Origin of the sequence: Maridesulfovibrio ferrireducens (assembly GCF_016342405.1) — a bacterium.
GTDB lineage: Bacteria > Desulfobacterota > Desulfovibrionia > Desulfovibrionales > Desulfovibrionaceae > Maridesulfovibrio > Maridesulfovibrio ferrireducens_A.
Window position 1 is genome coordinate 115344 of sequence record NZ_JAEINN010000008.1, and the last position, 57671, is coordinate 173014.

The window sequence follows — 57671 nt, forward strand, 5'->3', positions numbered from 1 at the left end:
ATGTCAGGCCATGGGGATTGATAAAGTTAAAACTAAGTTGATGGCATTTTCTCTGGGTGCTACATGGGCTGGTCTGGTCGGTGTTATTTTTGCTGCAAAAACTTCATTTATTAATCCGGCCAGTTTTACATTCCTTGAGTCAGCAATCATTTTATCAATTGTTGTTCTTGGTGGTATGGGGTCAATCCTCGGGGTTATCCTCGGTGCCTTAGTGCTCATACTTCTTCCTGAATATCTCCGAGCTTTTTCCGAATATCGCATGCTTATTTTCGGAGCCACAATGGTGCTGGTGATGGTATTCAGACCGCAGGGACTTATTAGAGATGTACGACGGAAAATTGATATTAATGCCGTCAAGAAAGCCTTAGGTGAAGCCAATGAGTAATGAAAAAAGAACAGTGCTTGAGGTTAGGGGAGTCTGCAAAGATTTCGGAGGCCTAAGAGCCCTTGATGATGTCGATCTTGATGTGCGCGAAGGTGAGATTGTTGCTCTTATCGGTCCTAACGGAGCTGGAAAGACTACCTTTTTCAACTGTATTACCGGAATTTATAATCCTACTTTAGGCGATGTGAAGATTGATCCCAGCGGTAAAGGATTCAAGAGAATCAACGGGATGAAACCCAATCATGTCACAGAAATGGGGATGGCTAGAACTTTTCAGAATATCCGTCTTTTTCCATCAATGAGCGTTATCGAAAATGTAATGATAGGGTGCCATTGCCGTACAAAAGCAAGCTTTATCGGAGCTGTTTTTCGCGGTCCGGGTACTAAAAGGGAAGAACGTGAAACCATCATCAAGAGTTACGAACTGCTCAAAGAATTAGGTCTTGATGAATTTTCAGACGAACTTGCTTGCAACCTGCCATACGGTGCTCAGCGCCGTCTCGAAATCGCAAGAGCTTTGGCAACCGATCCTTTCTTATTGCTTCTCGATGAGCCTGCTGCCGGTATGAATCCGCAGGAGACTCTTGAGCTTGAAGATCTGATTGTTTCAATTAAAGAGAAACATAACATATCCGTTCTCCTGATTGAGCATGATATGAAAATGGTTATGAGTCTTTCAGACCGTTTATTCGTTTTAGAGTACGGCCGGGAAATTGCTCACGGAACTCCTCAGGAGGTCAGCCAGAATCCCGCTGTAATCAAGGCTTATCTCGGAGAAGATTTAGATGCTTAAATTAAAAAATATTAATACCTACTACGGTAATATTCAGGCCCTGAGAAATATTAATATCGAGGTCGCAAAAGGTGAAATAATCACCTTGATCGGAGCTAACGGCGCCGGTAAGACCACAACTCTTATGACTATCAGTGGAGTTGTTCCACCGCGTACGGGTGAAGTTTTATATGAAGGTCAGCCTATTCATAAAAAGAGTCCCGATAAAATTGTTAAAATGGGCATATCTCAGGTTCCAGAAGGACGACTCATCTTTCCAGATCTCACTATTACCGAAAATTTGGATATGGGTGCTTTTTTAAGGGATGACAAAGCCGGAATAAAAGAAGATATGGAACATGCGTTTAAGTTGTTTCCTATTCTTTATGAACGAAGAAAACAGCTCGGAGGAAATCTTTCGGGTGGTGAACAACAAATGTTGGCAATTTCCCGAGCGTTAATGGCCAGACCGAAGCTTCTTCTTTTAGATGAACCTTCACTTGGACTGGCTCCGTTAATTATTCGGCAAATTTTCGAAATAGTCAAAAAAATCAATAAAGAAAGTGGAACAACCGTTTTTCTTGTTGAGCAGAATGCGAACCTCGCTTTAAAGACAGCCCATCGAGGTTATGTCATGGAAAACGGGGAGATAATACTCTCCGACACCAGTGAAAAATTGCTGGCGAACGAGGATGTGAAAAAAGCATACTTAGGACTTTAGAGTTGACAAAAATTGGCCCCGCAGATACGCGGGGCCAACTACTTTGAATTACTTTTTAGAATCGGTTGAATCCGGGGCGAAAAAGTATATAATAAGAAATGATTTTTTTTTAATAAATTCCGGCTGGTCGTATCGTCCAGTCATAAACAATTTGCTACTTACAGTACCCCTGTTGTATTATCTTTAAAAGGATGGGCGGGGTTTGAGAGGAATCATAGTGTAATGATTTCTCTTTTCTTTTAGCTAGTAGTCCAAAATTATATGAGAGGAAAAGATGGAAAAGGTAGTTGGTCAGTCTTTGACTTTTGACGATGTTCTGCTTTTGCCTGCCTATTCGGAAGTGCTTCCCGATAAGGTGAACGTGTCCGCTAAACTGACAGAAGAGATTACTCTTGGAATACCTCTTATCAGTGCCGCAATGGATACCGTTACTGAATCTCAAATGGCTATTTCCATGGCTCGCCATGGTGGTGTCGGCGTTGTGCATAAGAATATGAGTGTCAGGGACCAGGTTCGCGAAGTTGAGAGAGTAAAAAAATCAGAAAGCGGCATGGTCACAGACCCTATCACTGTTCACCCTGAAGATACTGTCGGCAAGGCTCTTGATTTGATGGCTGAATTTAAAATTTCAGGCTTTCCGGTAGTAAAAGGTGAACACCTTGCAGGAATTATCACCAATCGTGATGTTCGCTTTGTAAAGGACAGAAACACTCTCGTTTCTGAAGTAATGACCAGTCGTAACCTTATTACTGTTCCACACGGAATAGCTTTCGAAGAAGCTAAAAGACTTCTCCATCAGAACCGTATTGAAAAACTTTTAGTTGTTGATGACGAGAATAAACTTACCGGTCTTATCACCATTAAAGATATCGACAAAGTCAAACAATATCCGAATGCTGCAAAAGATTCACGTGGCAGACTTCGCGTAGGAGCTGCAATCGGAGTCGGTCGCGACTTTATGGAACGCAGTTCGGCACTTGTTGATGCCGGTGTTGATTTTCTTGCTCTTGATTCAGCGCATGGTCATTCTAAAAATATTCTGGACAGCATAAAAGAACTTCGTTCCTGCTTCCCGGATGCGCAGATTATTGGTGGTAATATTGCTACTTATACAGGTGCAATGGCACTTGCTGATGCTGGCGTAAATGCTGTTAAGGTTGGAATCGGACCCGGTTCTATTTGTACAACACGTGTTGTTGCAGGTGTCGGTGTACCGCAGATCTCTGCAATCATGGAAGCTGTCAGAGCTTGCCACGATCGTGGTATATGTGTCATCGCAGACGGAGGCATTAAGTTCTCCGGTGATGTTGTAAAGGCTCTTGTTGCCGGTGCAAATACCGTTATGATGGGATCAATGTTTGCCGGAACTGATGAAAGCCCCGGTGAAAAGGTTCTTTATCAAGGACGTAGCTATAAACTATATCGCGGAATGGGATCAATCGATGCTATGAAGCAGGGTAGTTCTGACCGCTATTTCCAGAAAGATACAAATAAACTTGTTCCTGAAGGTATTGTCGGACGCGTTCCTTATAAAGGGCCTGTTTCTGAAAGTATCTACCAGATGATCGGTGGTTTGCGTTCCGGTATGGGATATGTCGGTTGCGGCTCCGTTCAGGAATTACAGGAGAAGGCTCAGTTTACTCAGATGACTTCTGCCGGATTCAAAGAGAGCCACGTTCACGATGTAATTATCACCAAAGAAGCACCTAATTATAGGGTTGATGCTTACTAATTAAAGTCAGGAGTCGTTATGAAGCACGAAAATAAAGTAATTATTCTGGACTTCGGGTCCCAGTTTACGCAGCTCATCGCTCGCAGAATACGCGAGGTGGGTGTATATTCCGAAATTCATCCTTGTAATGTTGATCCCGAAAAGATTAAAGCTCTGAATCCCGGAGCATTGATTCTTTCCGGTGGCCCTTCATCCGTACTTGATGTGGATTCTCCTCAGCTTGATCCGGCTTACCTTGAAATGAACGTACCTATTCTCGGTATCTGTTACGGTATGCAGCTTTTGACCCATAGCATGGGCGGAAAAGTTGTATCCTCTGAAGATAGAGAATATGGCCGCGCTGACTTTTGCGGAACCGGCGGATGTGAGTTGTGGCAGGGTATTGAAAGCCTTGAGAAACTGACTGTCTGGATGAGCCACGGTGACCGTGTTGAATCCATTCCTGAAGGTTTTAAAATCTGCGGAACAACTGAAAGCATTCCTTTTGCAGCAATGGCTGACGAGGAACGTAAAATTTATGCATTGCAGTTCCATCCTGAAGTTGCTCATACCGAAAGTGGAAATACCATTATTTCCAACTTTGTATTCAAAATTGCAGGACTTAAGGCCGACTGGTCTATGGCTTCTTTTGTTGAAAACAGTATTAAAGAAATGCGTGAAAAGATCGGAGACGCTCAGGTTGTTCTCGGTCTTTCAGGCGGTATAGATTCAACAGTTGTTGCAGTTCTGCTTCATAAAGCAATCGGTAAAAGGTTGCATTGTATCTTCGTTGATAACGGTTTACTTCGTATGCACGAACGTGAAGAAGTTATCGGTTTTCTGGAAGAACATTTCGAGTTGAACGTTAAATGCGTTGATTCCGCAAGGTTGTTCCTTGATAAGCTTGTAGGTGTTGAAGATCCTGAAAAGAAACGCAAACTTATCGGTTATACTTTTATTGATGTTTTCAATGAAGAAGCGCAGGCTCTTAAAAATGTAAAATTCCTTGCTCAGGGAACTCTGTATCCTGATGTTATTGAATCTGAATCATTTAAAGGCCCTTCAGCTGTAATCAAGTCTCATCACAATGTAGGCGGACTTCCTGAAGATATGGATCTTGATCTTGTTGAGCCACTTCGTGAGCTTTTCAAAGATGAAGTTCGTAAAGTTGCTGCTGAGCTTGGACTTCCTGAACATATCATCTGGCGTCAGCCTTTCCCCGGACCGGGGCTTGCAATCCGTATACTTGGTGAAATCACCGATGAAAGGCTTGAAATTCTGCGTCAGGCAGATCGGATCGTTCAGCATGAGCTTCATGCTACCGGCTGGTATCGTAAGATCTGGCAGGGATTTGCTGTTCTGCTTCCGCTCAAGACCGTTGGTGTTATGGGTGATGACCGTACTTATGAGCACGTAATTGCTCTGAGACTTGTTGACAGTCTTGATGCAATGACCGCAGACTGGAGCCGTCTCCCTAATGATATTCTTGCCCGTATGTCCAACCGGATTATTAACGAGGTTAAGGGTGTTAACAGAGTTGTTCTTGATATCTCTTCCAAGCCACCGGCTACAATTGAGTGGGAGTAAATTTACTTCTGCTTAAGGCGTAGAAAAAGTTTTAGAAATCAGGTACAAGATCTCAACAATTCATGAAAAAGCCTATACAGGATTCCTATTCTGAATCCTGTATAGGCTTACAGCGTATACATGGTTTTTTTGCCACAACGAATTAAGGAAATAATATGTTCGGAATCGGTACAACGGAACTTATTGTCATTTTGGTTGTAGCTCTGATTATAATCGGACCTCAAAAACTTCCCGAACTCATTAAAAACCTTGGCAGAGGTCTTTCTGAAGTTAAAAAGATGTCTAATGACGTTAAAAATACTTTAGACGCAGAGGTTTCCGCTGCGGATAATGAAAGACAAGCTAAAGAAGATCGCGCGAAAGAAGAAGCCCGCAGAAAGGCCGAAGTTGAAGCTATGGATAAGGCCCGTCAGGCTGAAGCCGAGAAAGCTGAAGACAAATCTGCTCCTGTGGCAGAAGCTGCTACCGGTTCTGATTCTGAAGGTGGAAAGGCATGAGCGGGAATGACAAAGACTCTCGTGAAGTAGGACAGGAAGAGCAGGAAGATTCGGAAAAACTCGATTCTTCCGGCGATAAGTCCGAATCAGAAAGCGAAGGCTCAACTTCCGCTGAAAAGACTGGTGATGAAGATGGTTCAACTGAGAGTGTAGATTCTGAGACAGGTGATCTGTCTGATGAAGAAGATGATCAGGATGAAGGCGATGAAGAACCGGCTATGACTTTTCTCCAGCATATGGACGAATTGCGTAGACGGTTTATTCGCATTTTTATTGCTTGCGGGGTTGGTTTTTTTGCTTGTTATGCCTTTGCGAAGCCTCTTTTCTCATTGCTCATGGCTCCGCTTGTAGCTACTTTACCTGAAAATTCTACTCTTATCTTTACTTCTCTGCCCGAAGGTTTTGTTACTTATCTTAAGGTCTCCTTTGTGGCTGGTTTTTTTCTTGTTTCTCCGTATATTTTTTCTCAGGTCTGGGGCTTTATTGCTCCAGGACTTTATAAGCACGAACGTAAGTGGATGATTCCACTGGCTTTTCTATCTGCCTTTTTCTTTGTCGGAGGAGCCTTATTTGGCTACTACGTAGTATTTCCCTTTGGTTGTGAATTTTTTATGGGTTTTGCGGATGAATTTATTCGGCCCATGCCTACGCTTCGTGAGTATTTATCATTCTCTTTGAAGCTATTATTTGCCTTCGGTTTAATTTTTGAAATGCCACTGTTTATCTTTTTTTTGGCACGCCTCGGAGTTGTGACTCACACTTGGCTACGCGCAAAACGTAAATATGCAATTCTGGTCTGTTTTATATGTTCTGCCGTTTTGACTCCTCCGGATGTCATTACTCAGACTTTGATGGCTGGACCGCTGGTTATTTTGTATGAAATTGGTATTTGGATTTCATATTTCTTCGGTAAAAGAGGCGGACGCATAGAAGAGAAGGCTAAAGCAAAAGCCGCTGCAGAAGCTGAAAATAATGATGATGATCCTGATGATTCCGGCCCGGATGGTGGCGGAGCAGCAAGTGAAGAATCTGCTGATACTAAAGAAAAAGATAAGAAAGACAGTAAAAAAAATAATTCTGATTACGACGAAGATATGATTGAAATGTAACGGCAGCCGTTTCGGTTGCCATGCTCAAGAGAGGTTGGTTTGTCTAATAGATCTGCATCGATTGCCCGAACTACGAAAGAAACGGATATTGCCCTTTCTGTAAATATTGACGGTGAAGGCCGTACTGATATTTCTACCGGAGTGGGATTTGCCGATCATATGCTTACCCTCATGACTTTCTGGGCGGGTTTCGATCTTGAATTGAAATGTAAGGGTGATCTTGAGATTGACACCCACCATACCCTTGAAGATATCGCGCTTGTTTTAGGACAGGCACTATCTGAAGCCATGGGTGATAAAAAGGGCATAAACCGGATCGGATTTGCCAAGGTTCCAATGGATGAAGCTTTGGTGGAAGTTGTTATTGATCTTTCCGGCAGGGCCTATCTGGTATATGATGATGACATTCTTCCGGCGATTATTGCCGGAGATGAACGTGATGTATGGCGGGAATTTTTCAAATCATTGGCATTTAAAGCCGGAATGAATTTACATATTAAGTTTGAATATGGACGCAACGGGCATCATCTTTTAGAAGGTGCTTTCAAGGCTCTTGGGTTGGCATTCAAACAAGCTCTGTCTGTAGAACGGAAAGGGTTACCAAGCACTAAAGGGAGTCTTGATTAATGAAACGATTTATCCCCATTTTTTTGGTTTGCTTTTTAATTCTGCCAACCCTTATCGGTTGTCAGAGTAAAAGCTCTATCGTTAAGCTTCCTCGTCCGGTTGGAACAGTTGCTGTTGCCGGTTTTACGAATCCTGTATTTAATTGGGAACTCTTGGCAGGGTATCTGCCGCAAGAAGGGAACCCTATCGATAAAAAAGTATTAGAGCAGCTTGATACCAAATTGGTTGAAATTCTTGGAAAGCATGGCGTTACCGGGTACGCGCGTCCAGCGATAACCCGTCAGTGTCAGGAAATCGAAGTTTTCGAAAATATGGGTACAAGACGCGAAGCCGCTTTCAGCTATTGGGTGAAAGTTGGTGAGTGTATGACTTCTGATTATATTCTTGTTCCTCAGATTTTGTTTTGGCAGGATCTGCGCGGAATGAAACAGGCTGATTTAAATATTCAGCCCGCATCTGTGGTTATTGATCTTTTTCTCATCGATGTTAACAACAAGCGCATTGTCAGAAGGTTTCACTTCGACGAAACTCAGCAACCGCTCATGGAAAATATGTTGCAAGCCGGCAAATTTTTTGAAAGAGGCGGTAAATGGGTAACTGGTCTTGAACTTGCTGATGAAGCTCTTCAGAATGGACTTATGGAGCTCGGTTTATGATTATTTTTCCCGCTGTTGATATTAAAGACGGACAGTGCGTACGTCTTGCTCAGGGACAGGCTGATGCTGTCACTGTATTTGGTAAAGACCCTGTAGCTCAGGCTGTTTACTGGGAGAATCAGGGCGCTCGTTATCTTCATGTTATTGATCTTGATGGTGCATTCAGCGGCGTTCCAAAGAATTTTGATCTTATTAATCAGATTTGTTCACAGTTAAGTATCCCGGTTCAGCTTGGCGGCGGAATCAGAGATATTGAAACTGCTGCTAAATATATTGAAGCCGGAGTTAAGCGATTAATTATCGGAACAATGGCTCTTGAAAATGAAAAAATGTTTGCAGAACTTTGCGCTCGTTTTCCCGGACAGATCGGAGTTTCTCTTGACGCTGTAGATGGTAAGCTCAAGTCACGTGGCTGGGTCGAGGATGCTGGAATTTCAATTTATGATATTATTCCTCGTATGGAAGCTGACGGTGCTGCTTTTATTATTTACACAGATATCAGCAGAGACGGTATGGAAACCGGTGTTAACACCAGCGGCCTTGCTGAGCTTTGTTCCAAGACTAAACTTCCTGTAATTGCAGCCGGCGGTGTTGCAACACTTGAAGATATTATGAATTTATATCCGCTTGTTTCTAAAGGGCTTGAAGGCGCTATTTCAGGTAAAGCTATTTATACTGGTTCGCTGAATTTGACTGAAGCTATCGAGTGGCTGGATAATAATTAAGGAGAAGCTATGAAAACTGTTGAAATCAAAGGTATGAGTTGTCCGCATTGTGTTGCTTCGGTCACTAAGGCTTTAAGTTCTGTAGAAGGGCTTAAAAACATCAGTGTCAGTCTTGAAAAAGCAGAAGCTACATATGAAGAAGTCACCCCTGTTGATGAAGCTAAAATCAAGGAAGTAATTTCCAAGATCGGCTTTGAGCCCGGCGCAGTTAAATAGTTTAAATTTGATGCTAATTATTAAGCCCGCATTCCATATGGAATGCGGGCTTTTTTATTAATTATATTTAAAAGTTTAGATCGTTTAAATTTTAAACCATCTGCGGCTTGGAAAAATCAGGCAGATTCTTTTCAAGTACATTGGCAGCTTGAAGCATAGTCGTTTCACCAAAAGCGGGAGCCATGAGCTGGAGTCCTACGGGCATATTGGTATCTTTACCAATTCCGACAGGGAGGCTCATGCCGGGCATTCCGACCAGATTCAGTGAGATAGTGAATATATCCATAAGATACATCTGCAAAGGATCAGCGGTAAGCTCGCCGACAGGAAAAGCTGTGGTCGGGCAGGCTGGGCCTGCGATTAGATCACATGATTCGAATGCTTTTTCAAAGTCGTTACGCATGAGTCTGCGTATCTGAGCGGCTTTGCAGTAGTAGGCGTCATAGTAACCTGCGGACAGAACGTAGGTTCCGATGATTATACGACGCTGTACTTCGTCACCGAATGCTTCTGTACGGGATTTTGTGTAAAGATCTATAAGTTCATCGGCATCTTTGGTTCTATGCCCGTAGCGAACGCCGTCAAAGCGTGAGAGATTGGAACTGGCTTCTGCCATTGCTATAATATAGTATGTGGCAATGGCGTATTCTGTCATGTTAAGCTTGACAGGTACGGTCTTTGCTCCGAGTTCTTCTGCTTTTTTAATGGCATTTCGACAGGTTTCGGATACTTCTTCTGAAAGTCCTTCACCCCAGTATTCTTCGGGAAGACCTATGGTCAGTCCTGAAAGGTCAGTGCGTTCAGCTAGTGCTCCGATATAATCCGGCACTTCACAGTTTACCGATGTAGAGTCTCTTTTATCGTGTCCCGCAATGACGCTCAGAACTCTTGCGGAGTCCTCGACTGTACGAGTCATGGGGCCGATCTGGTCAAGTGAAGAGCCGTAAGCAATCATGCCATAACGGGAAACTCTTCCGTATGTGGGCTTTACACCTACACAACCGCAAAAGGATGCCGGGAGTCTGATAGAACCGCCTGTGTCGGTGCCTAGAGCCGCAAAACACTGTCCTGCGGTAACGGTTGCACCGGAGCCACCACTTGATCCGCCGGGGACTCTGCTGAGGTCACAAGGGTTGAGAGTTGTCTGGTAGGCAGAGTTCTCAGTAGTGGAACCCATGGCAAATTCGTCCATGTTGGCTTTAGCTATAATGATGGCGCCAGCTTCTTTAAGCTTGGTGACCGATGTTGCGTCGTAAAAAGGAACAAAATTTTCAAGAATTTTAGATCCGCAAGTAGTTGTAATGTCTTTGGTTGCAAGAACATCTTTAATTACTACGGGCACTCCCCATAGCGGCTTAGATGAATCCGGCCCCTGCTTATCCATTTCTTCTGCCTGTTTCAGAGCCTCTTCCCCATTTTTAGCCAGCAGAGCTTTAATTTGAGGTTCGGTTTTCTCAATTTGCTGTAAACATGCTTTAACGGCATCAACAGCAGTGACTTCACCTGCAATGAGTAGGGAGTGTATTTCTGTGAGTGATTTTTCTATGAGTGAGGACATTATATAACCCGTGCAGTCTTTAAGTTTGTGAAAAAATAAAAGGGCAATTGTGCGTATTAATGCGGCCTTTATACTATTCTGGGAACAATAAAGTATTGACCGTCAGAATCAGGTGCATTGGCGAGAATTTCATCTCGGGTGTGCTCTTTGACGACAATATCTTTACGCAGAACAGTAGTATGCTCAACCGGGCTGAACATCGGTTCGACATTACTTGTGTCAATTTCGTTGAGCTTGTCCATATAGGTCAGAATATTATGCAATTGTCCTGCGAATATTTCAGTTTTTTCTTCTGATAAATCCAGACGAGCCAGATTGGCTACGCGCGCAACTTCCTCAGTACTGAGTTTCATTTCACTCATTGAAGTCTCCTTTAATATATCTCTATTGGTGGTGGTCAGGGTGAAAAAGCCGGTTATTGAGGCTTATTTTCTGCACCGTTTGTTTCGTTAAGTTTAGTCTGTGTTTCATCCCAGGCTTTAATTCTTTGCGCTCTTCTGTTTTTCGCATTAGCAAGTGTGCTTTTTACGATAGAAGCATCAATTCTGGTTTTTCCATTGCGTTCAGGGCGGAACAGGAACAGTTTTTGATTAGCTTTTCCATCAGCGTCCCAGTGAATAGGGGCCAGACTGAAATCTATATGCTGTGCATCAGCAATTCTTTCGTTTACAATTTCAGGGGTCCATCCGGGAGAGAATGTTCCGAGCTTGCTTGAGAATTTAATGAAATCATAACCTAGTGCAACCCAGAAATCAGGGGTACCCAGTCCTTCACGATTCATTACTTCTTTTAGGCGTACGGCTCCTTCACTGGCGGACCACCATGCTCCCGGAGCAACGGTCAGCTTAAGGTTATGAGCTTCAACGTCTCTTGCAGAGTTGAGAGCCTGACTCCACAGTTCCGGTCCGAGAAAGACCAGTGTGTCTGCTTCGTGAAAGAAAAAATGAGGAATCAAGAGCTGTGCCTGACGCCATGTGTCAGGAATAAATACTGCTCCGAAGTCTGTTTCAGTAAGTGGAGCGTCTTCATCCAGTCCGTCAGCTTCATTTTCAGCTTTTTTCTCAGGAGCTTTGACAAGTTTACCTACGACTTTACCCCATTTGGGGAAATCGTTGGGAGGATATGATTCCATTCCGGTGATTTTAGCGCCGCGGGATTTTGCCATATTCCAGAAGATCTTAGACATCTGTCGTCCGAATTTTTCCTGAGGGTAGAGAACTGCAAAATCGGTAATTCCAAGATCATTAATTGCTAAGTCGAGAGAAGCGCGGATCTGGTCTTCGGGGCTGGAGAAAAATCTCCAAGCCTGTTTTCCTTCTTCGAGATTTCCGGGTTTAGCCAGAAATGAAAAAGTAACTTTTTCCGCATAGGTTTCAGATTGTTCCAGCTCTTTGAAAGCTTTAACATTAATAGGTCCGCCAAGAACAGTGTACCATGGCGGTAAGTTTTGAACCCGTTCAACCCATCCAGCTTCTTCGGTATTGATTACCTGTACATCCACGTCGAGTCCGGCTTTGGTGAGTTCCCACTGCGCTGCACCTGCTCCGCGAATGATTTTCCAGCCGTAATCCTGAAAACGCCCGGATATAGGGAGTACTAAAGCTATACCTACGCGTGGAATTCCGTACTTGGCTTCAAGCGTGGAAATTATTTTATTAAATAAATGTTTGTCTACAATTTGACCACGGTGAACAATACCGGACATTGTCCGCCATGCCATCGGCCAGTATTCTTGGGCCGAAGATTGTCTGATCGCTTTTTCAAAAAGAATCAGCTCGTAGGGGAATTTTAAATTATTATCGCCTGAGATCAGTTCAGAATTGTTTTTAAGTTCTTGATCAGACTTGGAACCCAGGCTTGTGATAAACCAGCTTTCAAGCTCTTTTCGATCATCATCGTTTGGAGCAATAGAATAAAGTCTTTCCAGGGCGGCCAAAGATTCTTCATTTTGATCAAGACTGGAAAGATTTTTGCCTGCCTGTGAACGGATGTCCCAAGGGAGAGCACCATTTTCCATTGTTTCTGCAAGGTGTGTTCTAAGCGTCGAAAAATTTTTAATGGCGAAAAGAGAATCAAAGTAGCATTTTTGCCATACTTCGGAACTTAAAGCCTCGGGCGATTGCTGTTTCCACTGCTCAAGTCTTGCTTTAGCTTCGTGATAGTGCCCTGATTTGTACGAGCTAACAGAAAGTCTTTCAAGGGCCGGCAGAATGATTCTTTTAGGAACATCAGTGCGTTCAAGAAGACGGGTGTAATATAGCTCACTGGCAATATAATCTTTTTTAAACCATGCTTGGTCGGCGGTCTTAATCAACTCATTTGTGGATAGCATTTGAGTAGAAATAGTGGAGCTGATCGGTTGCTTTTGGAGCGACACGCAGCTTGTAGTTGTGCTTAAGATTGCAGCAACCAGAACTAGGGCGAAAATATGAGAGAAAAGCCGGAAGGATTTCTCGTGATTCATTGAGTTTTCCATGCACAGTTTGTGGCCCATGAAAGTCAATACGTCAATGGATTTGGACTTTGCATGGTATGTTTTATAAAAAAAATCCGGCCAACTCCATTTAGGAGAAGGCCGGATAAAGCTATACTGAGTGGATTGTCATTGCAAGTACGGGATTCATGAATGTTTTACCGGTTATCGGCTTTAAACAATCTCCTGACTTAGACAATTCTAATTATTTTACTTCGGTGTAGTCGGCGTCAACAACATCTTCGTCGTTTGCCCCTTTTTTATCATCTGCAGCACCGGCAGCGCCTGCTTCACCCTGATCAGCACCAGCCTGATTCTGGTTGGCATAAAGCTGTTCAGCAAGTTTATGAGAAGCCTGTGAAAGAGCTTCGGTCGCTTGCTTAATGGCTTCAACGTCTTCGCTGTCTAAAAGCTTTTTAAGTTCTTCAGCTTTAGCTTCGATGTCGATTTTCAGTTCTGCATCCACATTGTCGCCTACTTCACGCAGTGACTTTTCAGTTGTGTAGATCAGAGAGTCAGCCTGATTGCGTGCTTCAATGAGAGTCTGCTTTTTCTTGTCATCTTCAGCGTGAGCTTCAGCATCTTTAACCATCTTTTCAATTTCGTCTTCAGAAAGACCGGATGAAGAGGTGATCTGGATGGACTGTTCTTTACCGGTGCCCATGTCTTTTGCAGCAACTTTGACGATACCGTTGGCATCAATGTCGAAGGTTACTTCAATCTGCGGAACACCACGGGGAGCTGCTGGAATTCCGGTCAGTTCGAAACGACCGAGAGTCATGTTGTCACCAGCCATGGGGCGCTCGCCCTGAAGAACATGGATGGAAACAGAAGGCTGATTTTCAGCAGCAGTAGTGAAAACCTGACTTTTGCGGCTCGGGATAGTTGTGTTTCTTTCAATAAGCTGAGTAAAGACTCCGCCCATTGTTTCGATACCCAGAGACAGAGGAGTTACATCAAGCAGGAGGACGTCTTTAACATCACCGGCGAGAATACCACCCTGAATGGATGCACCCATTGCAACAACTTCATCAGGGTTCACGGAGCGGTTAGGCTCTTTACCGAACAGTTCCTGAACTTTCTGCTGAACTAGGGGCATACGTGTCATACCACCGACGAGGATTACTTCGTCAATGTCCGAGGCTTTCAGGCCTGCATCTTTAAGTGCTTTCAGGCAAGGAGCTTTGGTGCGGTCAACAAGGTCTTCAACCAGTTTTTCCAGCTTAGCGCGGGAAATTTTAACCATAAGGTGCTTAGGACCGTTCTGGTCAGCTGTGATGAAAGGCAGATTGACTTCAGTTTCTGTGGAAGTGGAAAGTTCTTTCTTGGCTTTTTCGCCAGCTTCTTTAAGACGCTGTAGAGCCATGCGGTCCTGAGAAAGATCAATACCGTTCTCACGTTTGAATTCTTCAACGAGATATTTGATTATGCAGTGGTCAAAATCTTCACCACCAAGGAAAGTGTCTCCGTTGGTTGCGCGAACTTCAACAACATTGTCGCCGACTTCAAGGATGGATATATCAAAAGTACCGCCACCGAGGTCGAATACAGCAATTTTTTCGTTTGCTTTTTTATCAAAACCGTAAGCTAAGGAAGCAGCAGTAGGTTCGTTGATAATACGCTTTACTTCGAGACCTGCAATTCGTCCGGCATCTTTTGTTGCCTGACGCTGTGAGTCATTAAAATAAGCAGGAACTGTGATGACAGCTTCAGTTACTTCTTCACCGAGGTAGTTTTCAGCATCTTTTTTGAGCTGCTGAAGGATGATTGCTGAAATTTCAGACGGGCTGTATTTTTTGCCGTCGATTTCAACCCAGGCGTCTCCGCCTTTTCCGTCTACAAGTTCGTATGGACAATGTTTTGACCATTCTTTTACTTCAGGCGAATTCACCTGACGGCCCATGAGGCGTTTGATCGCGAAGACAGTTTTTTCAGGGTTGGTTACAGACTGGCGTTTAGCAATCTCACCAACAAGACGGTCTGCGTTAGTAAAAGCTACGATAGAAGGTGTTGTACGTCCGCCTTCTGGATTTGTTACGCATTTAGGGTCTTTCCCTTCCATTACGTAAACGCAAGAGTTGGTTGTACCTAAGTCGATTCCAATTATTTTACCCATATATTAATTCCTCCTGATAAGAATTCATTTTGTTTGCTTTATCAATTAATGTCTAAATATCACTTGTAAAGATGCAAATGCATTTAATTAGGTTAATTTATTAACCATGACTTTCGCAGGACGGATTATTCTGCCTTTCAGAACATATCCTCGTTGCATTACTTGAGCGACCGAGCCGTCCGCAAGTTCTGCAACTTGAGCCATTCCCATTGCTTCATGAAAGTTCGGATCAAAATCTTCACCAGGCTTTCCAACCGCTTCGAGACCGTGTCTGCTAAGGGTTTCCAGAAAAAGTTTTCTAGTCATATCTACACCCATTACGAAATCCTTGCATGCGTCTAAATCTTTTGCATGATTAAGAGCCAGATCAAGGTTATCGAGAATAGGAAGTAAATCCGAAAGGATGTTTTCCGCAGCGAATTTTTTAAGTTCATCGGTTTCGCGGGAAACTCTTTTCTTGAAATTTTCACTGTCAGCCAAAGCTCTTAAGCGATCTTCTTTGGCTTGTTCCATCACATCGCATGTTGAGCAGATATGTTCCAGACACAGAGCTTTCAGCTCGTCTTCGCTTAAAGTCATCTCATTTGCAGCAGCTTCATCAGCTTCAGGAGCGACATTTTCTTCTTCGTTCATTTCTAAATTATCTTTTTTTCCAGGCATGGATTCTCCAGTGACATGAATTAACGGTCTGCGAACCTTGAAAAGGTCTGTCAGAACGCGTAATTAGAGAAATAAGCATCTCGATAGGCTTGTCAACATCTCTGATGGGTTCATATGTTACTTTTTTGTGTTCAATTGTGATTTTTAAATTTTGAATACTCCGTTTTCATATATTACTTTTCGCTTTCCGTCAGCTAAATTTGCAACAATGATCTTCTCTTCAGTGTTTACAAGATCCCAATGTGTGCTGGATGTATTGAATCCAAGTGCGTCCATAAATGGTTTATCAAGCATTTCAGGTGGACCGGAGAAAGTTTCAAGCAGTGATTGCCCAAGGGCAATATGACAGCTTCCAAATTCTCCTCCGAAGTTTTCATCTAAAATAGTTTGAGACATGAAGTGGTCAACTCTGGAAAAGCTTGAGTCGGTTAGAGAGAATTCGCCGACACTTCTTGCTCCGCCGTCCGCGCGTAATTGATCCAGCAAGAAATTTTCCCCACCCATGGCAGTTGCTTTGATAGCAATCCCGTCTGAGAATTCGAGGTGAACTCCGTATACCATTCGATCCATATATAATGATGGGAGGTCCGCAAAATAATATCCGTTTACGGTGCGGCAGTCCGGAGAGATGTATACTTCATAACTGGGAACATTGCCGCCGTTTGATCCCTGCCATTGCCTGTTTGCTCCCGGAGAAAAATATAAATCACATAATTCTGATTGTATTTGAATCGTTTTGATATCCATTGAACTTAACCAGAGGGCTATTTCGGATGTTTTTTCTGAAATTTTCTTCCATTCCTGAGCAGGAGACGGCATGTTTAAATAGCAGGCTCGCATTAGCTTGATTGTGTATTCTTCCAAAGAAAATCCAGCCTTATCCGCTAAAGCCTGTGTCGGGTAAACACATTCAGTCCATGCCAGTGAGCCGTATATTTTTCTTTTTTCAAGACGCTGTCTGAATTTGTTTGAAGCTTTTTTGTTAGCCATTATTGACAGGGGGTCAATTTCAGCCATTGCATCGACTTCTTCCGGTGCATGAATTCTGATAACTCCGCGGGCAGTGTCATACAGTTCTGTTTTACCGGGCGGAAAGAATGTCAGTTGACCGTAGCTTGAGTTTATATATATTTCGGCTTTCATGGCAGGTGTCAGAGCTGTTTCCATTACCGGATGCATGTGTTTTTCGATCAAAAGGGCAAAGAGAGCTTCTGCAAGCGGAGTGGCAGTGTTGTCATATTTTATGATAATGATGTCCCGATTTTTAAACGAACTTTTTAATTGAAGTTCAAGCGCCCCGATCAGAACTTTGGCATACTCGCGTAAATCTTCATATGGGAATAATTTTGTCATTATGTATTTGGTGGTCAGAAGGTTGGTAGTGTATAGTTTATTCACTTAGATAATAAAATTAGAGTTTGAGTTCGAGATGTTAAAGGTTTTATTAAACGTAATCCACCACAAAAAAAAATATGAATGCAATCGAAAATAGAAAAAAAGAGCAGAGTTCTTGTTTTTAGCTGTTAATAACAACTTTATTTATTTTAAATATACCGTCTATTTGAGATTGACTTTCAATCAGTATCAAGTCTAAACAGAATTTCGCAAAGAGAAAACGGACTTAATAATGTTGAAAATGAAAATCAAGGTCATATATATTGAGAGGGAAGTTTATGTCAGTTTCGCTTAGGTCGATGACTAAAGATCAGAAGGGTGTAGTTGTTTCTGTTAATGTAAGTGGCGAATTGGGGCGCAGAATAAGAGATATGGGGCTGATTCCCGGAACGGAGTTCAGAATTGTGGGACGCGCTCCGCTTAAAGATCCTGTTGCACTTCGTATGAAAGGTTTTACTCTGACTCTTCGTAATAATGAAGCTGATTTTATTACCGTCAAAGTAGAGGAATAATATATGAGTGATAAATTTTTTGTAGCAGTTTCAGGGCAGCCTAACTGCGGTAAAAGCACAATGTTTAATGCTTTGACCGGTTCTACAGCCCGAGTCGGTAACTACCCCGGCATAACTGTTGACCGGACCGAAGGGAATTATACTAAAGATGGTGTTTCGATACGTCTGGTAGATTTGCCTGGAACCTATTCTTTAACTTCTTACTCAATGGAAGAAGTTGTTGCCAGAAATGTTATTGTAGATGAAAAGCCCGATGTTGTTATCAACATGCTTGATGCAACATCTCTGGAAAGAAGTCTTTATCTGGCGGTCCAGTTCATGGAGATAGGAGTTCCTGTTGTTCTCGGCCTTAACATGATGGACGAGGTCAAGAAAAAGGGAATCCGTATAGATTCGAAAAAGCTTTCCAAGCTTATGGGTGTCCCTGTTATCGAATGCGTTGCCCGTCGTGGTCTCGGTACAGATGAATTGATGCAGGCTGTGCAACAGGTGGCCGATAAGACTAAAGGCAAATGGACTCCCGTAAATATTTCATACGGTCATGATCTTGATCCTGCAATTGAAGAAATGACAGCATTGATCAAAGAAAATGAGTTCATGACTGATCGTTATGATCCGCATTGGCTGGCGGTTAAATACCTTGAAGAAGATGAAATTGTTATCAAGAATGGGCGTAAGGCCGGAGCATTGGCGGAACAGTTGCAAGCGATCGTTAAAAGAGTTTCGGATCATGTCCAAAAAACTCTAAACACTTATCCTGAAGCTATTCTTGCCGACTATCGTTACGGGTTTATCAATTCTATTCTTAAGCAGGGTGTCATCAGCCGGGAAGATAACCTTCGATTTGATTTTTCTGATAAGGTTGATACCGTTCTGACTCATAGATTTTTGGGACCGATCATTATGATCGGTGCCATGTATGCAATGTTTTACGTAACATTCACCTTCGGGGCTTATCCACAGGGCTGGGTTGAAGACGCCTTCGGCTGGTTGTCTTCTACTGTCTCGGCAGTGCTGCCTGACGGATTATTGAAATCCATGCTCGTGTCCGGCGTAATTGACGGCGTCGGGGCTGTTATGGGCTTTACCCCGCTTATCCTTATCATGTTTGCGATGCTCGTTTTCTTAGAAGATCTCGGCTACATGGCCCGTGTTGCGTACATGGTAGACAGAGTTTTTCGTATGTTCGGTTTGCATGGAATGTCGATTATGCCATTTATTATGGCGGGTGGACTTCCCGGTGGTTGCGCTGTTCCGGCCGTTATGACTTGCCGTACATTACGGAGTCCTAAAGAAAGAATCGCGACAATCCTGACTGCTCCGTTCATGATTTGCGGTGCTAAGGCTACAGCTTATATTATGCTGGTCAGTGCCTTTTATCCTGAGTCCGCAACATCTGTGATGTTCTTTTTAGTACTTATCTCGTGGGCCTTGGCTCTTTGTGTCGGCAGACTTTTGCGCTGGACAGCTTTAAGAGGGGAATCCACTCCATTTGTAATGGAGCTTCCGCCTTACAGACTTCCAACTATTCACGGTGTTGCTATTCATACGTGGGATAGAGTTTGGCAGTATATCAAGAAGGCAGGGACTGTAATTCTCGCCATTTCAATCCTGATGTGGGCTTTGATGACTTTCCCTCAGCTTACTGCTGAAAGAGTTGACGATTATGAAGCACAGCGCGCACAGGTTACTGTTGAAAGTAAAAATTGGGATGGCTCTGAATATCAGAAACAAGTGCAGCTTGATAAAAAGTTGAGTGTTATTGATTATTCTAAAGGTGAGGAAGCTCTTAAAACCTCATATGCCGGACGCATGAGCAACGCTATATCTCCGGTAACGAATCTTGCGGGCTTCCCGTGGCAGGCAAATATATCTTTTATCGGCGCATTTGCCGCGAAAGAGGTTTTCGTCTCCACCATGTCCACTGCCTATTCACTGGGTGAAGAAGATCCTGATGATGCAACCACTTTGAGTCAGAAAATTGCAGCCGATCCAGCATGGACTCCAGCGGTTATCTGGTCGGTATTCATCTTCATGCTGGTTTATGTGCCGTGTATGGTCACGGTTGCGGTAATCATTAGAGAGACAAACTGGAAGTGGGGACTGTTCTCAGTATTCGGTTCGCTTGGATTTGGTTACTCACTATCGGTTCTGATTTATCAGGTTGGTACTTTACTAGGGTACTAAATTAGCTAATTATATTACTGATTATATTAAATGTTAAAACGCCCCGTACTGTTATCAGTGCGGGGCGTTTGTTTGTTGATGAACCTGTCGATGGTTAGTTCTTTTCACTCTTAATATCTTTTAATTCGGGATGTCGATCATAGAAACCTTTCAGGGGTTCCAGCAGAACCTTGCACCTCGGGCAAAGCTCATTTTGAGGAGCTTCTCCTATACCAAAAGGAGTCTCGCATGTTGGACAAATTGTGTCTTCTAATTCTACCATTTTGCTTGGTAGTTTTGGTTTATAAAAAACACTGTAGCCGATGATGATTAGCCCTATAGCAGTCATAGTCCAACGGCCAGTCAATCCGATATGTTGTCCTCTAATTGTTGTAATATCTAGCTCTGAAAGAGGCATGCTCCATAGGATAAGAATAATTCCAAATAAACCGATCACAAATTTTGTAAAAATTGATTTTAATTTATTTTGCCTTTTTCGGGTTTCGCTTAAACTCATTATGTTTACTCTTCTTTGATTTTGAAAATGCTGATTCGAGATATTGAGTTATCTGAGAGTAGGCCTCCGTGCTCAGTTCTCCCGCTCCTTCAGCAAGAGATCCAGGGGCTGTGGCAAGCCCATCCTCAACAAGTGCTCCCTTTGTAAAATCTAGTACAGTTTGTGCTCCCGGCGTCGTAGCTATCTTAGTTGCAACAGATGTTGCTGCGCTCGAAACAGCAGGGCCGGCTGCGATTCCTGAAGCCAAAGCAATCGGTAGTGCCCCTGCCCCGAAAGCTATCTTTGTATATTTTTGTAACTCTTTATTTTTCTTAAATTCATCTACCGTTTTCCCGACAGCCTCACCCGCTGCATCTGCGCCCTTATCAAGAGCTTTTATCGCAGCCTTTCCACCTTCGGTAGTAGCTTTTTTAATGCCCTTAATGCTTTTATCCGTTGCCCCTTCAAGTCCTTTCGGTATCGCAGTAGAAGCTTTACGTAATCCTGAGATTATTTTTGAAAAAGCTCCTTCCTTTTTTTCCTCACTCTTTCCAGCCAATCCCGTCCGGTCATGAAAATTAATCGGATCATCAAGGCAGTAACCATAAACATCCACATCTCCGCCAGCTAAACCGATTGGATCGGGGGTTATGAACCTGCCGATGGTAGGATTATATTCGCGATATCCCAAATGTACGAGTCCGGTATCTTTGTCTGTCAGTCCCGCGGCGAATCCTAAACAGACCTCTAAACGGACTCCGCTATCGAGTAACACATTACCAAACGAATCATATATAATCCGCTTTACATCATAACCTCTTTCGTCTGCAACCATGAAGATAGTGCCGACTTGATTTGTAGCAAAGAGAAAGGTGCGTCCTTCAAATGTCATGCTGACGCGATCGCCTTCTTCGTTATAGGTAAAGACTTTCGGGTGTAATCCTTCCCCGTCTGTTACAGCAATAAGCGTGGTCAAATCATGCCAGAGATATTTTTCGACAACCTTACCGTTGATAGATTTAGCAATTCTCCGCCCCAGAGGATCAGAGGTATATTTGATTCTGCGTCCGTCCGGCAGATGTACTTCGTGGAGCGGGCCGGATTCAAGGTACGAGTATCTCGTCACCTGTCCGAGATCTGTTTTCATGATCATACGGCCTTGGTTGTCGTACATATATTTTACTTCGCCAGCTTGAAGAAGCTGCATGTTCTGGCCGTACTTAAACAATCGCGGCTTTGTCTGCCGAGTTTCCGCGAATAACCGTTCTCCGTTTTTGCCGTACTGATAATGTTCGATAACAGCGTTGTCACAGAGGACTTTGCTGAGTCTGCCGCCGTTGTCGTATTCATATTCACGTTCAATCGCTTCTGGATCAAGAACTATGCCCGTGTATATGATTCTGCTGTTTTCATCTCGAATGTTTTCGCCCGTGCCATTTTCCGCCTGACGCGGCTGATTTCTTTCCACTTCTGCGAGCAGTTCCTGTCCGTATTGAGTTTTTCTCAAATCTTTAACAAGTGGCAATTCGGGATTTTCAATAATAAACTTTGCGTGGAGATTACGCTTGGTTTTCTTAAGATATTCTTTTTCGTATTCCATTTCTCTAAGCTTGCGTTCCCATAACGCCCTGCGTTCAGGGGACATCATGCTTGGATACATGCGTTCATGAGCTGGAAATTCTTTTAGGTAATAATACGGGCTATCCATTTCTTCCGGTCCCTCAAGAATTGAGTTCGGCACCACATCGTACATCATTTCCAGAATGTCTTCAGGAGGCAATGAGTTCTTGTACAATCTGACGTTAATTGGAATGTCTTTGCCTTCTTTTCTCTCAATTTGTAACCACCGGGGTAAATCATATTTTTTATCCTCATGCGTTTGTAACTGCCTCCCAAAATACAGACCTATTCTGAATTTTAACGACAATCGTTTGTCTTAATAAGCAGAGGATAACGAACAGGGCGGACATGAATAAGCCGAGTCAGGTCCGGCTAACAAAAAAAGGCCGCAAATTTCATAATGAAATTTGCGGCCTTTGAATTTAAACTATCTGTTTAAGCTATTGACTATTCTTGAAAGTAAGTCCGTCGTCGTTTGCATCGATTGAAACGGTTTGTTCCTCTTGTAGATTTCCACTGATAATTTCCTTTGCAAGTGGAGTTTCAAGATGGAGCTGTATATATCGACGCAGGGGTCTTGCTCCGTAAACCGGATCGTATGACGCATGGGCGATAAATGCCTTGGCTTGTTCTGTTACTTCTAAGGACATTTTGTGTTCAGCCAGACGCGCTCTAAGTCCGCCTAGTTGCAAAGTTACAATCTGTTTCAGATCCTTTTCGAGCAGAGGTTTGAAGAGCACTGTTTCATCAACCCTGTTAAGGAATTCCGGCCTGAAATGTCCACGCAGGACATTCATAACGCCTTCAGCGACACCAGTTTTGAATTCTCCATCCTTTTCAATTCCATCCAATAGAATATGTGATCCTAGGTTGGAAGTCATGATGATGAGCGTGTTTTTGCAATCCACTGTTCGACCGTGACTGTCGGTTAGGCGACCGTCATCAAGTATTTGCAGCAGGACATTAAACACATCGGGATGCGCTTTTTCAATCTCATCAAAAAGTACAACCGAGTAAGGTTTTCTTCTGATGGCTTCAGTTAACTGACCGCCTTCGTCATAACCTATATATCCCGGAGGCGCTCCGATTAGACGGGCAACCGCGTGTTTTTCCATGTACTCGGACATGTCGAGGCGCACTATGTTGTCTTCGGTATCAAACAGAGATTCCGCGAGAGCCTTGCACAGCTCGGTTTTACCCACGCCTGTGGGGCCTAGGAATATGAATGAGCCAATGGGGCGTGATGGATCTTTAAGTCCGGCGCGCGCTCTGATTACTGCATCGGAAACAGCGCGGACAGCTTCATTCTGACCGATAACTCTGGCGTGCAGAATTTCTTCGAGACGAAGCAGTTTTTCTCTTTCACCTTCTACCAGTCTGGTTACAGGAATACCTGTCCAGCGGGAGATGATTCCGGCTATGTCATCCGGTCCGACGAACTCTTTCAGCATACGGGTTCTGTTTGTTGAAGAATCGTCCTCATCGCCTTGGATATCTTTTTCAATTGCAGCAAGTTTCTTTTCAAGTTCCAGAAGAACTGAATATTTAAGCTCAGCCGCCTTGTTGTAATCAAGTGCTCTTTCGGCTTTTTCAACTTCAATCTTGGTCTGTTCGATTTGAGATTTGAGATCCCGAACCGTGTCGATTGATGCTTTTTCTTTTTCCCATTGTTCAAGCAATTCGGACTGAGTTATTTTAAGCTCAGTGAGCGAATCTTCCAATTTCGCAAGTCTGGTTCGGGAAGCTTTATCTTCTTCACGCCTGAGAGCTTCCCGCTCAATTTCAGCTTGCAGAATCTGTCTGTTGATTTTGTCCAGCTCATATGGCTGTGAATCAATTTCAGTCCTGATCATGGCTGCGGCTTCATCAATAAGGTCGATTGCTTTATCGGGAAGCTGTCTGTCCGATATATAGCGTTGAGAAAGTGTCGCGGCTTCAATAAGTGCTGCGTCACTAATTCTTACGCCGTGATGAACTTCAAATTTCTCGCGCAGTCCGCGCAGGATTGAAATGGTATCCTCAACGGAAGGCTCTTCCACCATAATGGTCTGGAAACGTCTTTCAAGAGCAGGATCTTTTTCAATATATTTACGATATTCATCCGTGGTTGTGGCGCCGATGCAGTGCAGTTCACCTCTGGCGAGCATGGGTTTAAGCAGATTTCCTGCGTCCATTGCTCCTTCGCTTTTACCCGCGCCTACAATGGTGTGGATTTCATCAATGAAGATGAGAATCTGACCTTCGGATTCCTGAACTTCTTTTAATACGGCTTTGAGGCGTTCCTCAAATTCTCCGCGATATTTAGCTCCGGCAATAAGAGCGCCCATGTCGAGCATAAAGACGGTTTTGTCTTTAAGTCCTTCCGGCACGTCCTGTTTAACAATGCGTTGGGCCAGACCTTCGATGATCGCAGTTTTACCGACTCCCGCTTCACCTATGAGAATAGGGTTATTCTTTGTGCGGCGGGAAAGAATGCGGATAACACGTCTGATTTCAGAGTCGCGTCCGATGACGGGATCAAGTTTGCCTTTGCGGGCTTCTTCAACAAGATCGCGTCCGTATTTTTTAAGGGCATCATAGGTGGCTTCGGGGTTGTCAGTCGTTACCCTCTGATTGCCTCTGATGGTTGTCATTGCTTCCAGAACTTTATCTTTAGTAAGATTGAAGGAAGCATTAACTTTTCCGGCTCCGGTTGAACCGTGTTCGGCCATGATAGCGAGAAACAGATGCTCGACACTGATGAACTCGTCGTGCATGCGCTTGGCGGCCTGTTCCGCTTCAACAATAACGCGATTAAGACGCGGGGTGACAAATACCTGTCCGGGCTGTGCACCGGGCCCGCTGACGCTTGGCAGTTTGTTGATTTCTTTTTGAACGGCAGATTTATAAGTTGCGGGATCAATACCGCTTTTTTGTAGAATTTTGGAAACAATGCCTTTTTCCTGCTCAACTAAGGCGAGGAGCAGGTGCTCCACTTCGATTTGCTGCTGGCCATTTGAAATGGCCAGAGATTGAGCTTCGGCAATTGCGTCGTTTGTTTTCTTCGTGAATTTATTCGGATCCATATAGAGTCTCCTTTTTATCAGGTATTATTGACTCGCGGAAAGATTCTAAACTCACTCATTTTGATCGATTTTAAGTCTCGGTCAATTTTACGTATCCGGACGCATTTTGCTGTTCGTCAAATCGCGAACAGTTCCGGATTGAGAGGCAGGAGTTTGAATCCTGAATATATATCGCAAGTCATTATGTCTGTTATTTAAAATTGCACAATTTAAATTAGTTTGCGCATTTCTTCTACACGGGCTTCGAGTTGTTCAACCCGTTCCAGAAGGTCCACGATAATGGAGCCTCCGGCTGCGGTGATTTCAAGATCACGGCACAATCTGGAAAGTTTGCTGAGCCGATAGAGATCCCGTGTCCCGAAAAGATAATGCCCGTCGCCCGTTGTGGCAGGGGATACCCATTCAAGGCTTATCAGCTCCAGAACAGTATCTTCTTCAAGGCCGGTCATCTCGACAATCTGCGCGAACAGCAATCTGCGTGAGCGGCTGGGAGGATTTGCTTCAGTCCTTTTTTTAATATCCATTTGCAAAATCTCCCTTAGAATGACCTTGGGCTGAATTCTGTCTTTTCTGACAATTCCGCCCAGAGTTTTTTAATTTCATCTGAATCTGCAACAGGCACTTGAACCATTACTCTGACAAACTGATCGCCTTTCTTAGCTCCGGCACCTAAGCCTCTTCCTTTAACTCTCATCTTTTTGCCGCTTCCCATGCCTGCCGGAATATTCATTTCGATCATTCCGTCAAGAGTAGGAACTTTAACTTTTGAGCCAAGGGCTGCTTCCCACGGTGCAAGTGGAAGATCTAAAATAATATTGTTTTCTTCCACCTTGTAAAGTTGGTGGGGAGCCAATTTTATTTTCAGATAAAGATCTCCGGATGGTCCGTCGCCCGGGCCGGGTGCGCCTTGACTGGCAAGACGTATTTTTTGTCCGTCTTTAATTCCGGCAGGTACATTCACATCCAGTTTTTTTGACTGGACCATCGGATGCCCGCCGGGACCGGTTGTGCGTTCCTGAACTGAAATAGATTTTGAGCCGCCTTTATAGGCTTCTTCCAAGGTCAGAGTCAGAGTTGTTTCCGAGTCGGCTCCTTTTTGGGGACGTTGCTGAAAACCGCCGCCTCCGAATCCGGAAGCTCCGGAAAATCCGCCTCTACCACCGCCAGCTCCTCCGAAAATAGTTTCGAAGAAGTCACTGAAATCTCCGCCTCCGAATCCTTGTGCTCCCCCGAAACTTTGTCCGCCGAAATTTCTGCCGCCCTGTCCCGGAGGTGGCTGGAAGTTCTGGCCGTGTTCCCAATCTGCTCCGAACTGATCGTACATCTTACGTTTTTTTGCGTCTTTTAAGACTTCGTAAGCTTCATTTATTTCTTTAAACTTCGTTTCAGACTCAGGATTATCATGATTCAAGTCAGGATGATGCTTGCGCGCCAGCTTCTTGAATGCTTTTGATATTTCCTCTTTAGAGGCGGAGCGCGAAACTCCCAGAAGTTTGTAGTAGTCTTTATATTTAACACTCATCGAATTATTTCTCCTTAGATAATTAGCCGAGTATAGCAAAACGGCGTCACCATATCAAAGTATATCGCTATGAGATCAAGTCAAGCGGAATGATTGGATTTAGATTGAAGATAAAATGAGAAAATCCGTCTAAAAAAGTCGGGAATATAGAAATTCCCTATGCTCAGGGATAGAATTGGTGTGAATAAAAAGTTGTAAAATTTCGTAATTAAAAATCTTCGGGCAGTTCGTAATCCTTTTTAGCGGGATCATAGCAGTATTTGCAGCGGTCTTTTTTTATGAAAAAGCGGACTAGAATTAAACCTGTAACGAACCCTCCTACGTGTGCTCCCCAAGCAATTTGCTGCGCACCGCCTGACATGTGTTCTGTAAATCCTGAAAAAATTTGGATAGTAAACCAGATTCCTAAAAAAAGTCCGGCAGGTATTTTAAAAAAAAGCGGAAAAATAATGATGGGGACGAGTGTTAACACCCGTCCGTGAGGATAGAGAACAAAGTATGCTCCCATTATTCCCGCAACTGCGCCTGATGCGCCGATGATAGGAACGTTTGCAGATGGAGTGAGCATCACCTGAACTGCAATGGCTGCCAGTCCGCAGATTGTGTAGAAGACAAAAAATCTGGCATGGCCCATGGCATCTTCAATGTTATCTGCAAAAATCCAGAGCATCCACAGATTCAGTATGATGTGAATCCATCCGCTGTGTAGAAACATATAGGTAAAAAAAGGAAGTACCCCGGCAGAGGGATAACCTGCTGCAAGTGCCCATTCAGGATTAATATAGCGGGCCGGAACCACTCCGAGTAAATGGAAAAGAGTCAGTTTTGCACCCGGGGCAAGAAACTGCTCCATAAAAAATGTAGTGATGTTTGCCGTCATTAATGTCCAGAGAACATAAGGGCGTATCAGACATGGAACGTTATCGCGGATTGGGATCATTTATGTACCGCATATAAAAAATTCCCGCCGTAGGAGCGGCGGGAATTGTATGAGGTTGGTTTGTAGGTGTACTTCGGGCCTTTTACCCCCCTAAACACTGTACTTAACCTGATGCCGAAAGCGCGGTTTAGACCTAGTTGAGAATTCTCGTATGTAAAATGGGCATTTAGCCCTAACTTATATTATATGTTCATTCTCTCGCTATGGCCTCTACCTACGCCTCAGGTCTTACTTAAATAATAAGCTTAAAAGAGGCGAAGTCAAGAGATTGCAATAAACTTAGTGTTTGTCTTCCTGCTTGAAAAGAGTTTTCAGGAAGGCATCAAACTTTTTAGCTTTTGCTTCACGCATTTCCGCCAGAAGAAGTAATACTTTTTCTGTGTTGGCTTTTAATTCATCTAGGCCTGAGTCGTTATCGATGATAGCTGTGCAGCAGTCCATTTTTGCTTTTTCATCCCACTGCCAGGAATCAAAAGTGGCAAGAGTTTCGGGGGCAAGCCCTCGTTTTTCTCTAAGTTCTTGAGTTCTTTTAGAATCCGGGCATCTAATTCCGATAACCACATCAACCAGTTTTTGAGTGTGCCATCCAGCTTCAAGAAGAAGTGGAATTTCGGCAACAGCTAAAGGTGTGGTCGCATTCGTCTGAAAGAACAGAGCCGTTTCGTGCTGAACAATGGGATGGACAATATTCATTATTTCACGACGGATATCACTATCTTCACATATGGCAGCAAACACTTTCTTTTTGTCAATATTTCCGGTTTCTGTTTCAGTAAATTTGTTACCGAATCTTTGGCGGATCATTTCCCATCCGGCACCGTCTTTGTTGTATGTATCGGAGACAGACTTATCAGCACTGAAAACCGGGATGCCCTTTTCAGATAGTAACTTTAGAACTGTAGATTTTCCGCAACAAGGCATGCCTATAAGTCCGACACGTTGTACAGAATTGTTAAGTTCTTTCAAAAGAGTAATAAAATCATCAGGAGGTGTGAGCGTGAAGCTTAATCTTTCATCTGTCTCAGGATGATTGAAGGACAGGCTATACGCATGAAGCATCTGCCTGGAAGCCAACTCAGAAAGATGTTTGCTTTGGTTTTTCAATATGGTGTGCTGTTGTGAACCGTAAACCTGATCTCCTAGAAGGGGATGACCTATGTGAGCCATATGAACTCTAATCTGGTGAGTTCTTCCTGTGTAAATTTTAACTCTTAAGAGACTTGCCCGTTCTGCAGGATCGGTCCAGAGAACTTCATAGCTTGAGCGGGCATCTCTGCCGCCTTTCAAAACTACTGCCATTTTGGTTTTATGGATAGGGTGTCTGCCGATAGGCATATTAATATCAGCAAAGTCTTTATCCGGTACACCGTGAACAATCGCAAGATAGGTTTTATCAACTTCCCGTTCTGCAAAAGCTGCGGACAAAGCAAGTCTGTCATGGTCATTCAAGGCCACAGCAATAAGGCCGGAGGTAAATTTATCAAGTCTGTGTACGATGCCGGGACGCCATTCATCCATATTCTGAATTTCAGGAAAATGATGAATAAGACGATGTACCAGCGTTTCAGTCGGACAACTCGGAGCGGGGTGAGTTGTCAGCCCGGCCGGTTTATTAATGACAGCAACCCGCCCATCATTAAATATAATATCCAGAGGTTTGTCTTCCGGTATCAGGGAATTGTTTTCAACTTCACCTTTAAGGGTAAGCTTTTCGCCGCCCGCTAATTTGTAATTGGGCTTTTTACAGAGGACACCGTCTACTTCAGCAAGGCCGGCTTTAATCCAGTCCTTTGCTTTTCCTCTCGAAATCCCATCATTTTCAAGTTCTGTTCCCCAGAATTTATCCAGTCTGGTATTGCGATCGGAAAACAGAGCTTCTCTGGTCCAGAGCTGGGTACTTTCATTTTCATCATTACTATCATTATTGTACATGCAATTTTCCGATTATTAGTTATGGTTTGCTAAGAGTTCATTTAAATTAATATTGGTTATTTTGAGTAATGCCAAGCACTGATGACTTTATCTGAAAAATAATTTAAAAAAGGCTTGACTGACAAGTACGTGGAATATAGAAACACGAGGTTTTGACTTTAAGAAATTTAATAACACGTAACATTGAGATCAAGGAGGCCACCGTGGCGGTTCATGTGGTAGACCATCCTCTGGTAAGACACAAGCTTGGAATTCTCCGGGAAGCTGGCCTTAGTACCAGCGGTTTTCGGAATTTGGCTCTTGAGATTTCAAGACTCCTCACGTATGAGGCGACAAAAGACCTTGTTACTGAACCTAAGACTATCAAAGGCTGGGCCGGAGATGTCGAGGTTGAGATGATTAAAGGTAAAAAAATCACTGTAGTTCCTATCCTCAGAGCCGGACTCGGTATGATGGATGGTGTGCTTGATATGGTTCCAGGTGCACGAGTCAGTGTAGTTGGTTTTTATCGAGATGAAGAAACTTTGCAGCCTGTAGAGTATTACGTCAAGCTTGCAAGGAACATTGATGAGCGCATCGCGCTTATACTTGATCCTATGCTCGCTACCGGCGGAACATTGCTTGCAACTATCGAACTGCTTAAAAAAGCAGGTTGTACGAACATTAAAGGACTTTTCCTTGTTGCAGCTCCTGAAGGTATTGAAAAGGTTGTAACCGCGCACCCTGACGTAGACATTTATACAGCATCAATAGATGAAAAATTAAATGAAGCAGGATATATCCTTCCCGGCCTCGGCGATGCGGGAGATAAAATTTTCGGCACCAAATAAGGTGCCTTTTTTTTGTCACAATTTTAGGGGGGTTAAAAGATGAGTATTTCTAGTACCGAGTATAATTTTAGAGCCAGAGATGTCATTCTTGGCGCACAGATGTTGTTTGTCGCCTTCGGAGCTCTGGTTCTGGTTCCGCTCCTTACCGGACTTAATCCGAACGTCGCTTTGTTTACAGCCGGGGTCGGTACCCTGATTTTTCAGCTTGTAACAGGCGGAAAGGTTCCAGTTTTTCTTGCTTCCTCTTTCGCATTCATTGCGCCGATTATTTACGGTGTTCAAACTTGGGGAATTCCTTCGACTCTCTGTGGCCTGGCGGCTGCGGGTGTCTTTTATGTTTTTCTCAGTTTACTTATCAGCTGGCGTGGAACAGATGTTCTGAGAAGAATCCTCCCGCCTGTTGTGACCGGTCCGGTCATTATGGTTATCGGTCTGATTCTGGCTCCTGTTGCAGTCTTTATGGCAATGGGTAAAACAGGTGACGGTTCTGTTGTTCTGGTTCCTGAAAAAACTGCACTGATCGTTTCTATGATCTCACTCGGTGTGACCGTAGCGGTTTCTCTTTTCGGAAAAGGATGGCTTAAACTGATACCTATTTTAAGCGGTATCACTGCTGGGTATATTACTTGTCTGTTTATGGGGCTTGTTGATTTCACCAGTGTTGCAGCCGCTCCTTGGATTGCAATGCCTGCGTTCACCTACCCAGAATGGAACCTTGAAGCCATTTTATTCATCGTACCTGTTGCAATTGCTCCTGCTATTGAACATTTCGGTGATGTTCTTGCTATCGGTTCCGTATCCGGCAAGGATTATGTGAAAGATCCCGGTATCCACAGAACTATGCTCGGCGACGGTCTTGCTACATCTTTTGCAGCATTTTTCGGCGGACCTCCTAATACCACTTATTCAGAAGTAACAGGCGCTGTTGCTCTGATTAAAGTGTTTAACCCCGCAATTATGACATGGGCTGCTATAGTTGCTATCGCTCTTGCTTTTGTCGGTAAGGTCGGCGCTTTCTTGCAGACTATTCCAGTGCCTGTAATGGGCGGAATTATGGTTCTGCTTTTTGGTGCCATCATGGTTGTCGGGATGAATACTCTTGTTCGTGCCGGTGAAGATCTGATGGAAGCTCGTAACCTTGCAATTGTCGCACTTATTGTTATCTTCGGTGTAGGTGGCATGTCCGTGCCTACTCCTTTCAGTGATGAGTTCAGACTTGGTGGAATCGGACTGGCAGGAATTCTCGGTGTTTTCCTGAATCTGGTTCTTCCGCGTAAGAAAAAAGAAGCTTAGTTTTTTGCCGGGACATTCCGGTAAAGATATGAGCTGAATTTAGATAATATCAGACGCTCGGACATCTTCTTTAACAGGAGGCGTTCGAGCGTCTTTTTTGGAGATCAAAAATGGAATTAAGTTTCAGCTATCCTGAATTGAAGGATCTTGTGGCAGGTCGGAAAATCGCAGTCGCAGTCAGTGGCGGAGCGGACAGTTTGTTGTCTATGGTGCTTCTTAAAGAACTCGGCGCAGATGTTATGGCTGTGCACGGCTGTTTTCTGGGCAGCGAAAAATCTGCACTTGCTGTTGCAGGTCTGGAATTGCGATGTGCTGAATTTGGAATAGATCTTCATGTTCTGGATTTTAAAGCTGAATTCGATAAAATGGTGATTGAGCCGTTCATTAAAGATTATCTTAAGGGAGACACGCCCAACCCGTGCGCACAGTGCAACCCTCAAATTAAGTTCGGGGTTCTTTATGCCGCGGCCCGAAGTTTTGGTGCGGAACTTCTCGGTACCGGACACTATGTGCGTATTGTCGAGCATCCTGAATATGGCAGAATGATTGCCCGTGGTGCCGACCTCGGCAAAGATCAGAGTTATTTTTTGTCTTTAGTTCCCAGAGAGGATGTGTTGAATGCTGTTTTCCCTCTTGGAAATCATAGCAAGACGGAAACTTATTCTGAACTTAAAAAAAGAGGACTTAAAATACCCCTGTCGTCCGAAAGTCAGGAAATATGTTTTGTTCCAGATGATGATTACAGACAGTTTCTTATTGACCGTGGTGTAAAATTACCCGGTCCGGGAGATGTTATTCTTTCTAGCGGAGAAAAATTAGGACAGCATAAAGGTTTATGGAGATATACACACGGACAGCGCAAGGGGCTTGGTATTGGGTGGAGAGAGCCTCTTTATGTAATTGAGAAAGATTTGAAACGAAATTTACTTATTCTCGGAACTAAGGAAGAACTCGGGGCATCAGGGTGTATCGCCGAAAAAGTAAATTTTCTGGTGGATTTTGATAAATGGCCTGAAACTGTACGCATTCAAACTCGTTACAGGCAGAGGTCCATGTCTTCTAAAGTCCGGCTTGATGGTGATAATCTGGTATTTGAATTTGTCGAGCAGCATTCAATGCCTACACCCGGTCAGATCGCGGCTGTTTATACCGAAGACGGGGCGGTGCTGGGTGGTGGTATAATTCGCAAAGCTCTTTAAGAAAAGGAATTGGTATGAATAGATGTGAATGGGCTAACAGCGGTCCTTTGGAATTAAAATATCATGATGAAGAGTGGGGCGTGCCTGTTCATGATGATAGACTACTTTTTGAAATGCTGATTCTTGAAGGGGCGCAATCGGGTTTGAGTTGGTCCACTATCCTTAAAAAGAGAGAATCTTATTTAGAAGCTTTTGATGATTTTGATGCTGAGAAAATTTCGAAATACTCAGAAGTAAAAATTGAAGAGTTGATGAATAATGCAGGCATAGTCAGGCATAAACTGAAAATTAATGCCGCAATTGCAAACGCAAAGAGTTTCCTCGAAATTCAAAAAGAATATGGAACGTTCGATCAATATATTTGGTCTTTTGTGAATGGACACCCTGTTATTAACAAGTGGGCTGTTTTATCTGATGTTCCTGTGAGCACAGCTGAATCTTTAGAAATGAGTAAGAGTTTGAAGAAAAAAGGGTTTAAATTTATTGGCGCTACAACCTGTTATGCATATATGCAGGCAGTAGGGATGGTAAATGACCACTTGATTCCTTGTTTTAGATACTCCGAAGTGTAAAATCTAAAATGCCTTATATATATTTAGGCTGATATAGTTGACCTCGTTTAATATGCTCGATATGTATATTTTGTTTTGAACAAATAAGACTAGTAATCGTGATTTTATATTAACTTACAAGAAAGGTAAAAAATATGCGTCAGCCTTCTGTAGGGGTCAGTCTTGAAGGATTGCCCTATATATTTTTAAGTGCTTTTGCCACAGTTTGTTTCGCTATTCTAGACTGTTGGTTTATGACTGTGGTTTTGCTCGGATTAACCGCTTTTATCGGTCATTTTTTTCGTGACCCCGAAAGAGTTGCTCCTGAAGATGTCGATGCAGTTGTTTCTCCGGCTGACGGAAAAGTTATTAAAGTTGAATATGCTGCGGACCCTCTTACCGGTGAATCCCGTCAGTCCATTTGTATTTTCATGAATGTTTTTAATGTTCATGTTAATCGCATGCCTGTTTCCGGTAAAATTGAGCGCATTCGCTACATTCCCGGAAAGTATTTTAATGCTTCCTTTGATAAAGCAAGCACTGACAATGAACGTAATGTTGTTGAAATAATTGGTAAAGGTAATCAGCGATTTACCATGGTACAGATTGCCGGACTCATTGCCCGTCGAATCGTGTGCTGGGCTGAAAAGTCGGATAAGCTCAAACGCGGAGACCGTTTTGGTCTGATCAAGTTTGGTTCGCGGGTTGACCTTTACCTTCCGGAAGGGTATAAAGTCTTAGTTCAAGTCGGTGATCATGTTGCAGCTGGTGAAACAGCACTTGCTCATAAGGCTTAATTCAGAAGATAAAAGTTTAGAATTTTAATAGATAATTAAAAAGAAGTTTTTTATAAGTGACTATTATGGCTAAGGAAAAAATAATACCAAAACATAAGGCTGTTTACATTCTGCCTAACATGTTGACCATGGCGAGCCTTTTTTGTGGCTTTCTGGGGATGACATGGGCAGTAGAGGGTAAGTTTGAGCTTTGTGCAATCGCGATTCTTGTCAGTTGTCTTTTTGACGGACTTGACGGGAAAGTTGCGAGATTGACCGGAACAAGCAGTGAGTTTGGCGTACAGCTGGATTCACTTGCTGATTTGGTTGCTTTTGGTGTTACTCCTGCCTTTATGGCCTATCAGTGGCAACTTCAGCACTTCGGTAGACTGGGGCTGTTGGCGGCATTTTTAATGATCGCTTGCGGAGCTCTTAGACTTGCGCGTTTTAACGTTCAGGCTGGAACTACTTCTAAAGCTCATTTCATCGGGCTTCCCATTCCTGCTGCCGGTTGCACGTTGGCTACTTTAATTTTGTTCGCTCCTTTTATGCCTCCGGTTTTAGTTGAGAAAGTTCTCCCTATGGGAACTTTGATTTTGGTTTATATCCTTTCTTTCCTGATGGTTAGTTCTGTTCGCTATAGTTCCTTTAAAGAAGCTGGCGTGTTCAAAGCTCATCCTTTCAGTTCTATGGTAACTGTCATTGCTTTGTTTGTGATGGTTGCATCTCAGCCCAAGTTCTTGGGATTTATTATTTTTGCCTGCTATATTATATCCGGTCCTATCTATACTATTTTCTTCCTATCACGCAGAAGCTCTAAGCTACTAGGAAAGTCCTCCAAAGATTTGTCATAGCATCGGTTCACACCAGCTACTTAGAACATAAAATCTTTCGGGGACGGTAAAATTCTAGTCTCTCAAAGGGTTCTATAGTTATATTCTGTGAATTGTTGATATACTCTGCTTAAGGCGATTTGCCTTTGACGCAGCTAGGAGATGAAAATGTCTGATCAAGTCTATATTTTTGATACTACCTTACGCGACGGAGAACAGTCCCCCGGCGCAACAATGAATATCCGTGAAAAAATTACTATGGCCCGTCAGCTTGAAATGCTCGGTGTTGATATCATCGAGGCTGGTTTTCCCGCTGCTAGTCAGGGGGATTTTGAAGCCGTTAGTAAAATTGCTCAGTCTGTTGGTGATATTCAGGTTGCCGGGCTTTGCCGCGCACTTACTTCTGATATTGACCGGGCTTTTGAAGCCGTTAAATATGCTAAAAATCCTCGTATCCATACATTTGTTGCTACTTCTGACATTCACATGAAGCATAAGTTCAACAAAGAGCCGGCTGAGATTTTAGAAATGGCTAAAAAAGCTGTGCGCCATGCTGTTTCACTTACTCCCAATGTTGAATTTTCAGCTGAAGACGCTTCCCGTTCACGCTGGGATTTTTTGGCTGAAGTTGTCGAAGCGGTTATTAATGAAGGCGCAACGACAATCAATATCCCTGATACTGTCGGGTATGCGCAGCCGGACGAATTAGCTAAATTGATTACTTATTTACTGGAAACCGTTCCTAACAGTCATAAAGCAATCTTCAGCGTGCATTGTCATAATGATTTAGGCCTTGCGACAGCAAATACTCTGGCCGCAATTAAAGCGGGGGCCAGACAGGCAGAAGTGACTCTTTCCGGTATCGGAGAGCGAGCCGGTAACGCTGCACTCGAAGAAGTTATTATGGCTTTGCATACTCGTAAAGATTATTATGACATTGAAACTGCCATTGTTACCGAGCAGTTATTTCCAGCTTGCCGCAGACTTTCCGGAACAATCGGACAGCCTATTTCCCCTAATAAAGCAATTGTCGGTGCTAACGCTTTTGCTCATGAGTCAGGCATCCATCAGGATGGAATGCTCAAAAATCGTCAGACTTATGAAATTATGACACCTGAATCTATCGGTAAAAAGGGTACTTCTATTGTGCTCGGAAAACATTCCGGTAGAAACGCTTTGGGTTCAAAACTGCGTGAAATGGGTTATGAGCTTAATGATGAGCAGATCTCAGATGTATTTAAAGCAATTAAAGTTTTAGCTGATAAAAAAGAACATATTTTTGATGAGGATGTTGAAGCTCTTGTTCTCGAAGAAGCTTACCGTATTCATGACTTGTACAGAGTTAAAGAATTGTCGGTTTTCTCCGGAACTTCGGGAGTTTCTCCTCACGCAGCAATAGTTTTGGATGATTACAGTAAGGATAAGGATAATCCGGTCGAAATACGAAAAGTTGGTTTTGGCGATGGGCCGATTAATGCAATTTTCTCGACCATTAATAAATTGGTAGGTAGAAAACCTAAACTGGAACTTTATTCTGTAAACGCAGTTACTGGTGGTGCAGATGCTCAGGGTGCGGTTATGGTTCATATAATTGATGAAGGTGTGAAATCAATCGGTCGAGGTTCTGACGAAGATATTATGGTCGCCAGTGCCAAAGCCTACATTAATGCAATAAACAGAGTTGAACGCATGAAACAGGAGAAGCAGGATGCCTAAAACATTAGCGGAAAAAATTTTACAAGCACATACTGATGAAACTGTTAAAGAAGCCGGACAGATTGTACGTTGCAAGGTCTCTTTAGTTCTTGCAAATGATATTACTGCTCCACTTGCAATTAAGTCTTTTAAAGCAATGGGCGCATCTGAGGTTTTTGACAAAGATAAAGTTGCCCTTGTCTGTGACCATTTTACGCCGAATAAGGACATTGATTCTGCTGAGCAGGTCAAACTTGTCCGTGAATTCGCACATGAAAAGAATATAACTCATTATTATGAAGGCGGGGAATGCGGCGTAGAACACGCACTTCTTCCCGAACTAGGTCTTGTCGGTCCGGTTGATATTGTTGTCGGAGCTGACAGCCATACCTGCACATACGGCGGGCTCGGTGCATTTGCTACAGGTATGGGCTCAACTGATATTGCCGGAGCAATGGCTCTCGGCGAAACTTGGTTCAAAGTACCTCCTTCCATCAAAGTTGAAATTGAAGGAACTCCCGGACAGTATGTCGGCGCAAAGGATTATATTCTGCGTCTTATCGGAGACATCGGCGTTTCCGGCGCTTTGTATAAAGCTCTTGAGTTCGGCGGTTCTGTTGTAAATAATCTTTCAATTGAAGGTCGCATGACCATTGCAAACATGGCGATTGAAGCGGGCGGGAAAGTCGGCCTCTTCCCTGTTGATGCAAAAACTCTTGAGTATTGCGTTGCTGCCGGAAGAACAGGGGATTCTCTCCTTTCCGCTGACGCTGATGCTGTTTACGAAAGAATCGTAAAAATGGATGTAACAGGCATGAAACCTCAGATTGCATGTCCTCATCTTCCTGATAACGTGAAGCCTGTTGATGAAGTTAAAAATATGAAAATTCATCAGGCTGTGATCGGTTCCTGTACAAATGGCCGTATTTCCGATCTCAGAGAAGCTGCCGCGATCCTTAAGGGACGCAAAGCGAATAAGAACGTCAGATTGATTGTTCTTCCTGCTACTCCGACTATTTGGAAGCAGGCTCTCAAAGAAGGGCTGATTGAAATATTCATGGACTCCGGCGCAATTGTCGGACCTGCCACTTGCGGGCCTTGCCTTGGCGGTCACATGGGGATTCTTGCTGGTGGAGAAAGAGCAATAGCCACCACCAACCGTAACTTTAAGGGACGTATGGGAAGCTTAAAGAGTGAAGTATTCCTCTCCAATCCCGCGGTTGCTGCCGCAAGTGCTATTGCCGGAGAAATTATCGATCCTTCAGCTCTGTAGAAGTTTCGCTTAATTGTTTGATTAAAATAAATCCTAATCCCAAGGAGAATAAATATGACTATCACAGGTACAGCTCATAGAGTCGGGGCGCATATTGATACTGACGCAATAATTCCTGCCCGTTTTCTGGTTACTACAGATTCAGCCGAGCTCGGCGCTAACTGCATGGAAGGACTCGAAGCAGGCTGGATAAAACGCGTTAAAAAGAATGACATCATGGTTGCTGATGAAAATTTCGGCTGTGGATCATCACGCGAACATGCTCCTATTTCACTTTTAGGCGCTGGAATCCCTGTCATCGTTGCTAAAAGTTTTGCCCGTATTTTTTATCGCAACGGGTTCAACATGGGACTCATTTTGCTTGAAGTGGGCGATGATTTTAAAAAGCTCGGTGACGGCGATCAGCTTGAAGTCGATGCTGATAACGGAACTATCAAAAATCTCACTACAGGCGAAACCATCACATGCTCTCCTGTTCCTCCATTCATGAAAGAAATTCTGGATGCAGGCGGATTAGTTGAGTACGTTAAGAATCGTTTAGGAAATTAATTCCCGAAAAACAGATTATTAAATATCTATTTTTGTCGGTGACCAAAACCTTCACTGGGTAGTGAAGATAGAAGATTAAGGATAAGAGAATGAAAATATGCGTTATGCCCGGTGATGGAATCGGGCCTGAGATAATGGCTCAGGGGATCAAAGTTCTTGAAGTAATCGGTAAAAAATTCGGGCACGTTTTCGACGTTACCGAAGCTCTCATCGGCGGCGTTGCCATTGATGAAACAGGTGTTCCGCTTCCTGATGCGACGGTAAAAGCTTGCAAAGATTCAGACGCTGTTCTGCTCGGAGCGGTCGGTGGCCCCAAATGGGATACGATTGATCCTTCTATCAGGCCGGAACGTGGATTGCTCGGAATCCGTAAGGAACTTTCTTTGTTCGCAAATCTCCGTCCTGCTTCTCTTTTTCCACAGCTTAAGAAAGCATGTTTTCTACGCCCTGATATCGTTGAAAAAGGTATCGATGTCATGGTCGTTCGCGAACTTACCGGAGGAATTTATTTCGGTGAGCCTCGTGGTACTGGTGAAGAGAACGGCGAACGTGTCGGCTACAATACTATGGTGTATCGTGAGCACGAAATCAAACGTATTGCCAAAGTGGCCTTTGAAGCAGCTCGTAAACGCAGCAAACGTCTTTGTTCTGTTGATAAAGCAAACGTACTCGACGTTTCCCGCGTATGGCGAGAAGTTGTAATCGAAGTCGCTGCTGATTATCCAGATGTAGAACTTAGTCATATGTATGTAGATAACGCCGCTATGCAGCTTGTTCGCGATCCTTCACAGTTTGATGTAATCGTAACAGGCAATCTGTTCGGTGATATTCTTTCTGACGAAGCCGCAGTTATCACAGGTTCAATCGGCATGCTTCCTTCCGCTTCTCTTGGCGCAGGTAACCCCGGTCTTTTTGAACCTATCCACGGGTCTGCTCCTGACATTGCAGGGCAGGATAAAGCTAATCCTCTGGCAACAATTCTTTCTATTGCCATGATGTTGCGTTATTCCTTCAACCTTGCTGATGAAGCCGCATGTATCGAAGCTGCTGTTGAGAAAACTCTCAGTCAGGGACTGCGTACAGGTGATATCATGGACGAAGACGGAACTCTCGTAGGTTGCGTTGAAATGGGTAAAGCTGTTCTTAAAAATATCTAGTCGATATTTGCTATAAAAATAAGTTTATCAAAACCGCATGCTTATTTAAGAGGCATGCGGTTTTGTTTATGGATTAATAAATGACTGCTGATTTTTATTCCAAGCTTCATCCATTTGAGGAACGACCTAATAAAACTCTTTTGGTTTTGGCCGTACCTGTACTTTTTTCGATGATAGCAGAGCCTCTCACTGGATTGGTTGATACCGCTTTTGTTGCTAAAATCGGAACGGCCCCTTTGGCCTCTCTTGGTATCGGGACTATGGTTTTTTCATCAATATTTTGGGTGTTCGGCTTTTTGGGCATCGGAACTCAAACTGAAGTTTCACATGCGCTCGGTAAAGGGGACTTGAAAAGAGCTTCCTCACTTTGCTGGCTGGCAGTCGCTATTTCTGTGGTTTTGGGCATTATTCTGGCTGTATGCGTATTACCGTTGCTCGGATATATCTCGGCTATTATGGGGGCTGAGGGTGACGTGCACTCACTTGCTGTTGAGTATATGAAATATAGATTGCTCGGCGCTCCCGCAATTTTAATAACTCTGTCGTGTTTCGGTTCACTGCGCGGTTATCAGGATATGCGAACTCCTCTGTATGTCGCTGTCGGTATGAATTTAATTAATGTGTTGCTGGATTGGGGGCTCGTTTTTGGACATGGACCTTTTCCCGAACTGGGTGTTGCTGGAGCCGCGCTGGCAAGTTCACTTAGTCAGTGGATTGGCGCTTTTTGGGTGGTTTTTGTTGTAAAAAGGAAATATGGTTTTGACACTGGTTTTAGCTTAAGCGACGCTAAAAGGCTTTTCTCCATCGGCGGGGATATGTTTGTCCGTACCGGTGGAGTTTGTTTCTTTCTGCTTTTGTGCACTCGTTTTGCAACGAAAGCCGGAGCTGAATCAGGTGCTGCGCATCAGGCTATTCGGCAATTTTTTGTTTTTCTGGCACTTTTTCTTGATGCGTTTGCGATCAGCGGTCAATCTCTAGTAGGGTATTTTATAGGCAGTGCAAATAAATTGATGGCTCGCAAGGTTGCCATGTTGGTTTGCCAGTGGAGTTTCGGCACAGGGGTGCTTCTCAGCATTGCTATGTATTTTGGACAGGAACCCGTGAGCTGGTTGCTTGTACCTCAGGAAGCTGCCGCAGTTTTTGCTCCGGCCTGGCTTGCTGTGACTTTTTTACAGCCGATAAATGCACTCTCGTTTGCCACAGATGGAATCCATTTGGGCACGGGCGATTTTCATTATCTTAGAAATGCGATGCTGATTGCCGTTGGTGTAAGTTCTGCCATGCTGCTTGCTGTGGATTATTATAAGCCCGAGCATATGCTGCTTTGGATATGGATAATCGCCGGAGTCTGGACTTCACTTAGAGCTTTACTAGGTATGATCAGAATTTGGCCCGGAATAGGTCAAGGACCACTCTCTATTTCATAATATGTTAACAAGATTGACAGTAAGGGCGAAGCAGAATATCAATTTTTCTCTTGTGGTGCTCTAGCGAGCTTAAAAGGGAATCCCGTTAAAATCGGGAACGGACCCGCCGCCGTAAGTCCTGTGAAGTCAAACCCCATAATCGGATCTAATCCGGTTAAGCGTGCCACTGAAATTTATTTCGGGAAGGCCGGGTGAGATGGGACAAGTCGGAAGACCTGCCAAAGAATAACTCATGATCAGTTTTGACAGATAACGGGGCTTTTATCTGCCATAAATCTTTATTAGCGCATGTATGATACATGTGTTTATAAGGGCTGTACTAATTCAAGCCCCCAAATTAAAGGAGACTGTTATGCAGTGTCATTTTGGGGTTAAACAAAAAGCAGTTTCTGCTTTTATCATCCTCTGTTTTCTAATTATTCCCTCATTCGCTCTTGCCGGACACGGTGATTCCAAACCTGTTAAGAAGGGTATCCTTCTTGCCGCTTTTGGTTCAAGTATGCCGGAAGCACAAATCTCTTTCGACAATATTGATAAAGCCGTTAAAAAAGCTTTCCCCGGTGTTCCAGTTCGCTGGGCATATTCCTCGGCTATAATCAGAAATGTTTTGGCAAAAGAAGGCCGTACAGTTGATTCTCCTGTGACAGCTCTTTCTAAAATGATGGATGACGGCTTTACACATGTTGCTGTTCAGTCACTGCACACTATTCCCGGTGAAGAATATTTTGGTACCCTTGAAACTGCAATGAAGTTTGAAGGCATGCCGAAGGGAATGTCTAAGGTGGCCGTTGGTAAGCCGCTTCTTTATTCTGACGAAGATATGACCAGAACAGTTAAAGCTATTATCGTTAATATCCCTAAAGAACGTAAAGCTAAAGACGCCGTAGTTCTTATGGGACACGGAACTCCTCATTCTGCAAATATTTATTATCCCGGTTCTCAATATTATTTTTCCAAGATTGATCCTAAAATCTTTGTAGGAACAGTTGAAGGAACTCCGACTCTTGACGATGTGAAGGCTAAACTTGCTAAAAGCAAAGCTAAGAAAGTTTATCTTATGCCTTATATGTCCGTAGCCGGTGACCATGCCCGTAATGATATGGCTGGTGATGAGCCTGATTCATGGAAATCTGAGTTAACCAAAGCCGGATATAAATGCGTATCTGTCCTTAAAGGTTCCGCAGAATTTCCGCAGGTTGTAGATATCTGGGTTGATCATCTTAAGATTGCATTCAAAAGTCTTGATCACTAAATCGATTTAATTCAGGGGGCGGCAAAATATGGGAACAATGGAAAAAAGAAGAGTTCGCGCTGTTGCGGTGCTCTTTTTTCTCGTACCTGTTTCTGTTTTTGCCGCCTGCCTGTTTGGAGCATATGACACTTCCGTTGCGCAGGTTTATGATGTTTTTAAATCTGCAATTCTAGGCGGCGTGGAAAGTTCTGAATCCTCGCTTTCGTATATTGTAACGGACCTTAGACTTAGCAGGGTGTGTCTTTCTTTTCTTGTGGGGATGTCCCTTGCTGTTGCCGGAACTGTTTATCAGGGTATTTTGCGAAATCCTCTGGCTGATCCGTTTACTTTAGGGGTCAGCAGCGGGGCGGCTTTCGGCGCTAGTCTGGCTATTTTTTCGGGTTCAACAGTGCTTGGCGCGGGATTGTGGCTTAAGTTCGGTTCGCTTTTCCTGCCGCTTGCCGCGCTTGCCGGAGCTATGGCTGCTCTTGGCGCAGTGCTTATGCTCGGTAGAATCGGCGGCACTCTGCGGCGTGAAACTATGGTTCTCGCTGGAATTGTTGTGGCGACATTTCTTTCAGCTTTGATATCATTGCTTAAATCGCTCGATGAAGACTCCGTTACCAGTATTGTATTCTGGATAATGGGTAGTTTTCAGGGGCGCGGCTGGGAACATGTTACTTTATTTCTGCCGTACTTTATCGCCGGAATGATTCCCATAATTTATTATTCGCGAGAGCTGGATATCTTGTCACTCGGTGAGACACAGGCACGTCATCTTGGTATGGATGTATCAAGAGTAAGATTATTTCTGCTTGTCGGGTCTGGACTTTTGACAGGAGCGGCTGTTGCGGTTTCTGGAATTATCGGATTCGTGGGACTGATTGTTCCACATCTTGTCCGTATGTTTCAAGGAGCTGAACACAGACCGCTGTTGCTGTCCTCCTCATTGCTTGGTGGATTGCTTTTAGTCTGGTCGGACGTGATAGCCCGTTCATTGCTTCCCGGCGGAGAAGAGCTTCCGGTCGGAGTTGTAACAGCTTTGCTGGGTGGACCGTTTTTTTGCATTGTTCTGCGCGGTGGTTTCAGGGGAGCACGTTCATGATCTCCGTTGAAAATCTTTCTGCCGGATATGGTAGGCGTGAAGTGTTGCAGGGTATGAATTTAAGCTTCGCAACTGGTTCAATGACAGCGGTTCTCGGTCCTAATGGAAGTGGTAAAACCACTCTTGTTTCGTCTATTTCCGGTGTGTTACGTCCTTTATTAGGTCAGATAAAAATAGTTCAAAAAGATGTCCGGGATTATCGTCCTCGTGAACTTGCCGAGGTAATGGCTGTGCTGCCGCAGAAGGTCGAACCGGCCTTTGGCTTGACGGTTAAGTCCATGGTAATGATGGGCAGATATGCGCATGGTTCAGGCTTTTTCGGTTATGATAGCGAAGATGATGATATCTGTGTTGAAGCCATTAGGATGATAGGCATTGAGCATTTGATTGATCGTCCTGTTTCCCAGCTTTCAGGCGGAGAATTTCAACGGGTTTTAATGGCTCGCACTGTTTCGCAGCAGGCAAAGATAATGGTTCTTGACGAAGCCGCATCCGGTGTTGATGTTGCAGGTAAAATTGAACTTTTTGATATGCTGAAAAAAATGAACGGGCAGGGCGCAACTATAATTTGCGTGATTCATGATTTGAATCTTGCCGCACTTTACTTTGACCGCTTGGTGTTTTTATCAAACGGCAAGGTTGAATTGGACGGATCTCCTGCTAAAGTTATTACAAAGGATAACATTGCAAGTGTTTATAAAACAGATGTTTCGATTGTTGAACATCCGGAGCTTGGTGTTCCTCAAGTCCTTTTTTCTCCTTCTGGTGATTATTCCGGTTAATTCAGCTTTTGCAGAAATTTCTGTAATTGATGATTTCGGTGACAAAGTTGTACTGAAATCTCCTGCTAAGCGAATTGTCGCTCTCTATGGTGCATTTAATGAGATACTTTTTGCCATGGATTTGGATGACAGGATTGTCGCCCGCACCGCCGGTGATGATTATCCGGCGCAGATTATAAAACTGCCGTCGATTGGAACTCATATGCGTCCAAATTCTGAACTTATCGTGGCGCTTAATCCCGATCTTGTTTTACAGATGGCGGGACGATCTCAGGCTAAAACCGCCCTTGAGCCGCTTAAGGAAAGGGGAATTCCTACTGCAATGTTTAAGGTTACTTCGTTTGAAGACCTTTATTCTTTGATCTGGAAAATTGGAACTTTGACTGGAGAGCCTAAGCGGGCGGAAAAGCTTGTTCATTCAATGATCGGGCGGCTTGATAAAGTTAAAAATAAGTACAGTAAAATAAAAGATAAGCCTGAAGTTTTTTTTGAGATTCGTTATCCGAATCTTTTGGCCGCCGGACAAGGATCAATCGTGTCCGATATAATTGTTAAAGCTGGTGGTGATAATTGCGTAGATAATCCAAAAAAGATTGTGCGCATGGGGGAAGAGGAGCTTCTGCGCCTTAATCCTGAAAATTATGTTTACCAGTCAGGGCGAATGAATCAATCCCCTGTAGTGCCTTCGGACAGGGCTCATTTTAAAATGATTAAAGCTGTTCGGTCAGGAAAAGTTTTAAAGGTTGATGAGTCTGTTTTTTCAAGGCCCGGTCCCCGTAATGTGGACGCAGTCGAGACTTTGGCTGATTTTTTATACAATAAAAATTAAAGAGAATATTAATGAGTAATTACGGTAAAATATATGGCATTGGTGTCGGTCCTGGAGATTCTGATTTGTTGACAGTACGGGCTGTAAAAATTCTTGGAAAAGTAGATGTTGTTTTTGCTGCATCTTCAACAAAAAATGATTATTCACATTCGTTAAGTATTGCGTCCGAATATCTGCATGAAGGGTGTAAGGTCGTAAGGCTTGGCTACCCCATGACTCGCGATAAAGCGAAGTTGCAGGAAGCGTGGGAAGAAAATTGTAAGATTGCCGCTGAATATTTAAGTGAAGGTAAAAGCGCTGCTTTTCTTACTCTTGGCGATCCGCTGATTTATTCTACTTTCGGCTACATGCTCCGCACCCTTAGAAAATTTTATCCTGAAGTTGATGTTGAAGTTGTGCCGGGGATTACTTCATATCAGGCGGCGGCGGCGAAATCTTGTCAGGTTCTTGTAGAATCAGGGCAGAATTTGCTGTTAACCTCGGGCGTGGCGGATGCGGATGAATTTGCTCATACCATTTCATGTGCTGACAATGCCGTTATTTTGAAAGCATACCGCAATTTCCCTGAACTTCGTAAGAAAGTTAAAGAATTGAATAAGATGGATGTGAAATTCTATACCCGTCTCGGGCTTGAAGGAGAAGCTATCTATAATGATATAGATGAAGTCCCCGATACAACGCATTATCTTTCTTTAATGCTGTTGACCGCATCTGATAAAGATTAATCTTCTTGAGGTCGTTTATCATCCGGTTGGTATTCGTCGCGCATCATCAAAGCTGCTTTTGTGAGAAAGACAGCTTTTTGCGCGGCTGGTTTTTGTTTTACAGCGTATTCAAGTTTATAAGCGGACTTTTTAGCAGGTAGCGGTTCGACTGCTTCAATTTCTACAGGAAGTCGTGCGCGGGTATATTTTGCACCTTTCTTTCCACCGTCATTATGTTCTTTCAACCTGCGCTTCGGATCGGTGGTAACTCCGCAATAGAGAGAATTATCTTTGCATCGGAGTAGATAGACGTACCATGTTTTCATAAGCGTAATGTACTCTGGACTACCGGGAAGGTCAAAAGGCTAAATTCATTTTTTTGATTGCGCCATTTCCCTTGCTTTCCTTGCCGCATGAAGATATTTTCCCCCTCTTATACTAAATAAAATTTGTGATTTATCAAAGTCTGCACGTTGCAAGCTTATATTATGCCTGATCTGCTTTTTTAGCGAAAATCCCCTCAATCGGAGAATTAATGCCTAAAGTTACTATTGCATCCTTGGAGAAATCTTATAACGGTGAAGATCTGTTCAGCGATCTAACCTTTGAAGTTATTGCCGGAATGCGGCTTGCCGTAACCGGACCTAACGGGTGTGGTAAATCTACGCTTCTCAAGCTTATTGCCGGAAAAATCGAGCCGGATGGCGGCGTTATTGCTATCTCTAAAACTGCCAGAGTCGGCTATGTTGCTCAGGAATTTACCGATGAAGATCTTGAGCATGGACTTCTCAGCTGGGTGCTTGCCGCGTTACCTTCATGGAATTGTTTGTGGAAAGAGTGGGAAAATGCCGCTCATACCAATGATCAGGCTTTGATTGAAAGACTTTCCGAACGTCAGGCAGATCTGGAGCATCAATTCGGATATAATCCTGAACACAAAGCCCGTACTATTTTGACGGGACTTGGATTTTCAGAGCATAATATGCTCAGTAAAATTGAAGAGTTGAGTGGTGGATGGCGCGAACGTGCCAAGCTCGGCAGAGTCCTTTTACAAGGCGCAGATATTTTACTGCTTGATGAACCTACTAACCATCTTGATCTTGAAGCTGTTGAATGGCTTGAAAATTATCTGTTAGCTTTTAGAGGCGTGGTCATATATGTCGCGCATGATCTTATTTTTCTTAACCGCGTCGGTACTCACGTTTTGTATTTAGGCGCAGGAAAAGCCGTTGTCAGACGCGGTTCCTTTACTCAGTTTTTGGAATGGCGTGCTGAAAATTCTTCGCAGCGTTCCCGTGAAGCCGTTAAACTTTCTGCTAGAATTGAAAACGAATATTCTTATATTAACCGCTTTAAAGCTCAAGCCAGAAAGGCCGCGCAGGCTCAATCTAAGCTTAAAAAAGTGGTTAAACTTGAGGAAGAACTTTCTCAGATTCAGGTTGAAACGGAGAGTCATCGCGCTGGGCGGAGTCTTGCTTTTAAGATGCCGCCTACTTCTCGCGGTGACAAGGCAGCTATCAGCGTTGTTGAACTTGAATTTTCATATGATGGACGGCCTCCGTCTCTCTGGCCTGTTCTGAATTTTCAGCTGTTCCGTGGCAAAAAAGTTGCTCTCGCCGCTCCAAATGGAGCAGGTAAGTCAACCTTATTAAAAGTTATACTCGGTCAGTTAAAGCCGAATGCCGGTTATGCAAAGATTGGACAGAACACCAGCCTTGCATATTTCAGTCAGCATCAAAGTGAAATTTTGCGAAGCGAGGCTACTGCTTTATCTGAAATAAGAAGACTTTGTGATCCTGATACAACTGAAGAACAGCTTAAAGGTGTGTTGGGTCTTTTCCTTCTTGGTCAGTCATATTTTGAGCGTCCTATTTCGGCTCTTTCAGGTGGAGAAAAAAACAGACTTATACTTGCCAGCCTCTTCCTTTCAAGGGCGAATCTGTTGATTCTTGATGAACCTACTAACCATCTTGATCTTGAGAGTCGTGAGGGGCTGATTGCAGCTCTTAAGGATTATGACGGAACTCTCTTTTTTGTAGCACATGACCGCCATCTTTTGACTGAAGTTGCCGAAGAAATTTGGGCACTGACTGATACCGGTGTCGAAGTTTTTCAGACTTTTAAAGGTTACGATAATCATCGTAAACAGGCTCTGACTGGCGTTGGAAGTTCTAGTCCGGCTTATAAAAAGCTTGAAGTAGAGGCTAAACCTGAGAAGCGTAAACTAACCAAAGAAGAAAAGCGTCGTCAGGCTGATATAAGAAATGAATTGTATAAAGACTTGAAACCTCGCCTTGCGAAGTATGAAAAGTTAGAGAAAGATCTTGAAAAAGTTCTTGAAGAACAATCTGAAATGGAAGAAAAGTTAAACGATCCCGGTCTTTATAATGATAGCGGAGCGGCTATCGAACTAAATTCCAGCTATTCTGAAGCCTGTTCATGGTCTGAAAGTCTGATGGAAGATATGGCTATCCTTGAAGAGGAAATAGCCGAGATTGAAGAGCGTAAAAAGCAGCTTTTGGAAGAGGATTAGGGCGCGTGACTGATCGAAACCCTGTATCTGTTGTTGCCGGAATTATCTGGGACAAAGGTTTATTTCTGTCGGCAGAACGTCCGAAAGGTAAAGATTACGCCGGTTGGTGGGAATTCCCTGGCGGCAAGGTGGAAAATGGAGAGTCTCTTTCCGAGGCGCTTGTCCGTGAATTGCAGGAAGAATTGGGAATTACTCCGTTAAAGTTTGACTTTTGGATGGAAAAGCTGGTTGATTATCCAGAGTATACTGTGAAACTCAATTTTTTTGATATATGGGAATTTTCAGGAGATGTAACATCATTGGAAAATCAATCATTTGACTGGTTTGATCTTGATAATGTAGTTGATGTAAAATTTTTGCCTGTTAATTATGAAATTCTTGAATTACTGAAAGAAAGGGAAAGAGCTGTTAAGGCCGTTGCCAAGTAAGGAGTGTTGCATGAAAATAGTTGATTTGATCGAAAAAAATAAGCCGTTTCTCTCTTTAGAGTTTTTTCCTCCTAAGGATAAAGAATCATGGCCTGCCTTTTTTGAGGTTGTTAAAAAGTTAAAGGTGCTGAATCCTCTTTTTGCTTCTGTTACTTATGGAGCAGGGGGCGGTTCTCAAAGCAGTTCGCTTGAAATTGTTAAGCAGATGAAACAGGACATGGGTATTGAGCCTCTTGCTCATTTAACGTGTGTTGGGGCAAGTCCTGAAAATATAAGTGATTTCATTAATTCACTTCGTGAAGCAGGGGTAGAAAATATTCTTGCGCTTCGCGGGGATGCTCCCAAAGATGTTGAAGGTTTTGATTTCAACACACAGGCTTTCAAACAGGCCTCAGATCTCGTTACCTATGTTAAAGATCAACATCCGGGTATGGGAATAGGCGTTGCCGGATATCCTGAAGCTCACCTTGAATCTCCTTCAATTAAAGAAGATTTTAAGTGGATGAAATATAAAGTTGATGAGGGCGGGCAATTCATTATTACTCAGCTCTTTTTCGATAATAGAGTTTATTTTGACTTCTGCGAAAGACTTGTCGGAATGGGGATCAATGTTCCGGTTGTTCCGGGCGTGTTGCCTATTATGAGCCTTAAGTCAGCCAAATTTATTCTTTCACTGTGCGGAGCTGCGATTCCCGGTAAATATCTCAGCGCGCTTGAAAAAGCACATGCTGACGGGGGAGACGAAGCTGTTTATCGTCTTGGAATAGATTACGCCACAAAGCAGGCTCAGGGTCTTCTCGACGGCGGGGCTCCCGGAGTTCATTTATATACTTTGAACAGAGCAAAGGCATGTCTTGAAATCGGACAGGCTTTGAAGTTTTAATTGGTCAGTTGTTGCGGTCAAGTTTTGATCATCATCAATAAAAATTAAACCTGATCACTTTTTTAAGTTTCAGATTAAAAATACGGAGGCAAAGCCATGAGTACTAAGAATCCCAGAGTTGCTGTTGTCGGTGCTACAGGTGCGGTCGGTCGCGAAATGCTTAAAGTTCTTGAGCAGAGAAATTTTCCCGCATCTGAAGTTGTTCCTTTTTCTTCTGCCCGTTCCGCAGGAACAAAAGTTACTTATATGGATAAAGAGTTGACCGTTATTGAGCTTAAAGAAGATTCATTTGAAGGATTTGACATAGCTCTTTTTTCAGCTGGCGGCAGCACTTCCGAGAAGTTTGCACCTCTGGCAGCTAAGGCTGGCTGTGTTGTTATTGATAATTCCAGCGCTTGGAGAATGGACCCTAAGATTCCTCTTGTTGTGCCCGAAGTTAATCCCGAAGACCTTGACTGGCACCCCGGCATAATCGCCAATCCGAATTGTTCTACGATTCAGCTTGTTGTCGCTCTTAAGCCTATTCATGACAAAGCTAAAATCAAACGTGTCGTAGTGTCTACTTATCAGGCTGTATCCGGCACAGGTCAAAAAGCTATCAATGAGCTTGAAACTCAGGTCAGCAGACTTTTTAATGGCAAAGAAGTTGTTTCTGATGTTTACCCGCATCAGATTGCGTTCAACTGTCTGCCTCAGATTGATGTCTTCCTTGATAATGATTACACTAAGGAAGAAATGAAAATGGTTAATGAAACTAAAAAAATTATGGGCGACGACTCTATTAAGCTTACAGCCACAACAGTTCGCGTACCTGTTTTCTACGGTCATTCAGAGTCCGTAAATATTGAAACAGTTGAAAAATTGAGTGCTGTTGAGTGTAGAAATATTCTCGCTAATTTCCCCGGAATAACTATCATCGATTACCCCGAAAAGGGGCATTACCCTATGGCAATTGATTGCGCCGGTGAAGATGATGTTTTTGTCGGTAGAATTCGTGAAGATGACACTATTGATAACGGTCTTAATATGTGGATCGTTGCTGACAACATTCGCAAGGGCGCTGCTCTTAACACTGTACAAATTGCCGAAACTCTCATCGAGCGCGGTCTTGTCCGTGTAGTTTAGCTGGCTCATTTCAGTTAGTCATTCAGGCCGATCTTTGATATTTCGAAGATCGGCCTTTTTTGTTTTTTTGTTAATTTCAGAATGCTAATTTTACTAATATGATTTAATGAAATAATTAGGGTTAATCCCTTGCCGAGTATTGCTTTTGTTCTGTAAGTTAGAAAGAGACTTTCGAGATAATCTTATTTCGAGGGTAAGTGGCGAAATCTGTCTTCTCGGGGATATGAATAAAATTTACGGAGTTCAAATTGATAAAAAAAGTAGGTAGCGAAGAATATATCGATGCTATGCTTGCCTCCATGCGTGCAGGAACTGATAAAGTTTGTGCTTTTTATGAGCATAGAATCGGGCTTGTTTGCACTGATCCTAAGTTAATGCTTATGCCGTGGGACGATCATCTGGTTCATCGCGGGGATGGTGTTTTTGAAACCATGAAGTTTGTAAATGGCAAATTGTATCAACTTGACCCGCATCTGCGCAGAATGAAAAGATCCGCTTCTACGATACACCTTCAGCCTCCTTGTTCATGGGAGGAGCTTGCTGATATTGTTCTGGATGTGTGCGGAGCTTCCGGTTGTGATTCCGGTCTTGTGCGTGTTCTGCTGGGTAGAGGCGGGGGCGGATTCGGTATCAATCCTTATGAATGTCCGGTTCCTTCATTATATATTGTTGTTTATAAATATGAGCCTAAGCCTGAAGAGTGGTATGAAAAGGGGCTTACAGCATTTAAATCCTCAATTCCTGCAAAGCAGCCTTATTTAGCGACAATCAAATCAATTGATTATCTACCGAATGTTTTAATGATGTTTGATGCAATGAAAGAAGGATTTGATTTGCCTTTCTGTTTTGACCGTCTTGGATTTTTAGCAGAAGGCGCAACGGAGAATGTCTGCATAGTTGATGCGGGCGGGACACTTAAAGTCCCAGAGTTCTCCAATGCTCTTGCAGGAACAACACTGCTTCGTGCCATTCAGTTGATAGCTGATGAAGTTCCTGTTGATTACTGCGCCATTTCCGAGGAAGACATACTCCTCGCAAAAGAGGTCATTGTTTGTGGAACATCAAATGATGCAGTCGGGGTTGTCAGATTTAATAAAAAACCGATCCATGATGTTAGACCCGGTCCTGTGTGTAAACGTATGCGCGAATTACTCGCTAAAGATCTAGAAGAGAATGGAACTGTTTTGAAGAAGTACTAAGCGATTAGTTTTTAATTTATTAAAATCATTACAGGTGGAAACTCTCATAAGAAAGTTTTCACCTGTTTTTTTAGATATTTATATGTTTTTCTGGATTAGAGCACATTTCTCCGAATAATTTAAAAAATTCGGCAATATGTCTGCCATCGGCTAGACTGTGAAGCAGTTCTATGGAGACAGGCAGAATTTTTTTGTTTTCTGCATTTTTTGTAACCTGTCCGAATAGTATTCTCGGAACGGAGTCTTCGTTGCAGTCACCCCAAGGGTTTGTGGCAGAAGTGAAAGCTACTCCATTGTTAATGCTGAAATATAAAAGATTTTGTTTATCTCCGCCTTTAGGTGTCAGGCTTGGATTGTTATCCGCATTTTGACGTGAGAATTCTATGTTTTCTGTAAGTTTTGCATAATTATCAGCGTATTGTGCCAAACAGTTTGCATGCAGTGAACGTCCCTTTGGAATATATGTGAAGGCTGGATGAACTTTGTCATAAATAACAGGTTTTCCATCTACGATTCTTGTTCGAAATTCAGGTAGGGCGTTGGCTGATTTTGTTGCAAAGAAATAAAGAGCATCTGAAAATCTGATTGATTTTGCGGATGACTTGATTCTTTTTCTTAACTCGCAAAATTCTGTGATGTCCTGTTGTATGGTAAAGCCGTACTGACATGATTTCATGGACTGGAAAAAAGTAAAATGCTCGCTTCTTTCCCAATTATCCATATCCAAATTATGCATGATGCTGTCTGTTGTAAGGGCTGATTCAGTTGTATTGGTCATTACTAATCCTGTTAATTTTTTTATAATTAATCCGAAAAAACAGGATAATGATATCCTTAATATTGGCAAGTCTTGTTTTGGGTATTTATGAATGTTTGTTGTTATTCAAAAAATGGTGATTCAACCATTGTCACACTTAGCTGAAATGATTTAAAGAAAACGTATGACAAAACGAGCATATACTGTCGCGCCTGTTGATGATTCCGGTCAATTCGTGGATGCACGAATTTCGATCGAAGGCAAGGTATGGCATCTCTGGGGTCGCAGGGGTGCTGAGCGCGAAGAAGCTCTTGCGTCTGTTTCTGAAGAAACCGGCGTGAAGCTTCCTGTTGTTTTCGGGGCAGGATTAGGTGTTTGCATTAAGAAACTGCTTGAGCGCGGTCCCGTGGCAGTTGTTGATAGCGATCCTCAGATTGCGGAACTGACTGGTGCGGACTGTTTTCGAGAGCATCCACAGGTTTTATGGCTTGATGGAGAGCCTGCGGAAGTTTTAGGCAAGCTTATAAAATGGCAGAAAGATAATGGCGGAAGCTCGTTTGATCTTATTAAAATGCCATTATATTTGCGCCTTGATCCTGACTGGTATGTAACTATTGCTAATACTCTTGAGGCTGCGGAAAAGGCTGATACAGTTCCTGATTTCTGGGAGGAAGTAAAATATCCTAAATTTCAAAATGTGAAACCTAAAGTCCTTTTTTTTAATAGACCGTATTTTTTAACCGGTGAAATTATTTCAGCTTTGGATCGTTTAGGTATTTCTTATCGCAGTGTTGATATTGGCATGGGATATACTGTTCGCGATGGTTTTGTTGAGGATTTGTTAAAGGCGGTTGTTGAGTTTAAGCCTGATTTTGCACTCACCGTTAATCATTTCGGGGTGGACAGAGAAGGGAAGTTGACTGATCTGCTTTTAAAGTTGAAATTGCCCTTAGCTTCATGGTTTGTGGATAATCCTCATTTAGTGCTTTATCGCTACAAAAATGTATCATCTGAGCTTACCTCTATATTTACTTATGATGCGGGTAATTTGTCGGTAATGCAGGACAAGGGTTTTGATAATGTTTTTTATTTACCGCTTGCGACAGACCCTTGCAGATTTAAAGCTGGCAAACCCGGTAAAGACAGTTGGTGTTCGCAAGTTTCCTTTGTGGGTAATTCCATGGTTGATGCGGTTTCAAATTCGCTTGCAGACGCAAATTTGCCTAGAAATATTAAAGATAGATATCCACAGTTAGCGGCTGAATTCGGCAATGCTGACGATCTCTCCGTTGAAAAATATTTAGAAAAAAGACATCCTGATTTATTAGAAATTGTCGAAGAATTTAAAGCTGATGAACAAAAACTTTCTTTTGAAGCTTTGATAACATGGGAGGCGACCCGTCAATATCGTCTTTCCTGTATTGAAGCTATTCTTGATTTTAATCCATTGATCGTCGGGGACCCGGGATGGCATGTCTTACTTGATAAAAATGGTTGGCGTTATCTTCCTTCTTTGGACTATTATGCTGATCTTCCAGCTTTTTACCCTATGTCCGATGTCAGTTTTAACTGCACCAGCAGGCAGATGAAGGGAGCTGTGAATCAGCGTATTTTTGATGTTCCGGCGTGTGGCGGGTTTATCTTGACTGACTATCGCGAGCAAATGGAGAATCTTTTTGAACCTGATAGTGAGATTATTTCCTATAGTAATGTTAAAGAAATACCTCAGATAATGGAAAGATGTCTCGGTGATAAAAAAATGAGAGAGAAAGTTAGTGCTGCTGCTCGAAAAAGGATATTATCCGAACATACGTATGAGCACAGGCTACTAAGTATTTTGGATAAAATGAGGAAAACCTTCGGGTAAGGATATTTATGACAGGATCTTTTTGGGATTTTTTAGACACAGAATCTCGGTATAGGCTTTTGGTTTCCGGACATGGAAAACCACATTTGATGGATACCGCCAGCAGAATTTTAAATTCCGCTGAAAATGGTAAAGAGAACGCGTCCTTAATCGATCTCGGCGTGGATCTGCTTTTAACCGCGTGGGAATCCAGTCCGCTTGACGGACAGCTTGCAACTAATCTTCTTGCAATTAATCAGCAGCTTAATTTTTTACCGGCCCAGCTAACCGAAGCTCTTTCTTTTGTTTCATCAAATAATAGTGTGCCAGAAAATATAAGTTTTTTGCAGCGTCTTATTGCTAAAGATGACAAAGAAAAGCTTCTTGAATATTTAGGAAGTCAAACTGTTCGTGAACCTGAAAATATATTTTGGTTATCTCATTTTCTCGATTTGTCATTTTTTCTTGGACGTTATGACTTGGCGCAAGATGCTGTTTCCCGGGGCTGGCCTTCAGCAATGAAAATTATTCAAAATAAGTATTCAGGTGATGTCGCTTTTTGTACGGGCGATTATGAACTTGCCGAAAATATTTATGCCGACGTATCTGATGATACGCTTATTTTGGGTGAAAGCCTTTTGAGGCTGGCCGAAGTGCTTGAGCGCATGGGACGCAGAGAAGAGGCGATGATATTGTGGCGGGACCGGATGACAGCTCGTCCGTGGCAGGTAAATACATGGTTCAAGGTCTTTGATAAAATATTTGAAAGTACCGGAAAGAGGCTTCTCGATGGTAATGTCGCGGTCTGCCTTTACACTTATGAGAAGGCAAAGGACTTTAATGCAACGATGGAGAGTTTAGCGAATTCACTTCTTGAAAACGTACAGGTTTTTGCTCTTAATAATGGTAGTAAGGATGATACAAAACAAGTTCTAGAGCATTGGAAAGAAAAGCTCGGAGAGAGTTTAACCGTTATCAATCTACCTGTGAATATAGGGGCTCCTGCTGCACGGAACTGGCTTAAGACTTTGGATGAGATTAAAGCGTTTGAGTATGTAGCTTATCTTGATGATGACGCACTTATTCCAGAAGATTGGCAGGCTCATTTCAGCAGGGCGGTAGCTTCATATCCTGATGCCGGGGTCTGGGGGTGTAAGGTTGTTAATGACGGACAGGAAGAAGTTATTCAGCACGCTGATTTACATCTGAGAGAAACTCCCCGCGACTTTAAAGACAGTATGCGCGGATTTGAATTCTCTTATCTGGACCCGCACAATCAGGATCTGGATTATGGTCAGTTTGATTTTTGCCGGCCGTGCGTGTCGGTGACAGGGTGTTTTCATTTGTTTCGACAGTCTACTCTAAATGAAATAGGTGATTTTGATCTTAGATATTCACCGACTCAATATGATGATGTTGATCATGATTTAATGCTGGCGGTTTCGGGTAAGTCTGCTGTTTATCAAGGAAGTTTGAAGGTCTTACATAAGCGCAAGTCCGGATCAGCTATTGCTTTAAGCTCTGCAGCAAAAGGTAGCGGAGCAGGTAATATGCTCAAGCTTGAATCAAAGTATTCAACTGCGGAAGTTTCAAAAATTATAAAATACGATATTGAAAAATTGGAAAAAGACTTTACAGAAAAATCATTAAAGATTGCGTCGGTATTGCAAAGCATGGCATAAATATTTTAGTATAGTTGTTTTACACAAATTTTGAAAATTATTATGAGGAGTTTAATTGTGAAAAAAATTATTTCAATTTTGGTTGTTTGTACCGCTTTATTTGCTTTTTCAGGATGTGGTTCGACACATTACACTGTTACAAAAACTGACGGTTCTACAATTGTATCCGTTGGTGAACCAAACTATTTTGATAAGTCTAAAAGTTATGAATTAAAAGATTTAGATGGGCAGAAAGTAATTTTAAAACGCGAAGATGTTAAAGAAATTAAAGAAAATAAAGATTAATACCTGATTTATATTTGATTTATAAGTGAGAATAAAAAAGAGGAAGTTATACTGCAACTTCCTCTTTTTTATTTGAAAAATTAATCAACTGCCACGGTAAGTTTCTCAAAATATGGTCTAACTGCATCAATATCTGCTTTTGGCACCTGCATCATCGCTTTAGCTGTTTGCATCATTGAGTTCATCTGTTCTTTCATTATTTTTTTATGTTCAGGAGACATGTTTGGGTCAGCATCCATTTGGGCCATTGCTGCCTGCATTTTTTCCATTCCGGCTGATTGTTCTTGTTCCATGGCGATTGAGACAAAAGCTTTTAATACTCTACCTGATGTTTCCGGCCATGTTTGAGCGGAAAAGCCGTTGTCCTTAATAATTTTTTTAGCCTGTGCACTATACTCATATATAAGCGCGCATTCTTTTTTCATCATGTCCGGGTCAAATACGTCTGTGTTGTGGCCTCCAGCTTCCTCCATTTCTGTTTCCATTTGATCCATATAAGGTTCAAGTTTTTCCATCGTGGCTATGACTCTCTCAATTTCATTTGAAGTTAAGGGAGCGGTTGCACTTACCATTGAAGCGAATGCAAAGATAAGAGTCAAAGTCAGTATTATTTTTTTCAGCATATGATCCTCCGATTAAATTATATTTGGGTTAAGGGTAGAAATCATACATATATATATTTTTAGATTACTCCAAGGTATAAAACGTATGAAGCCCTGCTTTTTCAAGCAGGGCTTCATTTTTATGGAGGCCGGAATGGGATGTTTATTTGATGAAGAGCATTTCTGAGTAGCTTGGGAGAGACCAGAGATCATCTGCTACAACATCTTCGAGGTAATCAGCATATTTGCGGACTTCCAGCATTGCGGGCAATGCTTTGTAGCAGAGGTAATTAGCCTGTTTTCCAACTTCGGATTCAGTGTTGTTTTCCATGATCTTCTGAAGATTAACAACTGCTGCCTGCATTTTTCTCAGGTTCTCAGTTACATCTTCAAGAACGTCGGTAGTAAAAGGTACACCGATTGTTTTCATGTTAGCACATGTTGAAGCCAGCTCATTCTGGTAGCGGACAGCTCCTGGGAATATCTGAGTTTTTGCAATTTTAACAACAAGAGCGGCTTCAGTCATAATAGCCTGATTGTACTGCTCAAGGTATATTTCTTCACGGCTTTCAAGTTCTTCTTTTGTGAAGACATTGTACTTAGTGAACATTTCAATAACTTCAGGAGCAGTAATCG

Annotated in this window: 54 protein-coding genes and 1 riboswitch (2 of these 55 cut by a window edge); of the genes, 37 read left to right on the top strand and 17 right to left on the bottom strand. The window is 43.0% G+C overall.

Annotation, left to right across the window (positions count from 1 at the left end):
• From JEY82_RS10445 to JEY82_RS10495, 11 genes are all read left to right on the top strand, one after another.
• Nucleotides 1-385 carry the 3' end of a branched-chain amino acid ABC transporter permease gene (locus tag JEY82_RS10445; protein WP_304085335.1) on the top strand. 839 nt of this gene lie to the left of the window's left edge, so only the last 385 of its 1224 coding nucleotides appear in the window; its start codon lies beyond the left edge, outside the window; the stop codon is at nucleotides 383-385.
• Nucleotides 378-1178 (top strand): ABC transporter ATP-binding protein, encoded by an 801-nt coding sequence (locus JEY82_RS10450; RefSeq protein ID WP_304085336.1) that lies wholly within the window; start codon nucleotides 378-380, stop codon nucleotides 1176-1178. The genes JEY82_RS10445 and JEY82_RS10450 overlap by 8 nt, the downstream gene beginning before the upstream one ends.
• On the top strand, nucleotides 1171-1878 hold the full coding sequence (locus JEY82_RS10455; protein ID WP_092159012.1) for an ABC transporter ATP-binding protein: 708 nt from the start codon (nucleotides 1171-1173) through the stop codon (nucleotides 1876-1878). Before JEY82_RS10450 ends, JEY82_RS10455 begins: the two co-directional genes overlap by 8 nt.
• A 274-nt stretch (nucleotides 1879-2152) precedes the next feature.
• On the top strand, nucleotides 2153-3610 hold the full coding sequence (guaB, locus tag JEY82_RS10460; protein ID WP_304085337.1) for an IMP dehydrogenase: 1458 nt from the start codon (nucleotides 2153-2155) through the stop codon (nucleotides 3608-3610).
• Between the two features lie 18 nt (nucleotides 3611-3628).
• Complete coding sequence (gene guaA / locus JEY82_RS10465) at nucleotides 3629-5176, top strand: glutamine-hydrolyzing GMP synthase (RefSeq protein WP_304085338.1); 1548 nt, start codon at nucleotides 3629-3631, stop codon at nucleotides 5174-5176.
• Between the two features lie 155 nt (nucleotides 5177-5331).
• On the top strand, nucleotides 5332-5673 hold the full coding sequence (tatB, locus tag JEY82_RS10470; RefSeq protein WP_304085339.1) for a Sec-independent protein translocase protein TatB: 342 nt from the start codon (nucleotides 5332-5334) through the stop codon (nucleotides 5671-5673).
• Nucleotides 5670-6782 (top strand): twin-arginine translocase subunit TatC, encoded by a 1113-nt coding sequence (gene tatC, locus JEY82_RS10475; protein ID WP_304085340.1) that lies wholly within the window; start codon nucleotides 5670-5672, stop codon nucleotides 6780-6782. Before tatB ends, tatC begins: the two co-directional genes overlap by 4 nt.
• Nucleotides 6783-6821: 39 nt before the next feature.
• Nucleotides 6822-7409, top strand: coding sequence for an imidazoleglycerol-phosphate dehydratase HisB (gene hisB / locus JEY82_RS10480; protein WP_304085341.1), 588 nt, complete (start codon nucleotides 6822-6824; stop codon nucleotides 7407-7409).
• Nucleotides 7409-8065, top strand: coding sequence for a hypothetical protein (locus JEY82_RS10485; RefSeq protein WP_304085342.1), 657 nt, complete (start codon nucleotides 7409-7411; stop codon nucleotides 8063-8065). Before hisB ends, JEY82_RS10485 begins: the two co-directional genes overlap by 1 nt.
• Complete coding sequence (hisA, locus tag JEY82_RS10490; protein WP_304085343.1) at nucleotides 8062-8790, top strand: 1-(5-phosphoribosyl)-5-[(5-phosphoribosylamino)methylideneamino]imidazole-4-carboxamide isomerase; 729 nt, start codon at nucleotides 8062-8064, stop codon at nucleotides 8788-8790. Before JEY82_RS10485 ends, hisA begins: the two co-directional genes overlap by 4 nt.
• A 9-nt stretch (nucleotides 8791-8799) precedes the next feature.
• Nucleotides 8800-9006, top strand: a complete 207-nt coding sequence (locus JEY82_RS10495) for a heavy-metal-associated domain-containing protein (RefSeq protein WP_304085344.1) — start codon at nucleotides 8800-8802, stop codon at nucleotides 9004-9006.
• 91 nt (nucleotides 9007-9097) lie between these two features.
• Here JEY82_RS10495 and gatA read toward each other — a convergent pair whose 3' ends face one another.
• The 6 genes from gatA to JEY82_RS10525 form a co-directional block, all read right to left on the bottom strand.
• Complete coding sequence (gene gatA / locus JEY82_RS10500; protein WP_304085345.1) at nucleotides 9098-10564, bottom strand: Asp-tRNA(Asn)/Glu-tRNA(Gln) amidotransferase subunit GatA; 1467 nt, start codon at nucleotides 10562-10564, stop codon at nucleotides 9098-9100.
• A 68-nt stretch (nucleotides 10565-10632) separates the two neighbouring features.
• A complete protein-coding gene (gatC, locus tag JEY82_RS10505; protein WP_304085419.1) occupies nucleotides 10633-10917 on the bottom strand; it encodes an Asp-tRNA(Asn)/Glu-tRNA(Gln) amidotransferase subunit GatC in 285 nt (94 codons plus the stop codon).
• A gap of 62 nt (nucleotides 10918-10979) precedes the next feature.
• Entirely contained in the window at nucleotides 10980-13028 is a 2049-nt protein-coding gene (locus JEY82_RS10510) for a penicillin-binding protein activator (protein ID WP_304085346.1), read from the bottom strand.
• 214 nt (nucleotides 13029-13242) lie between these two features.
• Complete coding sequence (dnaK, locus tag JEY82_RS10515) at nucleotides 13243-15153, bottom strand: molecular chaperone DnaK (RefSeq protein WP_304085347.1); 1911 nt, start codon at nucleotides 15151-15153, stop codon at nucleotides 13243-13245.
• 87 nt (nucleotides 15154-15240) lie between these two features.
• On the bottom strand, nucleotides 15241-15813 hold the full coding sequence (gene grpE / locus JEY82_RS10520; protein ID WP_304085348.1) for a nucleotide exchange factor GrpE: 573 nt from the start codon (nucleotides 15811-15813) through the stop codon (nucleotides 15241-15243).
• Between the two features lie 144 nt (nucleotides 15814-15957).
• Entirely contained in the window at nucleotides 15958-17166 is a 1209-nt protein-coding gene (locus JEY82_RS10525) for an aminopeptidase (RefSeq protein ID WP_304085349.1), read from the bottom strand.
• Between the two features lie 320 nt (nucleotides 17167-17486).
• On the opposite strand from JEY82_RS10525, the gene JEY82_RS10530 reads away from it, so the two are divergent.
• Both JEY82_RS10530 and feoB read left to right on the top strand, forming a co-directional pair.
• Nucleotides 17487-17720: a FeoA domain-containing protein gene (locus tag JEY82_RS10530; RefSeq protein ID WP_092158982.1), complete on the top strand. Its 234-nt coding sequence runs from the start codon at nucleotides 17487-17489 to the stop codon at nucleotides 17718-17720.
• Between the two features lie 3 nt (nucleotides 17721-17723).
• Entirely contained in the window at nucleotides 17724-19907 is a 2184-nt protein-coding gene (feoB, locus tag JEY82_RS10535) for a ferrous iron transport protein B (protein ID WP_304085350.1), read from the top strand.
• A 94-nt stretch (nucleotides 19908-20001) separates the two neighbouring features.
• Here feoB and JEY82_RS10540 read toward each other — a convergent pair whose 3' ends face one another.
• From JEY82_RS10540 to coaE, 7 genes are all read right to left on the bottom strand, one after another.
• Nucleotides 20002-20403 (bottom strand): hypothetical protein, encoded by a 402-nt coding sequence (locus tag JEY82_RS10540; RefSeq protein ID WP_304085351.1) that lies wholly within the window; start codon nucleotides 20401-20403, stop codon nucleotides 20002-20004.
• Nucleotides 20369-22162, bottom strand: a complete 1794-nt coding sequence (locus JEY82_RS10545; RefSeq protein ID WP_304085352.1) for an RHS repeat domain-containing protein — start codon at nucleotides 22160-22162, stop codon at nucleotides 20369-20371. Before JEY82_RS10545 ends, JEY82_RS10540 begins: the two co-directional genes overlap by 35 nt.
• A gap of 280 nt (nucleotides 22163-22442) precedes the next feature.
• Nucleotides 22443-25067 (bottom strand): ATP-dependent chaperone ClpB, encoded by a 2625-nt coding sequence (clpB, locus tag JEY82_RS10550; protein ID WP_304085353.1) that lies wholly within the window; start codon nucleotides 25065-25067, stop codon nucleotides 22443-22445.
• A 209-nt stretch (nucleotides 25068-25276) separates the two neighbouring features.
• Nucleotides 25277-25591 carry a chaperone modulator CbpM gene (locus JEY82_RS10555; RefSeq protein WP_304085354.1) on the bottom strand — a complete coding sequence of 105 codons (315 nt, stop codon included), beginning with the start codon at nucleotides 25589-25591 and terminating at the stop codon, nucleotides 25277-25279.
• A gap of 14 nt (nucleotides 25592-25605) precedes the next feature.
• Nucleotides 25606-26589 (bottom strand): DnaJ C-terminal domain-containing protein, encoded by a 984-nt coding sequence (locus JEY82_RS10560; protein WP_304085355.1) that lies wholly within the window; start codon nucleotides 26587-26589, stop codon nucleotides 25606-25608.
• A 208-nt stretch (nucleotides 26590-26797) separates the two neighbouring features.
• Nucleotides 26798-27529, bottom strand: coding sequence for a rhomboid family intramembrane serine protease (locus JEY82_RS10565; protein WP_304085356.1), 732 nt, complete (start codon nucleotides 27527-27529; stop codon nucleotides 26798-26800).
• A 279-nt stretch (nucleotides 27530-27808) separates the two neighbouring features.
• Entirely contained in the window at nucleotides 27809-29461 is a 1653-nt protein-coding gene (gene coaE / locus JEY82_RS10570; RefSeq protein WP_304085357.1) for a dephospho-CoA kinase, read from the bottom strand.
• A gap of 203 nt (nucleotides 29462-29664) precedes the next feature.
• Between coaE and upp the strand changes: the two genes are divergently transcribed.
• The 16 genes from upp (at nucleotide 29665) to cobI (ending at nucleotide 45716) form a co-directional block, all read left to right on the top strand.
• Nucleotides 29665-30291 carry a uracil phosphoribosyltransferase gene (gene upp, locus JEY82_RS10575; RefSeq protein ID WP_092158962.1) on the top strand — a complete coding sequence of 209 codons (627 nt, stop codon included), beginning with the start codon at nucleotides 29665-29667 and terminating at the stop codon, nucleotides 30289-30291.
• Nucleotides 30292-30330: 39 nt separating this feature from the next.
• Complete coding sequence (locus JEY82_RS10580; RefSeq protein WP_304085358.1) at nucleotides 30331-31584, top strand: uracil-xanthine permease family protein; 1254 nt, start codon at nucleotides 30331-30333, stop codon at nucleotides 31582-31584.
• A gap of 110 nt (nucleotides 31585-31694) precedes the next feature.
• The gene (gene mnmA, locus JEY82_RS10585; protein WP_304085359.1) at nucleotides 31695-32783 is read left to right on the top strand and encodes a tRNA 2-thiouridine(34) synthase MnmA; all 1089 of its coding nucleotides are present in this window, start codon (nucleotides 31695-31697) and stop codon (nucleotides 32781-32783) included.
• A 14-nt stretch (nucleotides 32784-32797) separates the two neighbouring features.
• Nucleotides 32798-33355: a DNA-3-methyladenine glycosylase I gene (locus tag JEY82_RS10590; RefSeq protein WP_304085360.1), complete on the top strand. Its 558-nt coding sequence runs from the start codon at nucleotides 32798-32800 to the stop codon at nucleotides 33353-33355.
• Between the two features lie 134 nt (nucleotides 33356-33489).
• Complete coding sequence (locus tag JEY82_RS10595) at nucleotides 33490-34131, top strand: phosphatidylserine decarboxylase family protein (protein WP_304085361.1); 642 nt, start codon at nucleotides 33490-33492, stop codon at nucleotides 34129-34131.
• A 65-nt stretch (nucleotides 34132-34196) separates the two neighbouring features.
• Complete coding sequence (pssA, locus tag JEY82_RS10600; RefSeq protein ID WP_304085362.1) at nucleotides 34197-34964, top strand: CDP-diacylglycerol--serine O-phosphatidyltransferase; 768 nt, start codon at nucleotides 34197-34199, stop codon at nucleotides 34962-34964.
• Between the two features lie 141 nt (nucleotides 34965-35105).
• Nucleotides 35106-36659, top strand: a complete 1554-nt coding sequence (locus JEY82_RS10605; protein ID WP_304085363.1) for a 2-isopropylmalate synthase — start codon at nucleotides 35106-35108, stop codon at nucleotides 36657-36659.
• Nucleotides 36652-37911: a 3-isopropylmalate dehydratase large subunit gene (leuC, locus tag JEY82_RS10610; protein ID WP_304085364.1), complete on the top strand. Its 1260-nt coding sequence runs from the start codon at nucleotides 36652-36654 to the stop codon at nucleotides 37909-37911. The genes JEY82_RS10605 and leuC overlap by 8 nt, the downstream gene beginning before the upstream one ends.
• A 54-nt stretch (nucleotides 37912-37965) precedes the next feature.
• Nucleotides 37966-38460, top strand: a complete 495-nt coding sequence (locus JEY82_RS10615) for a 3-isopropylmalate dehydratase small subunit (RefSeq protein ID WP_304085365.1) — start codon at nucleotides 37966-37968, stop codon at nucleotides 38458-38460.
• Nucleotides 38461-38549: 89 nt separating this feature from the next.
• The gene (gene leuB / locus JEY82_RS10620) at nucleotides 38550-39617 is read left to right on the top strand and encodes a 3-isopropylmalate dehydrogenase (protein ID WP_304085366.1); all 1068 of its coding nucleotides are present in this window, start codon (nucleotides 38550-38552) and stop codon (nucleotides 39615-39617) included.
• Between the two features lie 80 nt (nucleotides 39618-39697).
• Nucleotides 39698-41044 (top strand): MATE family efflux transporter, encoded by a 1347-nt coding sequence (locus JEY82_RS10625; RefSeq protein WP_304085367.1) that lies wholly within the window; start codon nucleotides 39698-39700, stop codon nucleotides 41042-41044.
• A 36-nt stretch (nucleotides 41045-41080) separates the two neighbouring features.
• Nucleotides 41081-41282: riboswitch (cobalamin riboswitch) on the top strand.
• 114 nt (nucleotides 41283-41396) lie between these two features.
• Entirely contained in the window at nucleotides 41397-42296 is a 900-nt protein-coding gene (locus JEY82_RS10630) for a sirohydrochlorin cobaltochelatase (protein WP_304085368.1), read from the top strand.
• A gap of 37 nt (nucleotides 42297-42333) precedes the next feature.
• A complete protein-coding gene (locus tag JEY82_RS10635; RefSeq protein ID WP_304085420.1) occupies nucleotides 42334-43380 on the top strand; it encodes an iron ABC transporter permease in 1047 nt (348 codons plus the stop codon).
• Nucleotides 43377-44162: an ABC transporter ATP-binding protein gene (locus JEY82_RS10640; protein WP_304085369.1), complete on the top strand. Its 786-nt coding sequence runs from the start codon at nucleotides 43377-43379 to the stop codon at nucleotides 44160-44162. Before JEY82_RS10635 ends, JEY82_RS10640 begins: the two co-directional genes overlap by 4 nt.
• Nucleotides 44116-44991, top strand: a complete 876-nt coding sequence (locus JEY82_RS10645) for an ABC transporter substrate-binding protein (RefSeq protein WP_369681159.1) — start codon at nucleotides 44116-44118, stop codon at nucleotides 44989-44991. The genes JEY82_RS10640 and JEY82_RS10645 overlap by 47 nt, the downstream gene beginning before the upstream one ends.
• A gap of 11 nt (nucleotides 44992-45002) precedes the next feature.
• Complete coding sequence (gene cobI, locus JEY82_RS10650; protein ID WP_304085371.1) at nucleotides 45003-45716, top strand: precorrin-2 C(20)-methyltransferase; 714 nt, start codon at nucleotides 45003-45005, stop codon at nucleotides 45714-45716.
• Here cobI and JEY82_RS10655 read toward each other — a convergent pair.
• Nucleotides 45713-46021, bottom strand: coding sequence for a GIY-YIG nuclease family protein (locus tag JEY82_RS10655; RefSeq protein ID WP_304085372.1), 309 nt, complete (start codon nucleotides 46019-46021; stop codon nucleotides 45713-45715). The genes cobI and JEY82_RS10655 overlap by 4 nt on opposite strands.
• 209 nt (nucleotides 46022-46230) lie before the next feature.
• Between JEY82_RS10655 and JEY82_RS10660 the strand changes: the two genes are divergently transcribed.
• From JEY82_RS10660 to JEY82_RS10680, 5 genes are all read left to right on the top strand, one after another.
• Nucleotides 46231-48228, top strand: coding sequence for an ABC-F family ATP-binding cassette domain-containing protein (locus tag JEY82_RS10660; RefSeq protein WP_304085373.1), 1998 nt, complete (start codon nucleotides 46231-46233; stop codon nucleotides 48226-48228).
• 5 nt (nucleotides 48229-48233) lie between these two features.
• Nucleotides 48234-48656, top strand: a complete 423-nt coding sequence (locus JEY82_RS10665) for a (deoxy)nucleoside triphosphate pyrophosphohydrolase (protein ID WP_304085374.1) — start codon at nucleotides 48234-48236, stop codon at nucleotides 48654-48656.
• 10 nt (nucleotides 48657-48666) lie between these two features.
• On the top strand, nucleotides 48667-49539 hold the full coding sequence (locus JEY82_RS10670) for a methylenetetrahydrofolate reductase (protein ID WP_304085375.1): 873 nt from the start codon (nucleotides 48667-48669) through the stop codon (nucleotides 49537-49539).
• Nucleotides 49540-49635: 96 nt separating this feature from the next.
• Nucleotides 49636-50664: an aspartate-semialdehyde dehydrogenase gene (locus JEY82_RS10675; protein ID WP_304085376.1), complete on the top strand. Its 1029-nt coding sequence runs from the start codon at nucleotides 49636-49638 to the stop codon at nucleotides 50662-50664.
• A 248-nt stretch (nucleotides 50665-50912) separates the two neighbouring features.
• On the top strand, nucleotides 50913-51863 hold the full coding sequence (locus JEY82_RS10680; RefSeq protein ID WP_304085377.1) for an aminotransferase class IV: 951 nt from the start codon (nucleotides 50913-50915) through the stop codon (nucleotides 51861-51863).
• 70 nt (nucleotides 51864-51933) lie between these two features.
• Here the strand turns inward: JEY82_RS10680 and JEY82_RS10685 are convergent, their stop codons facing one another.
• Nucleotides 51934-52641 (bottom strand): CatA-like O-acetyltransferase, encoded by a 708-nt coding sequence (locus JEY82_RS10685; protein ID WP_304085378.1) that lies wholly within the window; start codon nucleotides 52639-52641, stop codon nucleotides 51934-51936.
• 163 nt (nucleotides 52642-52804) lie between these two features.
• Between JEY82_RS10685 and JEY82_RS10690 the strand changes: the two genes are divergently transcribed.
• The 3 genes from JEY82_RS10690 to JEY82_RS10700 are packed head-to-tail and all read left to right on the top strand — an operon-like array spanning nucleotide 52805 to nucleotide 56433.
• Nucleotides 52805-54487: a glycosyltransferase gene (locus tag JEY82_RS10690; protein ID WP_304085379.1), complete on the top strand. Its 1683-nt coding sequence runs from the start codon at nucleotides 52805-52807 to the stop codon at nucleotides 54485-54487.
• A gap of 8 nt (nucleotides 54488-54495) precedes the next feature.
• Nucleotides 54496-56148 (top strand): glycosyltransferase family 2 protein, encoded by a 1653-nt coding sequence (locus JEY82_RS10695; protein WP_304085380.1) that lies wholly within the window; start codon nucleotides 54496-54498, stop codon nucleotides 56146-56148.
• Between the two features lie 57 nt (nucleotides 56149-56205).
• Nucleotides 56206-56433, top strand: coding sequence for a YgdI/YgdR family lipoprotein (locus JEY82_RS10700; protein WP_304085381.1), 228 nt, complete (start codon nucleotides 56206-56208; stop codon nucleotides 56431-56433).
• An 80-nt stretch (nucleotides 56434-56513) separates the two neighbouring features.
• On the opposite strand, the gene JEY82_RS10705 is transcribed toward JEY82_RS10700, so the two are convergent.
• On the bottom strand, nucleotides 56514-57056 hold the full coding sequence (locus JEY82_RS10705) for a hypothetical protein (protein WP_304085382.1): 543 nt from the start codon (nucleotides 57054-57056) through the stop codon (nucleotides 56514-56516).
• Nucleotides 57057-57198: 142 nt separating this feature from the next.
• Nucleotides 57199-57671: the end of a glutamine synthetase III gene (locus JEY82_RS10710; protein ID WP_304085383.1), read on the bottom strand. Its footprint extends 1714 nt past the window's final position; 473 of the gene's 2187 nt are visible here — the last part of the coding sequence; its start codon lies beyond the right edge, outside the window — the gene reads right to left on this strand; it ends in the stop codon at nucleotides 57199-57201.

Coding starts and splice junctions, on each gene's coding strand:
- JEY82_RS10525 (WP_304085349.1), bottom strand. CDS start 17,166: ATGACAAAATTATTCCCATATGAAGATTTACGCGAGTATGCCAAAGTT.
- JEY82_RS10450 (WP_304085336.1), top strand. CDS start 378: ATGAGTAATGAAAAAAGAACAGTGCTTGAGGTTAGGGGAGTCTGCAAA.
- leuC (WP_304085364.1), top strand. CDS start 36,652: ATGCCTAAAACATTAGCGGAAAAAATTTTACAAGCACATACTGATGAA.
- feoB (WP_304085350.1), top strand. CDS start 17,724: ATGAGTGATAAATTTTTTGTAGCAGTTTCAGGGCAGCCTAACTGCGGT.
- JEY82_RS10660 (WP_304085373.1), top strand. CDS start 46,231: ATGCCTAAAGTTACTATTGCATCCTTGGAGAAATCTTATAACGGTGAA.
- hisA (WP_304085343.1), top strand. CDS start 8,062: ATGATTATTTTTCCCGCTGTTGATATTAAAGACGGACAGTGCGTACGT.
- JEY82_RS10495 (WP_304085344.1), top strand. CDS start 8,800: ATGAAAACTGTTGAAATCAAAGGTATGAGTTGTCCGCATTGTGTTGCT.
- JEY82_RS10510 (WP_304085346.1), bottom strand. CDS start 13,028: ATGAATCACGAGAAATCCTTCCGGCTTTTCTCTCATATTTTCGCCCTA.
- clpB (WP_304085353.1), bottom strand. CDS start 25,067: ATGGATCCGAATAAATTCACGAAGAAAACAAACGACGCAATTGCCGAA.
- JEY82_RS10690 (WP_304085379.1), top strand. CDS start 52,805: ATGACAAAACGAGCATATACTGTCGCGCCTGTTGATGATTCCGGTCAA.
- guaB (WP_304085337.1), top strand. CDS start 2,153: ATGGAAAAGGTAGTTGGTCAGTCTTTGACTTTTGACGATGTTCTGCTT.
- JEY82_RS10685 (WP_304085378.1), bottom strand. CDS start 52,641: ATGACCAATACAACTGAATCAGCCCTTACAACAGACAGCATCATGCAT.
- JEY82_RS10605 (WP_304085363.1), top strand. CDS start 35,106: ATGAAAATGTCTGATCAAGTCTATATTTTTGATACTACCTTACGCGAC.
- JEY82_RS10595 (WP_304085361.1), top strand. CDS start 33,490: ATGCGTCAGCCTTCTGTAGGGGTCAGTCTTGAAGGATTGCCCTATATA.
- cobI (WP_304085371.1), top strand. CDS start 45,003: ATGAGTAATTACGGTAAAATATATGGCATTGGTGTCGGTCCTGGAGAT.
- tatC (WP_304085340.1), top strand. CDS start 5,670: ATGAGCGGGAATGACAAAGACTCTCGTGAAGTAGGACAGGAAGAGCAG.
- JEY82_RS10675 (WP_304085376.1), top strand. CDS start 49,636: ATGAGTACTAAGAATCCCAGAGTTGCTGTTGTCGGTGCTACAGGTGCG.
- grpE (WP_304085348.1), bottom strand. CDS start 15,813: ATGCCTGGAAAAAAAGATAATTTAGAAATGAACGAAGAAGAAAATGTC.
- pssA (WP_304085362.1), top strand. CDS start 34,197: ATGGCTAAGGAAAAAATAATACCAAAACATAAGGCTGTTTACATTCTG.
- leuB (WP_304085366.1), top strand. CDS start 38,550: ATGAAAATATGCGTTATGCCCGGTGATGGAATCGGGCCTGAGATAATG.
- JEY82_RS10555 (WP_304085354.1), bottom strand. CDS start 25,591: ATGGATATTAAAAAAAGGACTGAAGCAAATCCTCCCAGCCGCTCACGC.
- JEY82_RS10705 (WP_304085382.1), bottom strand. CDS start 57,056: ATGCTGAAAAAAATAATACTGACTTTGACTCTTATCTTTGCATTCGCT.
- JEY82_RS10565 (WP_304085356.1), bottom strand. CDS start 27,529: ATGATCCCAATCCGCGATAACGTTCCATGTCTGATACGCCCTTATGTT.
- dnaK (WP_304085347.1), bottom strand. CDS start 15,153: ATGGGTAAAATAATTGGAATCGACTTAGGTACAACCAACTCTTGCGTT.
- JEY82_RS10615 (WP_304085365.1), top strand. CDS start 37,966: ATGACTATCACAGGTACAGCTCATAGAGTCGGGGCGCATATTGATACT.
- guaA (WP_304085338.1), top strand. CDS start 3,629: ATGAAGCACGAAAATAAAGTAATTATTCTGGACTTCGGGTCCCAGTTT.
- JEY82_RS10695 (WP_304085380.1), top strand. CDS start 54,496: ATGACAGGATCTTTTTGGGATTTTTTAGACACAGAATCTCGGTATAGG.
- JEY82_RS10560 (WP_304085355.1), bottom strand. CDS start 26,589: ATGAGTGTTAAATATAAAGACTACTACAAACTTCTGGGAGTTTCGCGC.
- gatA (WP_304085345.1), bottom strand. CDS start 10,564: ATGTCCTCACTCATAGAAAAATCACTCACAGAAATACACTCCCTACTC.
- JEY82_RS10485 (WP_304085342.1), top strand. CDS start 7,409: ATGAAACGATTTATCCCCATTTTTTTGGTTTGCTTTTTAATTCTGCCA.
- JEY82_RS10640 (WP_304085369.1), top strand. CDS start 43,377: ATGATCTCCGTTGAAAATCTTTCTGCCGGATATGGTAGGCGTGAAGTG.
- JEY82_RS10590 (WP_304085360.1), top strand. CDS start 32,798: ATGAATAGATGTGAATGGGCTAACAGCGGTCCTTTGGAATTAAAATAT.
- JEY82_RS10580 (WP_304085358.1), top strand. CDS start 30,331: ATGAGTATTTCTAGTACCGAGTATAATTTTAGAGCCAGAGATGTCATT.
- tatB (WP_304085339.1), top strand. CDS start 5,332: ATGTTCGGAATCGGTACAACGGAACTTATTGTCATTTTGGTTGTAGCT.
- coaE (WP_304085357.1), bottom strand. CDS start 29,461: ATGTACAATAATGATAGTAATGATGAAAATGAAAGTACCCAGCTCTGG.
- JEY82_RS10625 (WP_304085367.1), top strand. CDS start 39,698: ATGACTGCTGATTTTTATTCCAAGCTTCATCCATTTGAGGAACGACCT.
- JEY82_RS10635 (WP_304085420.1), top strand. CDS start 42,334: ATGGAAAAAAGAAGAGTTCGCGCTGTTGCGGTGCTCTTTTTTCTCGTA.
- JEY82_RS10530 (WP_092158982.1), top strand. CDS start 17,487: ATGTCAGTTTCGCTTAGGTCGATGACTAAAGATCAGAAGGGTGTAGTT.
- JEY82_RS10655 (WP_304085372.1), bottom strand. CDS start 46,021: ATGAAAACATGGTACGTCTATCTACTCCGATGCAAAGATAATTCTCTC.
- JEY82_RS10540 (WP_304085351.1), bottom strand. CDS start 20,403: ATGAGTTTAAGCGAAACCCGAAAAAGGCAAAATAAATTAAAATCAATT.
- gatC (WP_304085419.1), bottom strand. CDS start 10,917: ATGAAACTCAGTACTGAGGAAGTTGCGCGCGTAGCCAATCTGGCTCGT.
- JEY82_RS10455 (WP_092159012.1), top strand. CDS start 1,171: ATGCTTAAATTAAAAAATATTAATACCTACTACGGTAATATTCAGGCC.
- JEY82_RS10630 (WP_304085368.1), top strand. CDS start 41,397: ATGCAGTGTCATTTTGGGGTTAAACAAAAAGCAGTTTCTGCTTTTATC.
- JEY82_RS10670 (WP_304085375.1), top strand. CDS start 48,667: ATGAAAATAGTTGATTTGATCGAAAAAAATAAGCCGTTTCTCTCTTTA.
- mnmA (WP_304085359.1), top strand. CDS start 31,695: ATGGAATTAAGTTTCAGCTATCCTGAATTGAAGGATCTTGTGGCAGGT.